General features: G+C 64.7%; 46 protein-coding genes and 1 pseudogene (1 of these 47 running past the window's edge). 29 read left to right on the top strand and 18 right to left on the bottom strand.

The genetic code is table 11. The features are described from left to right. The 3 genes from VGI62_RS02745 to VGI62_RS02735 form a co-directional block, all read left to right on the top strand. Positions 1-43 carry the 3' portion of a PEP/pyruvate-binding domain-containing protein gene (locus tag VGI62_RS02745; protein WP_331502861.1) on the top strand. The gene continues 2492 nt to the left of window position 1, outside the view, so 43 of the gene's 2535 nt are visible here — the last part of the coding sequence; its start codon lies off the left edge, out of view; the stop codon is at positions 41-43. 37 nt (positions 44-80) lie between these two features. Next, positions 81-992, top strand: a complete 912-nt coding sequence (locus VGI62_RS02740; RefSeq protein WP_331502860.1) for an SMP-30/gluconolactonase/LRE family protein — start codon at positions 81-83, stop codon at positions 990-992. Positions 993-1201: 209 nt separating this feature from the next. Further along, positions 1202-3334: a TonB-dependent receptor gene (locus tag VGI62_RS02735; protein ID WP_331502859.1), complete on the top strand. Its 2133-nt coding sequence runs from the start codon at positions 1202-1204 to the stop codon at positions 3332-3334. A 127-nt stretch (positions 3335-3461) separates the two neighbouring features. On the opposite strand, the gene VGI62_RS02730 is transcribed toward VGI62_RS02735, so the two are convergent. Continuing rightward, entirely contained in the window at positions 3462-5933 is a 2472-nt protein-coding gene (locus tag VGI62_RS02730; protein ID WP_331502858.1) for a PEP/pyruvate-binding domain-containing protein, read from the bottom strand. After that, positions 5930-6931 (bottom strand): DUF7064 domain-containing protein, encoded by a 1002-nt coding sequence (locus tag VGI62_RS02725; protein ID WP_331502857.1) that lies wholly within the window; start codon positions 6929-6931, stop codon positions 5930-5932. Before VGI62_RS02725 ends, VGI62_RS02730 begins: the two co-directional genes overlap by 4 nt. A 158-nt stretch (positions 6932-7089) precedes the next feature. Here VGI62_RS02725 and VGI62_RS02720 point away from each other — a divergent pair, with 158 nt between their 5' ends. Both VGI62_RS02720 and VGI62_RS02715 read left to right on the top strand, forming a co-directional pair. Beyond that, positions 7090-8367 carry a cytochrome P450 gene (locus VGI62_RS02720; protein ID WP_331502856.1) on the top strand — a complete coding sequence of 426 codons (1278 nt, stop codon included), beginning with the start codon at positions 7090-7092 and terminating at the stop codon, positions 8365-8367. A 62-nt stretch (positions 8368-8429) separates the two neighbouring features. Continuing rightward, positions 8430-9545, top strand: a complete 1116-nt coding sequence (locus VGI62_RS02715) for an NAD(P)-dependent alcohol dehydrogenase (RefSeq protein ID WP_331502855.1) — start codon at positions 8430-8432, stop codon at positions 9543-9545. Between the two features lie 16 nt (positions 9546-9561). Here VGI62_RS02715 and VGI62_RS02710 read toward each other — a convergent pair whose 3' ends face one another. Together VGI62_RS02710 and VGI62_RS02705 are read right to left on the bottom strand one after the other, a co-directional pair. After that, positions 9562-10650 carry a tyrosine-protein phosphatase gene (locus tag VGI62_RS02710; protein WP_331502854.1) on the bottom strand — a complete coding sequence of 363 codons (1089 nt, stop codon included), beginning with the start codon at positions 10648-10650 and terminating at the stop codon, positions 9562-9564. A 196-nt stretch (positions 10651-10846) separates the two neighbouring features. Next, the gene (locus tag VGI62_RS02705; protein ID WP_331502853.1) at positions 10847-12256 is read right to left on the bottom strand and encodes an MFS transporter; all 1410 of its coding nucleotides are present in this window, start codon (positions 12254-12256) and stop codon (positions 10847-10849) included. Positions 12257-12517: 261 nt separating this feature from the next. On the opposite strand from VGI62_RS02705, the gene VGI62_RS02700 reads away from it, so the two are divergent. Then, positions 12518-13096 carry a TetR/AcrR family transcriptional regulator gene (locus VGI62_RS02700; RefSeq protein ID WP_331502852.1) on the top strand — a complete coding sequence of 193 codons (579 nt, stop codon included), beginning with the start codon at positions 12518-12520 and terminating at the stop codon, positions 13094-13096. Here VGI62_RS02700 and VGI62_RS02695 read toward each other — a convergent pair. Continuing rightward, the gene (locus VGI62_RS02695) at positions 13093-13905 is read right to left on the bottom strand and encodes a glutathione S-transferase family protein (RefSeq protein ID WP_331502851.1); all 813 of its coding nucleotides are present in this window, start codon (positions 13903-13905) and stop codon (positions 13093-13095) included. The two genes, VGI62_RS02700 and VGI62_RS02695, sit on opposite strands and share 4 nt — an antisense overlap. Before the next feature lie 342 nt (positions 13906-14247). On the opposite strand from VGI62_RS02695, the gene VGI62_RS02690 reads away from it, so the two are divergent. Beyond that, on the top strand, positions 14248-15366 hold the full coding sequence (locus VGI62_RS02690; RefSeq protein WP_331502850.1) for an NAD(P)-dependent alcohol dehydrogenase: 1119 nt from the start codon (positions 14248-14250) through the stop codon (positions 15364-15366). A gap of 94 nt (positions 15367-15460) precedes the next feature. Here the strand turns inward: VGI62_RS02690 and VGI62_RS02685 are convergent, their stop codons facing one another. From VGI62_RS02685 to VGI62_RS02670, 4 genes are all read right to left on the bottom strand, one after another. Beyond that, the gene (locus VGI62_RS02685; protein WP_331502849.1) at positions 15461-15880 is read right to left on the bottom strand and encodes a VOC family protein; all 420 of its coding nucleotides are present in this window, start codon (positions 15878-15880) and stop codon (positions 15461-15463) included. Continuing rightward, positions 15873-16811 carry a DUF7064 domain-containing protein gene (locus VGI62_RS02680; RefSeq protein ID WP_331502848.1) on the bottom strand — a complete coding sequence of 313 codons (939 nt, stop codon included), beginning with the start codon at positions 16809-16811 and terminating at the stop codon, positions 15873-15875. Before VGI62_RS02680 ends, VGI62_RS02685 begins: the two co-directional genes overlap by 8 nt. A gap of 274 nt (positions 16812-17085) precedes the next feature. Beyond that, positions 17086-19629, bottom strand: a complete 2544-nt coding sequence (locus VGI62_RS02675; RefSeq protein WP_331502847.1) for a PEP/pyruvate-binding domain-containing protein — start codon at positions 19627-19629, stop codon at positions 17086-17088. A 496-nt stretch (positions 19630-20125) separates the two neighbouring features. Next, complete coding sequence (locus tag VGI62_RS02670; RefSeq protein ID WP_331502846.1) at positions 20126-20773, bottom strand: TetR/AcrR family transcriptional regulator; 648 nt, start codon at positions 20771-20773, stop codon at positions 20126-20128. A gap of 620 nt (positions 20774-21393) precedes the next feature. On the opposite strand from VGI62_RS02670, the gene VGI62_RS02665 reads away from it, so the two are divergent. The 7 genes from VGI62_RS02665 to VGI62_RS02635 all read left to right on the top strand — a co-directional run bounded on the left by VGI62_RS02665 (position 21394) and on the right by VGI62_RS02635 (position 30345). Beyond that, a complete protein-coding gene (locus tag VGI62_RS02665) occupies positions 21394-23559 on the top strand; it encodes a TonB-dependent receptor (protein WP_331502845.1) in 2166 nt (721 codons plus the stop codon). Positions 23560-23612: 53 nt separating this feature from the next. Beyond that, entirely contained in the window at positions 23613-24614 is a 1002-nt protein-coding gene (locus VGI62_RS02660) for a DUF7064 domain-containing protein (protein WP_331502844.1), read from the top strand. A gap of 157 nt (positions 24615-24771) precedes the next feature. Then, positions 24772-25713 (top strand): DUF7064 domain-containing protein, encoded by a 942-nt coding sequence (locus VGI62_RS02655; protein WP_331502843.1) that lies wholly within the window; start codon positions 24772-24774, stop codon positions 25711-25713. 107 nt (positions 25714-25820) lie between these two features. Then, complete coding sequence (locus VGI62_RS02650; RefSeq protein WP_331502842.1) at positions 25821-27098, top strand: cytochrome P450; 1278 nt, start codon at positions 25821-25823, stop codon at positions 27096-27098. A 153-nt stretch (positions 27099-27251) separates the two neighbouring features. After that, positions 27252-28229: a DUF7064 domain-containing protein gene (locus VGI62_RS02645; RefSeq protein ID WP_331502841.1), complete on the top strand. Its 978-nt coding sequence runs from the start codon at positions 27252-27254 to the stop codon at positions 28227-28229. A 35-nt stretch (positions 28230-28264) separates the two neighbouring features. Beyond that, a complete protein-coding gene (locus VGI62_RS02640; RefSeq protein WP_331502840.1) occupies positions 28265-29260 on the top strand; it encodes a phosphotransferase family protein in 996 nt (331 codons plus the stop codon). A gap of 74 nt (positions 29261-29334) precedes the next feature. Beyond that, entirely contained in the window at positions 29335-30345 is a 1011-nt protein-coding gene (locus tag VGI62_RS02635) for a tyrosine-protein phosphatase (protein ID WP_331502839.1), read from the top strand. Between the two features lie 28 nt (positions 30346-30373). Here VGI62_RS02635 and VGI62_RS02630 read toward each other — a convergent pair whose 3' ends face one another. Beyond that, positions 30374-31351: an NAD-dependent epimerase/dehydratase family protein gene (locus VGI62_RS02630; RefSeq protein ID WP_331502838.1), complete on the bottom strand. Its 978-nt coding sequence runs from the start codon at positions 31349-31351 to the stop codon at positions 30374-30376. A gap of 141 nt (positions 31352-31492) precedes the next feature. Between VGI62_RS02630 and VGI62_RS02625 the strand changes: the two genes are divergently transcribed. From VGI62_RS02625 to VGI62_RS02600, 6 genes are read left to right on the top strand one after another with little or no spacing between them, the layout of a single operon-like run. After that, positions 31493-32509, top strand: a complete 1017-nt coding sequence (locus VGI62_RS02625) for a phosphotransferase family protein (RefSeq protein ID WP_331502837.1) — start codon at positions 31493-31495, stop codon at positions 32507-32509. Continuing rightward, complete coding sequence (locus tag VGI62_RS02620) at positions 32506-32871, top strand: DUF6285 domain-containing protein (RefSeq protein ID WP_331502836.1); 366 nt, start codon at positions 32506-32508, stop codon at positions 32869-32871. The genes VGI62_RS02625 and VGI62_RS02620 overlap by 4 nt, the downstream gene beginning before the upstream one ends. After that, positions 32868-33914, top strand: a complete 1047-nt coding sequence (locus VGI62_RS02615; RefSeq protein WP_331502835.1) for a DUF7064 domain-containing protein — start codon at positions 32868-32870, stop codon at positions 33912-33914. Before VGI62_RS02620 ends, VGI62_RS02615 begins: the two co-directional genes overlap by 4 nt. Before the next feature lie 60 nt (positions 33915-33974). Continuing rightward, positions 33975-34967, top strand: a complete 993-nt coding sequence (locus tag VGI62_RS02610; protein WP_331502834.1) for a hypothetical protein — start codon at positions 33975-33977, stop codon at positions 34965-34967. Between the two features lie 5 nt (positions 34968-34972). Beyond that, the gene (locus VGI62_RS02605; RefSeq protein ID WP_331502833.1) at positions 34973-37531 is read left to right on the top strand and encodes a PEP/pyruvate-binding domain-containing protein; all 2559 of its coding nucleotides are present in this window, start codon (positions 34973-34975) and stop codon (positions 37529-37531) included. Then, positions 37525-39177 carry an N-acyl-D-amino-acid deacylase family protein gene (locus VGI62_RS02600; protein ID WP_331502832.1) on the top strand — a complete coding sequence of 551 codons (1653 nt, stop codon included), beginning with the start codon at positions 37525-37527 and terminating at the stop codon, positions 39175-39177. Before VGI62_RS02605 ends, VGI62_RS02600 begins: the two co-directional genes overlap by 7 nt. Before the next feature lie 284 nt (positions 39178-39461). Here the strand turns inward: VGI62_RS02600 and VGI62_RS02595 are convergent, their stop codons facing one another. Next, on the bottom strand, positions 39462-40550 hold the full coding sequence (locus tag VGI62_RS02595) for an alpha/beta hydrolase (RefSeq protein ID WP_331502831.1): 1089 nt from the start codon (positions 40548-40550) through the stop codon (positions 39462-39464). Positions 40551-40776: 226 nt separating this feature from the next. Between VGI62_RS02595 and VGI62_RS02590 the strand changes: the two genes are divergently transcribed. The 5 genes from VGI62_RS02590 (at position 40777) to VGI62_RS02570 (ending at position 46278) form a co-directional block, all read left to right on the top strand. After that, positions 40777-41388 carry a (2Fe-2S)-binding protein gene (locus VGI62_RS02590; RefSeq protein WP_331502830.1) on the top strand — a complete coding sequence of 204 codons (612 nt, stop codon included), beginning with the start codon at positions 40777-40779 and terminating at the stop codon, positions 41386-41388. Then, on the top strand, positions 41388-42380 hold the full coding sequence (locus VGI62_RS02585) for a xanthine dehydrogenase family protein subunit M (RefSeq protein ID WP_331502829.1): 993 nt from the start codon (positions 41388-41390) through the stop codon (positions 42378-42380). Before VGI62_RS02590 ends, VGI62_RS02585 begins: the two co-directional genes overlap by 1 nt. A 1-nt stretch (position 42381) precedes the next feature. After that, complete coding sequence (locus VGI62_RS02580) at positions 42382-44655, top strand: xanthine dehydrogenase family protein molybdopterin-binding subunit (RefSeq protein WP_331502828.1); 2274 nt, start codon at positions 42382-42384, stop codon at positions 44653-44655. A 125-nt stretch (positions 44656-44780) separates the two neighbouring features. Then, positions 44781-45440, top strand: a complete 660-nt coding sequence (locus VGI62_RS02575) for a hemerythrin domain-containing protein (protein WP_331502827.1) — start codon at positions 44781-44783, stop codon at positions 45438-45440. A 220-nt stretch (positions 45441-45660) separates the two neighbouring features. Then, positions 45661-46278, top strand: a complete 618-nt coding sequence (locus tag VGI62_RS02570; RefSeq protein WP_331502826.1) for a ParB-like protein — start codon at positions 45661-45663, stop codon at positions 46276-46278. 217 nt (positions 46279-46495) lie between these two features. Here the strand turns inward: VGI62_RS02570 and VGI62_RS02565 are convergent, their stop codons facing one another. The 5 genes from VGI62_RS02565 to VGI62_RS02545 form a co-directional block, all read right to left on the bottom strand. Continuing rightward, entirely contained in the window at positions 46496-47218 is a 723-nt protein-coding gene (locus tag VGI62_RS02565) for a PEP-CTERM sorting domain-containing protein (protein WP_331502825.1), read from the bottom strand. 512 nt (positions 47219-47730) lie between these two features. Further along, a complete protein-coding gene (locus VGI62_RS02560) occupies positions 47731-49164 on the bottom strand; it encodes a phage tail sheath family protein (RefSeq protein WP_331502824.1) in 1434 nt (477 codons plus the stop codon). A gap of 124 nt (positions 49165-49288) precedes the next feature. Next, complete coding sequence (locus VGI62_RS02555; RefSeq protein WP_331502823.1) at positions 49289-49579, bottom strand: hypothetical protein; 291 nt, start codon at positions 49577-49579, stop codon at positions 49289-49291. Positions 49580-49778: 199 nt separating this feature from the next. Then, the gene (locus VGI62_RS02550) at positions 49779-51560 is read right to left on the bottom strand and encodes an SLC13 family permease (RefSeq protein WP_331502822.1); all 1782 of its coding nucleotides are present in this window, start codon (positions 51558-51560) and stop codon (positions 49779-49781) included. A gap of 105 nt (positions 51561-51665) precedes the next feature. Next, positions 51666-51935, bottom strand: coding sequence for a DUF6429 family protein (locus VGI62_RS02545; RefSeq protein WP_331502821.1), 270 nt, complete (start codon positions 51933-51935; stop codon positions 51666-51668). 258 nt (positions 51936-52193) lie between these two features. Here VGI62_RS02545 and VGI62_RS02540 point away from each other — a divergent pair, with 258 nt between their 5' ends. Continuing rightward, positions 52194-52826: a type II toxin-antitoxin system HicB family antitoxin gene (locus VGI62_RS02540; RefSeq protein WP_331502820.1), complete on the top strand. Its 633-nt coding sequence runs from the start codon at positions 52194-52196 to the stop codon at positions 52824-52826. 65 nt (positions 52827-52891) lie between these two features. Then, complete coding sequence (locus VGI62_RS02535; RefSeq protein WP_331502819.1) at positions 52892-53317, top strand: DUF4112 domain-containing protein; 426 nt, start codon at positions 52892-52894, stop codon at positions 53315-53317. Between the two features lie 244 nt (positions 53318-53561). On the opposite strand, the gene VGI62_RS02530 is transcribed toward VGI62_RS02535, so the two are convergent. Further along, positions 53562-54605: a hypothetical protein gene (locus VGI62_RS02530; RefSeq protein ID WP_331502818.1), complete on the bottom strand. Its 1044-nt coding sequence runs from the start codon at positions 54603-54605 to the stop codon at positions 53562-53564. A 208-nt stretch (positions 54606-54813) separates the two neighbouring features. Here VGI62_RS02530 and VGI62_RS02525 point away from each other — a divergent pair, with 208 nt between their 5' ends. Both VGI62_RS02525 and VGI62_RS02520 read left to right on the top strand, forming a co-directional pair. Further along, positions 54814-55788 (top strand): hypothetical protein, encoded by a 975-nt coding sequence (locus VGI62_RS02525; RefSeq protein ID WP_331502817.1) that lies wholly within the window; start codon positions 54814-54816, stop codon positions 55786-55788. A gap of 190 nt (positions 55789-55978) precedes the next feature. Further along, on the top strand, positions 55979-57103 hold the full coding sequence (locus VGI62_RS02520; protein WP_331502816.1) for a ferritin-like domain-containing protein: 1125 nt from the start codon (positions 55979-55981) through the stop codon (positions 57101-57103). Between the two features lie 63 nt (positions 57104-57166). Here the strand turns inward: VGI62_RS02520 and VGI62_RS02515 are convergent. Continuing rightward, positions 57167-57671: pseudogene (locus VGI62_RS02515) on the bottom strand (bifunctional NADH-specific enoyl-ACP reductase/trans-2-enoyl-CoA reductase); the annotation flags it as partial.

Raw genomic sequence — 57671 nt, 5'->3', positions numbered from 1 at the left:
CAGCGGCAGCGAAGGGGCGATCCGGATTCTGGAGACGACGTAGGCCGCTCGCAGCGGCGACGGCTAAGGGAGGAACGGACTTGGACATAGAGGTGGTGGCGCAGGATCTGTGGTTTCCCGAGGGCCCTGTCGCCCTGGCGGACGGCTCAGTCCTGCTGGTCGAGATCCGGCGCCAGACGCTCACGCGCGTCTTCCCGGACGGTCGCACGGAAATCGTCGCTGAGATTCCCGGAGGGCCAAATGGCGCAGCGATCGGGCCGGACGGCGACTGCTACGTGGTCAATAACGGCGGCTTCGAATTCCACGAGCAGCCGGATGGCCGCTTCGTAACCCACGGCGAAGCGCCGGCGGGCTACAAGGGAGGCTCGGTCCAGCGGGTCAACCTGCGGTCCGGAAAGGTCGAGACCCTCTATACCGAGTGTGACGGCCGAAAGCTGAACGGCCCCAACGACTTGGTCTTCGACCGCGATGGGGGGTTCTGGTTCTCCGATCCCGGCAAGGTCGGCGACGGCGTGTCCGACCAGGGCCAGCTCTTCTACGCCAAAGCCGACGGCTCGCTGATCCGGCGGTTCCACACCATGTCGACGCCGAATGGCGTGGGCCTCTCGCCCGACCAGAAGACGCTCTACGTCGCAGAGACGCTCACCGCGCGCCTGCATGTCTTCGACATCGTCGCACCAGGCGAGATCGCGCCGCCGGCCGCGGAGTGGGATCGCGGCGTGATGGGCCCTCTGCCTGGTAAGCAGATGCTCGACAGCCTGGCGGTCGAGGCCGACGGGCGGATCTGCGTCGGCACGCTGCGCCACGGCGGCATCACTGTCTTCGAAAAGGGTGGCGCGTGGGAACACATCGAGTTCCCCGATGCGATGGTCACGAACATCTGCTTCGGCGGCGCCGACATGCGCGACGCGTGGATCACCGGCTCCGATGGCGGGCGCCTCTTCCGGTGCCGCTGGCCGCGGCCAGGCCTCAAGCTCAACTACAACGCGTGAGAAAAACTCTAACGGTAAAGCATTGAAATCGATGATCGGATGATCAAACAAGTATAAACAGGAAGGGGCTCAAGATGTCACTCCGTGATGGCTCTAAAAGGTTGTTCAAGACGCTGTTGTTTGCCGGAGGCTGTTCTTTAGCATCTGCGGCGCCGGCCTTCGCGCAGGTCGCGCAACCGACTGCCGCCGCTACGGTCGAAACGCTGATCGTGACGGCGCAAAAGCGCGAGGAAAATCTTCAGTCCGTGCCGCTCTCGGTGGCGGCCATCTCGAGCACCACGATCGAGCGGCTGCACGTGCGGGACTTCAAGGACATCACCGGGACGGTTCCCAACGTCCAGGTCCAGGTCAATGCGGGCCTGAGCCTTGCGGCGTCCTACGTCATCCGCGGCATCGGTATCGCGGCCAACCCCTCCCCATACGTCGGGACCGAAGTCGGCACCGTGATTGACGGTGTGGTGTTGTCCGTCAACCAGATCGCGCTCATCGATAACTTCGATCTCGAACGGATCGAAGTTCTCCGCGGGCCTCAAGGCACGCTCTTCGGCGCCAACACGACCGGCGGCGTGATCAACGTCATTACGGCTCAGCCCACGGGCCAGTTCGGCGGCTACGGTCAAGTGACGCTCGGGAATTACAGCCGCATGGACGGCGCCTTCGCCCTGAACTTCCCGATCATCGACGATGTGCTGGCCGGCAAGGTTTCCTACTCGCACCGTCAGCGCGATGGCTATTACACCAACCTTTATACAGGCGATCCGATCGGCGGCTCCAACAGCTCGCAGCTGCGAGCCTATCTGAAGTGGACGCCCGAGGCCCATCTCGACGTCACCTGGATCGGCCAGGTCCAGAAAATCCGCGATGGGACGGACGTGCTGCTCGACATCGCCTACCCGGGCGAAATCTTCTTTCGGCCGACCACGCCTTTCGCCTTCCAGCTCTATTCGAACGTGCCCGACAAGCACAATACCGACACCACCAGCAACACGATCACCGCCAATTGGGAAGGCGGTATCGGCAGGGTCACGTCGATCACCAACTACCTGACCTGGAAGAGCCTGGGGTATCAGGACATCGACGGCATCGACGCTCCTGGCTATGCGCAGGTGGGCAAGCAGGATGGCTGGCAGATCTCGCAGGAACTGCGCGACCTCTTCCACCCGGTCGAGAGCGTCGAAATGCTGGTGGGCCTCTACGCCCAGCAGTGGGGCTACTATTCAAACGGGCAAAACTGGCCCGTCTTCTCCAGTCCCACCGCGATCGGCGAGACCATCAACAAGGAGAAGACGACGAACCTGGCGGCGTTCACGCAGGTCTGGTGGGACGTAACCGACCGCCTGCGCCTGCAGGGGGGCTTACGGGTAAGCTACGAAACGGTGCGGATGTACGAGGCTTCCGTCAGCTTTGTGCAGCCCGCCGGCACTGACCCGGCCAAGGGCTTCAGCAACCTCGTGGGTGCGACCCAGCTCCCGTTGAATCCGTTGAACCTGCCGACCGAGGCCGAAAAGTCATGGACCAACGTCGGCGGCAAGGTCGCGGCCGACTACAAGATCACCGACGACGTGATGGCCTACGGTTACTATGCCCGTGGCTTCAAGTCGGGCGGGTTCAACGGCCGGGTCACGCTTGCGGCGAACATCGGGCCGTACAATCCCGAATACGTCGACTCCTTCGAAGCGGGGATCAAGTCGCACTGGCTGGACAACCGGCTGCGCCTGAACATCGCGGCCTTCTACAACAACTGGCAGGACATGCAGGTCAACCAGGTGTTCTATCGGGGCAATCCCCCGGTGGGCTCCTCGACGATCCTGAATGCCGGCAAATCCACCACCAAGGGCGTCGAACTGGATGGCGAGTGGGTGCCCGTCGACGGCCTGCGCATCAACGGGACGCTGGGATACCTGAACACGTACTATAACGTATTCAAACAGGGCAACGGCCCCACTTGCGCGCCGCCACCCGCCATTCCCTCGCCTGGCTGCAGCAATGACTACAGTGGTCGGCCTCTGGTCTATTCGCCAGAGTGGAACGGCTCGCTCTCGGCGACCTATACGTGGGCCGTGGGCGGCGGCAAAGCCGACGCGACGCTGCAGTACATCTATAACGGTGACCGCTGGGGCAATTACACCCAGGCGCCGAGCGAGTTCCTGAAGGCCTACAGCTTGCTCAACGCCAATCTTACCTGGTCGCCGGCGAAAGAGCACTGGGCGATCAGCCTTTGGGGGCGGAACCTTACAAACGAGAAGTATCTCAATCTCGCCCTCGATGCGCCGCCACTCTTCTCAGAGGGCCTCTTCGGCGCACCGCGCGAGTACGGGATCGATTTCCGGTTCAACTTCTAACGATGGTGTAGCCGGCGGCTTCCCCCCCTCCTTGCGCCGGTGGCCCCGGAGCGTCCAGGCGCTCCGGGGCTTTTTTTCGCCTGTCCTGAGCTTCGCCAGCCGGCCCTCGTGCCGAATGCGCAGGCGTTCAAAGGAGGTCGACGGTCCCGGCCCCACCATCCAGGGCGACGGACTGGCCGTCGCGCACCCGTTCGGTGGCGCGGTCCAGAGCGGTGACACAGGGCAAGCCGAACTCGCGGCATAGGGAGGCCCCGTGGGCCAGAACCCCGCCGGTCTCCAGGACGAGGCCGCCGAGCCGCGAGAACACCGGGGTCCAAGACGGATCGGTCTGGCGCGTCACCAGGATCTCGCCGGGCGCGACGCGCGACAACTCGGAGATGTCGTAGATCACGCGCGCACGCCCTCGGGCCTGGCCGGGGCTGGCAGGCTGGCCAGTGAGCCGCCCCTCAGCGGGCGCGGGGCTCTCGCCATCGTCGGGCACATAGCCGCGACGGAGGAACTTGGGCGGCAGACGCAGGCGGGTGGCCTCCCATTCTTCGCGTCTTACGGCGATGCGCTCCGCGGCGGTCGAGGCGGAAAGTCCGCCCGTGGCCAGTTCGGCCTGTTCCCCTCGATTGAGGAAAAAGACGTCGTCGGCGCGCTTGAGCCGGCCTGCCGCCAATAGCCGTCGTCCCTTCTCGACGAAGGTGCGTCGGAGCATCCACCAGACGTGGTCATAGTAGTAGCGGTGGTTGTCGCGCAGGCCGGTATAGATCTCGTTGTACCGGAAGAGCACGCGCAGCACCTGACGGCGAACTGGCGCGAGTGCGCCGCGAACGGAGGCCAGTGCGAGGCTCTGCGCGGCGCGGCGCCGCTCGGCCGCAGCGGCGTTGGCGTGACTGGGCCGGGCGCCGGCGCCGAGGAACGCCCGCACCTGCGCCCAGAGCAGCTCGGGATCGTCGCCCCACCGCGGGTGGATCACGTCCTTGTAGTTCGCGCCTCGGTGCGGATGTTCGGCCAGAAAGGCCTCGAAGGATCGCACCGCATCGCCGGCCCCGAGCGCCTGGGCCTGCTGGCGGAACGCGGCCAAGTCGAGCGCCGAGGCAGCCGACTGGGCGCCGGCGGCCTTGATCTGCTCGGCGATCGCCCAGATGCCGTCGCTCTCGCGCACGGTCTCGCTGGCCGCAAGCCCGGCCGAGACGGCGCCATAGAGCTGTTCGCCCTCACCGCACCAGCGCTCCAAAAGTCCGGTCAGCACAAGTTTGAGGTCGTGGCCATAGTAGAGCACCGCCACGCCGCACTCGATGCTCACTGAGCCGGCGAGCGTCCAGATGTCATTGGTGTGGGTCGCAAGGGCCGCCTCATCGAGGGTCGTCACGTCCACAGCGCGCAGCTCGGTGGCGCGCGCGAGGAACGATGGCCAGGCCGCGGCGAGGAACCGGTAGTTGCGGGTAAGCCCCCAGCCGGCCCCGTACTTAACCTCAAACTGCCACAACCGGCGAAGGAGCCCGCGCCATCGCCAAGGAGCCGCCTTGAGCGCCGCATGCCGTTCCGTCGGGAAAAGCGTGTAGATGCCTGGACGCCGCGCCAGCGGCGGCAGACACGCATACATCCGTTCAAGCGGGTCCACGTCGCAGTAGGCCGCGGCGCGGTAGTACTTGAAGATGTCCGCAGGGGTGGGGGCGTCGTCCCCGCTGCGGGATAAGTAGTCGGTCACGACCCCGCCGATGTACTGTATGTCATAGAAAATGGGACTGACGGGCGGCGACCAGATCTCGTCGGCATAGGCGCGCGTCCACACCCGCTCAGGGGCGTCAGGGTCTCCCGCTTCGCCCCAAGGCTCGATCGGGCGGTTGTAGTGAACCGCAGCGACAGTCGTGATCGGACGGCTCTGCAGCAGCCACAAGCCTTCGGAATCGAAGGCCCACTCCACGTCCTGCGGAAATCCGTAGGCCTTGGCTATGGCAGCACTCGTGCGCACCACTTCGTCGAGCATGAATCTCGGCACTCGCTCGTCCGCCGCTCCGCTGCGTTCAAGGATCTCGCCGCTCGCTCCATTGAGGCGGATGGTGTCCGGGTTCACGAGGCCTGAGACCAGCTTGTCGGCGCCACCGCGCACGGCATTGACGACCGTGACGGAGAGCGCCTGGGTGAGCGGGTCGGCGGTGAAGCAGACGCCCGACCAGGAGGCCTCGATCATCCGCTGGACGATGACAGCCATCGCGTCGTCGGAGGTGATGGCGCGCGCCGCGCGGTAGGCGGCCGCCTCAGGGCTACGGTGGGAACCCCAGCAGGCTTCGACCGCGGCGATCAACGCCGCTTCGCCCCGGACATCGAGTACGGTCGTGAAGACGCCGGCGAAAGAGTTGTCGGCGGAATCCTCCGCGACGCCGGATGAGCGCACGGCGAACGGGTGAGTGTCGCCGCCGAGCGCCCGCCACTGGGCGGTGATCTGCGCGGCCAGGGCTGGTGGGACCCGGCCGTCGGAATGCTGGCGATGCGTCTCCGCCGGGATCACGAAAAACGGGGGCACCCGCCAGCCTTCAGCCTGCAGCCGAAGCAGCGACGCCGCCTTGCCGCCAACCTCCTGCGGCGTCGATCGGTTAGCCGCGTCGATCACGCCACCTCGCCGGCACGGAGCATGGCGCCGGTCACGTGCTCGGGCCAGAAGTAGGAGACGAGGCCGGGCGCCTCGCCATGGCCCTCCACCTGATATTGGCCGACCCCTTCGAAGCCCCAGAACGCCTGCCCGTAGCCGAGGTAGGAATGCATCCGATCAAGGCTCGCCGTGACGGTGCGGCCGAGCGCATCGGTGACCCTCAGTGCGATCCGGCTCTGCACGCCGGCCGCATCGTACTCTGCGCTCGTCTCCACGTTGGCCGCGGAGCTCATCTCGCCATCGATAGAGACGAAGCCGAGCGCCAGGGTCTCACCGCTGGCGACGCCGCCGACGCCCTGCTTCAGGACAGAGATCATCACCCGGCCATCCGCCGTACGGAATGACCACATCTTGAAGAGGTTGGAGCCGAAGGTCGGCGCATCGCGGGTTCCCCATGAGTGGTCGGAATCGCCGGTGCAGTCGACGGCGTAGACGCGGCCGGCCAGTCGCAGTTCGCCCTTGGTCTTCCAGGCGCGATGGTAGCGGTTGAGGGCGATGAAGGCAGGGGTGGGATGGACGCCGTCGGCGTAATCGTAGGGAGCCGTCAGAAATTCACCCCGCAGATCAAACCCGTTGCCGACGTCGTCCTCGAAGCTGAGGGCATAGGACTTCAGGGGTGCAAGCCGGCTGAGCTTCAGCCCGCCAAAATCGACGGCGTCGAAGTTGGCCGGCTCGAGGGCTTCGCCGTCCTTGTTGTAGAAGTAGAGCCAGTTGTCGCCGTCGCGAAGGACATGGTCCGGCGAGGTCAGCGCCGCTTGGCCGCCATCCGTCCGTGGGTTGGCGCCGTGGTAGAAGCTCACAAGCATGCCGGTCCGCGCCTCGCGGTTCGGGGTCACCCAGTAGTAGATCCATCCGCCGATCTGGTTTTCGACGTCGTTGAAGTTGAAATAGACGCTTTCGCGCCAGTGATAGTCATCACTGAAAGGATGGCGCAATTCGTCGTCCGCCCTAAGCACCATTTCGGCCGTCCTCCCGCAGTTTGCGCCTGTTCCAGCGCACTGACTTTAATCGTGCAATTAAATATGTCCGCCGAGGCGGTGCAAGCACCTAACGGCTTGCGGCTCCGGGAATTAATCGCATAGTTAAATCATCGCGCTCGCGGATCGTGGGAGGATGTATGACCGCAGGTCCCACTTTGCCGGACGATGTCGCCGAGACCTTGGTCGATCCACGGGCTTACGCCGATGGCCGGATCCATGACGCCTACCGGTGGCTTCGCCAGAACGAGCCCTTGGGCGTGGCGCGGCCCAAAGGTTACGATCCATTCTGGGTGGCCACCCGCCATGCCGATATCCTGGAGGTCAGCCGCCAGAACGAGCTGTTCCACAGCGGCGATCTGCAGACCACGCTCACCAATCAGGCGACCGACGCCCTCGTGCGCCAGAAGACGGGCGGCTCACCCCATCTCGTGCGCAGTCTCGTGCAGATGGATGCCCCCGACCATCCCAAGTATCGCCTGCTCAGCCAGGCGTGGTTCATGCCGGCGAACGTGCGCACCCTGGAGACGCGGATCCGGGAAATCGCCCGGGCGAGCGTCGAGCGCATGGCTCAGCTCGGCGGGCGCTGCGACTTCGTCAAGGATGTCGCACTGCGCTATCCGTTGCATGTGATCATGGAGATCCTGGGCGTCCCGGAAGAGGACGAGGCGCGCATGCAGATGCTGACCCAGGAACTCTTCGGTCCCCAGGATCCCGACACCGCCCGCGCCGCCGAGGACTCCCAGGAGCAGACCGCTGACGCGTTAGGGGCGGTGCTGGATGACTTCTACGCCTATTTCGAGCGCATCAGCGCCGAACGCCGGGCATCTCCCAAGGGCGATCTGGCGACCCTGATCGCCAACGCCACCATTGATGGCGTTCCGATCAGCGGCCTCGAGCAGCTAAGTTACTATGTGATCGTTGCGACCGCTGGCCACGACACGACCTCGTCGAGCACGGCCGGCGCGATCTGGCAGTTGTGCGAGGACCAGGAACAGTTCGCCAGGGTGAAGGCCGATCCGTCCCTCATCCCCGGCCTGGTGGACGAGGCGATCCGCTGGGTGACGCCTGTGAAGCACTTCATGCGATCGGCCACAGCCGACACTGAACTGAACGGCCGGCACATCGCAAAGGGTGACTGGCTGATGCTCTGTTACGCCTCGGGCAATCGTGACGAAGCTGTCTTCGAAGACCCATACCGCTTCCGCATCGACCGCAAGCCGAACCGCCACCTGGCCTTCGGATACGGCGGACATGTCTGCCTGGGGCAGCATCTGGCCAAGCTGGAGATGCGGATCTTCTTCGAGGAGCTGTTCGCCCGGCTTGAGCGGATCGAGCTGGCGGGCGAGCCCGCGCAGACCCAGGCCGTGTTCGTAAACGGCCCGAAGAGCCTGCCACTACGCTTCGAAATGGCCTGACGCGTGGCGAAAGCGGTCAAGCTGGCGAGCCCGCGCCGACACGCTGCGCCAAAGGCATCCACATGAAGACCATGGCTGCGCTTGTTCGATCGCCGGGGGCGGCGTTCACGATCGAGGAGGTGGAGCTCGACGCGCCGCGCGATGATGAGATCCTCGTCCGGATCGCCGCCGTCGGGGTGTGCCACACAGACCTCGTGGCCCAGCAGGGCGCCATGCCGCTTTCGATGCCGGCCGTCCTTGGCCACGAGGGCGCGGGCGTGGTGATCGCAACCGGCGCGGCGGTCACCAAGGTCTCCTCAGGTGACCGCGTGGCCCTGACGTTCCGATCCTGCGGCCGATGCGAGCGGTGCCATGGCCGCGATCCAGCGTACTGCTACACCATGCCTGCCCTGAACTATGTCGGGGCCCGACCCGATGGTTCGAAGGCGATCCGCCAGGCCGGCGCAGCGGTGTCCTCGAACTTTTTCGGGCAGTCCTCCTTCGCCGGCCATGCGCTAGCCTACGAGCAGAATGTCGTGAAGCTGCCGCCTGACATGCCCTTCGAATTGGCCGCGCCGCTGGGGTGCGGGGTGCAGACCGGCGCGGGCGGGGTGATGCTCGCCCTGGCTTGTCCGCGTGGCTCCTCGCTTCTTGTGACGGGCGGCGGCGCGGTCGGCCTGTCGGCGGTGATGGGCGGCGCGCACCAGGGTTGCGCCCCGATTATCGTTGTCGAACCCATGGCGGCGCGCAGGGATCTCGCGCTGGAGCTCGGGGCGACGCACGTCATCGACCCGGGGGCGGACACCGATCTCGCCGCGCAAGTGCGCGCGATCGTCCCGAACGGTGTCGATTTCGCTTTCGACACCACAGGGCGGCCCGACATCCATGCGGCGGTGATGTCGGCCTTGGCGCCGAAAGGTGTTCTCGGGATTGTCGGCATTCCACCGCCGGGGGCGCCGATGCCGGGCGCCCTGGGAACAGTGCTTATGCTGGGCCAGACCGTTCGCGGCATCATCGAGGGCGACAGCGACCCCGACGTCTTTCTGCCGCGCCTCGTGGAGCTGTGGCGCGCCGGTCGCCTGCCTCTAGAGAAGTTGGTGCAGGTTTTCCCGTTCGCCGAAATCAACGAGGCGATCGCCGCTCAGCATCGCGGTGACTGCGTGAAGGTCGTGCTGGAGGTAGGCTCGGGCGAGCCTTGAGCCACGGGGCCGTGCGTCAGATCAGGTAGCTCTGGCGAAGCTGGGCGATCGAGCCGTCAGTCAGGCCGAACCGGGCCTTGGCCAGTGCGACGGGGCCGCCGTAGCGCCGGTCGATCTCGCCCAGGGCCTCGCGCATCACGTCCGGGTCCGAGCCCATCAAGACTTGCAGCACTTCGGGTGGAAGGCGCGACAGCGACTTTGCCTGCTCTGAACTGATAGCGCCCGGCTTCGACGGTTCGGAGGCCTGCTTCAGATAGAAGGACGGCGGCGTATAGGTCTCAGTCAGGGCATAGTCTGCGATGACTGTCTGCCGAGGCACGCCCAGCACCGACAGAATTAGCGCCGAGGCGACGCCTGAGCGATCCTTCCCGGCCGTGCAATTGACAGCCAGCGGGGCCTCTCCGCGCACAAGCCGGGCGAACATGTCCGTGTAGTTCGGCCCCAGCATGTCGAGGTAATGGACGTACGACTCGGCGAAAGCCTGGACGGCGTCGGCACGGGTCTTCGCCCCGGCCATGCGCTCGGCGGTGCTGGCCATTGGGTATTCATAACTGATCACCGCGGGACCGCCGCCGCCCTTCAGGAAGGGGCTGGGCTCACGCGCTCGCTCCTGCGGACTGCGCAGATCGCAGATCACCGCTACCCCGAGGCTCTGGAGGTAGGCCATGTCGTCGGGCTCGAAGCCGGTCATGACGCCCGACCGGTAGAGCCGGCCCCAGCGAACCTGCCGCCCGTCAGTGGTCCGGTAGCCGCCCAGGTCGCGGAAGTTGCGGCCACCACGTAGGGGCAGCAGCCGCTCGGCTACCCGTGTCTGCTCGCCGTCCGCCGCCCGCAGCAGGAAATAAGGCCGCGGCGTGCGTGGCGCTGCGACCTCGACATGGCCCGAGCGGGCTTGGCCTTCCACCCGCCGCAGACGATCGCGTGGCGTGTCGGGCGTGTCTGAGACGAGGATCGAAACGGGTGTCGTTATCGGAGACCACCCGACCTGCACCCTCGAGTCTGCAAGCCGCTCTACGCTTGCGTCCAGCCGAGCCGGAGCAGCGGATCCCTCGGATGCCCGCAATAGGCTCGCACCGGCGAGTGTCAGAAATAGGCGACGGTCCATCCGCCATCTCTACATCAACGACGTGACGGATTTGCTGCCGCCGAAATCGCCGTGGCGCTGACCCAACGGCTAATGCTGCAGGCGCGCCGCGCGCGGAGCCGACTTCTGCTTCAGTGGCGTCGACAATCGCGGCGATCACCGATCGATTTCCGCAGGTCACGCTTATTGGTCGGTGGCGGCTTGCGCAGCGGCATTCTCAAGCGCTGTGCTTCGGCGTCGACACCAAGTGGATGCAGACCAAGCCCAGGACGAGCAAGCCGGCGACGGGAACGAAGCCCATCTGCTGACTGGCGAAGGCGGCCGTGAACATCGCCACGAGCATCGGACCGAGCCAGGCCGTGACGGTCCCGGCGAGGGCGAAAAGGCCGAAATAGGCGCCACTGCGGTCCCGCGGGGTGATCAGCAGAAGCAACGTGCGCCCGCTGCCGGCAGCGACGGTCGCCCACAGAACTACGCCGCCGGAAAACAGCAGAAAGATCAGTTCTGGTGCGCTCACGCTGAATGGCCCGACGCTCCATGCGGCGCCCTGCACGCGATCGTAGTCCCAGGCATAGAGTATCCGGTCCCTGGACATGCCGATGATCCCGGCCGTCGAAGCCAGAGCGCCGAGCAGCGCCAGTTGCAGCGCAACTTTCGGCCCCCAGCGTTCGTCGATCTGTCCGCCAATCAAGCCGCCGAGACTTGCAAAACAGCTCTGCCAAATGGCGAAGACGAGCATCTGCAGAACGCCCCACTGCATAACGCCGGCGGCATAAATGCCCAGGAACATGGCGACGGCCCCGATGGCGTCGGAGATGAAGATATGGGCGACGAGGTAGAGCGTGACGTTTCGCTCGCCCTTCAGCGCACGCAGCATGCCGACGAGATCACCAAAGGTCTGGCGAATGCTCTCGCCCAGGCGGGCGCCGGTCGTCTCCACATCCGGCGTGAACAACACAAGCGGAATAGCGCCTGCGATGAGCAGCGCCATCGTCACCCAGGCCACAGCCCTGTCAGGCTCGTGCATCGCCGAATCCAGGCCGAAGAGAGGGGTGGCCGGAATGAGGCTCCAATCGGTCTTGCCAGGCAGAACGAAGGCCCACAGGACGAAAGCGAGGCTTACGAGCCCCACGAGGTTCGCCAGCATCAGCGCCATGCCTGACGCCCGGCCGGTATGCGGACCGGCCGCGCGCACCAGGAGCGCGTTGTGGATGACTGACGAGTAGGCAAACAGGATATTCAGAGTCGTCGCGACGAACAGTATCGTCATGACCGAGAGTCCGGAGCCGTCGGGACGGGCCCACCATAGGCTTGCGATCAAGGGGACCGAGACTGCCGTCACCAGAAGTAGGAGGGGTTTGCGACCGCCCAGTCGGTCGACCAATGACCCCAGCAGCGGCACCGTGAGAGCGACGATCACGCCTGCGCCCTTGGCGAAGTTGGCCACCATGGCTTGGCCGCGAACCGGGTCGCCGACAATCACCGAGGTGAAATAGGGCATGAAAATGTAGACGGAGACCAGAATGAGGTAGGGGTCGCGCCCACCTTCAAATATCGCCCAACTCCACCCGCTCAGGCTCATCCGGCGCGGGAGCGCCTGTTCGGCGGGCTGGACGGCGCTCGTCATGACTGGCCAGTGACGATGCGCGCCGGTGCGTACCGAACTGGCGAATGCACGTTCACCTGCCTCCCAATACCGCCCCGACAGAGCGGCCGTTCGATAAGTGATACGATAGTATCATTTAGATTCGATAGTCTAAATATGTTACGGAGAATTCATAGCTGGCGTGCAGTTCCGAAGGATGGTAGCAGCCCGCCGTGTCCGTAACGAAGCCCAAGTCCTTTGTCCGATCAACTGAGGCCGCAAAGCATCCGTGAGCGTAATCGCTTGCGTACCCACGACGATATCTATGAAGCGTCTATGGAGCTTTTTATTCGGCGCGGGTATCAGGACGTAACGATCGATGAAATCTGCGAAGCCTCTGGCATCAGCAAGGCTACATTCTTCCGATACTACGGGAGTAAATTTGGCTTGGTGGATGAATTCAACCAGCGGATCGCCGCCAAGATTTCAGCGGCTGTCGATTTTGAGAGCATGTCGGCTTCCGACGCGCTGATGAAAGCCACCGACATTCTCTATGAGGAATGGTTGCAGAGCGCCTCACAGATGCGGAATTTGGCTGAGGAATTCCTGCGTTCAGGGGTCCAGATGTCTCCGGACAATATCGCCGACCCGATGACCCGGAACATGCTTGTGCCGCTCGTCGCCGCGATCCGGACTGGTCAGCAGCGCAGGGAATTCGTGTCCGGTGTCGATCCGGAGCTCGTCGCGCCGATGATCGTGCAGGCCTGGACCATGGGAACGGCGAGGTGGTTCGCTCACGATGACCGCAAGGAATTCCGTGATACCGTGCGGGCCCTTGTTCAACTGATCATCCGCGGCCTGCTGCAGCCGGTGAAGACCTAAGAGAAGTCCGGACCGAACCGGATGTTATCTTGCAGAAGCCCCTCTGCGACCACCTCAAGCCCGCCGGACTTGATCATCCACTCAAGTCGGTGATCGCGATATTCCCGCCGCATTGTCCCGCCGCTCAGCCGCGTGGCGGCGTCGCGCATTGCGCCAATGGCGCCGGCGGCCTCCAAGCCTGTTTCCCTGACGCTGGGCCTGGCGTTCGCGCGCCGGCGCCAGGCCTCCAGCGCTGACTGACGATCTGGTCGAAAACCGTGCGACGCCGACCCATTCAGATAGGGGATGACCGCAAGGTCCCCCCAGCCGAATCGCTCACCATTGAACCACTCCCGGCGGTCCAACTGGACTTCCAGCCATGAGAAGAATCCGCGTGTCTGCTTCGCTGCGGCGGCCTCGAGACGCGCCGCAATGCTTCCTTCCGCACGTTTGAAGAAACGGATTTCTCCCAGGCCCCAGTTGATGGCCTCATAGTGCGTGTCCATGACCTCTTCGAGCATCCTGGCCTTAGCCCGCTCACCAGGCGTCGCGGGCATAAGGGGCGGGGTCGGCCACTTGTCCTCGATATATTCGAGTATGATGGTGGAATCGAAGACGCGGACCGCCCCATCGATTAGTGCGGGCACCTCGCCGCGGGGACTCGCAGCGGAGAAGTCCGGCTCGGCTGCGCCCGACCCAACCCCGCTGGGCAGAAGGGAGCGGAACGGCACGGCTTTTTCTCGCAGAGCAATGCGGACTTTTTGTGCGTACGGGGACAGCGGGTGGTCGTAGAGCGTGACGCCCGATCCCGGCGAGGCCGGCGTCGTCATTGGATGGCCGTGCGACGTCCGTCGCGCTCTGAGGCAAAGGCGCCCAGTTCGGCCAGATAGGCGGTCAGCCCTGGGGGAAGAGCAAAGTCCATGGAGGGATCCTCGACAATCTGGGGCTTCGCCCTTCGGCGAGGCGTCGTCGCAATGATCGTGTGTCAGTCTGGGGTGGTGTAGCGTTCCGGCTTGGCCACGCCGGCAGGGTTCGGGTCGGCCGATTTCGCCTCCGGGCGGTCGTAGCCCTTGCCCCCAGCGTTGCAGCTTCTGACGTCGAGGTATAGATTTTTCTGATACCGGGGTATTGTTTTCCAGCAGCGGACTGGCGAGGCCGGAGCGGAGGACACCATGGATGTGGTTGCGGCGGTTGCGCGGGCGCCCCAGGCCGATTTCAGCATCGAGACGGTGACGCTCGATGCGCCGCGCGAAGACGAAATTCTCGTCCGTATCGTTGGGGTCGGACTTTGCCATACCGACATCGTCGCCAGGGATGGCGGCATGGGCTTCGGCTACCCGGCGGTGCTTGGCCACGAGGGCTCCGGCATTGTCGAACGGGTGGGGGGTAGCGTCACCAAGGTGGCCCCCGGTGACCGGGTCGCGCTTACATTCCGCTCGTGCGGCGCCTGCCCTCGCTGCCAACGTGGCGAGCCTGCCTATTGTCACACGATGCCTCAGCTCAACTACACAGGCGCGCGCCTCGACGGCAGCAAGGCCATCCACAGCCAAAACGGGGCCGTGGTCAGCAACTTCTTTGGTCAGTCTTCGCTGGCCGGCTACGCCCTGGCTTACGAACGCAACGTCGTGAAGGTGCCTGACGATGTGCCGCTGGAGTTGATGGGGCCGCTTGGTTGTGGCGTTCAGACCGGTGCGGGGGGGATTATGCGCTCCCTGAGATGCGAAGCGGGCTCAAGCCTCCTCGTCACCGGCGGTGGCGCGGTCGGCCTGAGCGCCGTGATGGGAGCCGTGATAAATGGCTGCTCGCGCATCATTGTCCTGGAGCCCCACAAGGCGCGGCGGGAGCTGGCGCTAGAGCTGGGCGCCACCGACGTCATTGATCCCGGCGTGGCGTCAAATCTCGAGCAGGCGGTGCGGGCGATCGAGCCGGTCGGTGTCGACTACGCCTTCGACACGACAGGGCGGCCAGACATCCTGCAAGCGATCATGGATTGCCTTGGTCCGCACGGCACGCTCGGCGTCGTCGGCATTCCGCCACCTGACGCCCCTATGCCCGGCCTGATGATCAAGGCGATAACCTTCGGCCACGCCGTCAAGGGCATCATCGAAGGTGATAGCGAACCCGATGTCTTCATCCCTGAATTGATCGAGCACTACCGCCAAGGCCGCCTGCCGTTCGACCGGCTGGTGACCACTTATCCGCTCTCGAGGATCAACCGCGCCATCGCCGACCAGCATGCCGGTGAGTGCATCAAGATCGTGTTGCTGCCTTGGGAAAACGGCCAGGACTGAGACGGCCGACTGGGCGGTGATCGATGCTCGGCGCCGCCCGGTTCGCCCTCCAGCTACCGTCCAGGCGGGCAAGCTTCGAACTCATCATGCCCACCTAAATCCTCTGAAGCAGCTCGACCATGTTGCCGTCAGCGTCGGCGGTGATGGCGTAGAGAGCCTTCACCCGGCCGACCGGCGGCTCAAGCGTTACGCCGGCATCGAACTCACCGATCGGCTGGACGTCCACGCCGCCGGCCTCAAGCCGGGCGACCGCGGCCTTGATGTCGGCGACGTTGATCGTGAAGTAGGTGATCCCGGCGCTCGGTGTCGATGCCGCCGTTTTCGCCCCCATGTCGGGGATAACGTAGAGCTTCAAAAGGGTGTCCCCGCAGGCATAGATCAGCAGCTTTCCATTGGGGAGCTCGACCTTTCCCATGAACGGAAGGCCGAGGGCCTCACCGTAGAAGCGCTGCTGGCCGGCCTCGTCGGCGACCATGATGCCGATGTCGACGGAGCCTTTGGAGAGCTCAAGCACCGGAAGAGCTCTTCAGGACTTTATGGTAGTAGTCCTTGTTCCAATAGAATGAGAGGATGCCAGATCCGGAATGCTCACCGCCGTTGACGGTGAAGTTATAGTAGCAGTCATTATTCCAGACATCGCCGCTCTCTGTTGGAGCGGAACAGTACGACTTGCCTTCAATCCGCGTCTTGCGGCTCTCGTTGTCGACTATGTTCATGACGATCCCGCGCTGGATGCCGTCAGCGTCATAGTCCGGGCAAATCTCCATGGTGCTGATTGGCGACATCTGTTTGCCGTCCCAGACGAAGCCATACGGGAACACGCCGCCGTCCAGCGCCACCCCTTCAAAAGCATGGAACGCAAAGTCGCGGCCGCACTGGCCGGCGATGTATTTGCTCTTGTAGAGCGGCTCCCACTTTCGGGGTCCCCATGAGTGGTCGGAATCGCCTGTCATATCAAGATCATAGCGCTTGCCGTCGAGGACCATCTCGCCCATGGCGTGGTAGGGACGGTGGTAGCGATCGCCCGCGAGGTACTTGGGCGTTTCGTGCCAGTTGTCAATGTAGTGCCAGTTGCCGGCGAAGAGATCGATGTCGACATCGAAGTCGAAGCGTTCGCCGTCGTGGAACGAGAGCTTCCACTTCTTCAGGGGTTCGATGCGCTTGTAGTGAGCGATGCCGCCGACCCTCATGTCGTCCCACTCGGCCTCCGGAATGGGAAGTTCCTTGGAGAATGAATAGAGCAACTTATTGGGCTCGCGATTCCAGCCCTGGGTTAGGTAGGCGAACAATGTGCAGTGCGGCTTCTCTTCGTGAGGGTAGTACGCATAGTAGATCGCGCCGCCCATTTCATGCTCGGGCATGTCGAAGCAGTACCACATACTTTCGCGCCAGCCTTGGCGGCCCGTGGAGGGATGGCGTAGTTCGTCTTCAGCGCGAAGCACCATGGCGTTACCCCATATGTAGACAACCGCCGGACAAGCGCGGGAGGCGGGATTGTACCGGCATCCGACTTAGGGACGTCGACCGCGGGCAGGGCGCCAGTGGTCGGGGACGTGGAATGATCATCCGTCCCCGTTCCCGGATCGCCGCCCTTAGCCGTTGACGTCAGATCCAATCGTAAGACTGGATTCAGAAGTTGTGACCACGGTATACTTTTGTCAAGAGAGCGCGACAGCCGCGTTCCGCGGGCGAGATCGCCCGTATCAGCACCCGGTCAGCTTACGGCTTCCCGCCGCTCTGAGCGCTGTTCCCATTGTTCGCAGACTGGCCCTCGACGATCATTACGACGCCTGTGGTGCCGTTTATCCTGACCAGGTCGCCGTCCGTCAGAAGAGACGTGGCGCCCCTCGCGCCGATCACGACGGGCAGTCCATACTCCCGACCAAGCACCGTTGCGTGGGAGAGCATGCCTCCTTCTTCCGAGATCACGCCGCCAATGATGCCGAAGACTGGAGTCCAGGCCGGATCGATCGCGTGAGTTACGAGGATGTCGCCTGGTCCCACTGAGCCGAGTTCCGCCAAGGTTCTGACGTGGCGAACCGGGCCGGTGACCACGCCGGGCGCCCCCCCCGTGCCGCTCAGATCGCCCTCGCCGGCTTCTGCGGCGAAGCCGGGATCGTGGGGCTGGTTGCCCTTGAGAAATGGCGGGGGTTCTTGTTGAGACACCTTTTCCCACCAGGGCCGCCGCCAGGCGGCGCGAGAGCGTAGCCGCGCCGCGCTCAGGGCGCCGTCCAGGTGCGCGTAGAGCTCGGTTTTTCCTGCAAAAAAGACGTCCTTGGCGTCCTCAAGAGCGCCGCTCTGCGCCAACCGGGCCCCGAGCGCCCGATATGCACAACGCAATTCCCAGAAGTAGTGGTCGAACGTGTGGCGTTGGTTGTCGCGTTGCATCCAATAGCGCTGGGCGGCCCGCAGCACGCCTTCGAAGATAGCGACCCGCAAGGCGCCGAGGCGGCCACGCCCCACTTGCTCCAGTATTTCGAGTTCGCGCTTCCTGCGTCGCAGAGCCGTCCTGGCGTGCGCCACCGCCGGGTCCGCAAGTTCACCCAGCCTGAGAATGGCGCCGATCTGGTTCAGCAACAGCGCCGCGTCGTCCCCCCATCGGGGCTGGTAGAGATCCCTGTCCGAACATCCGCGGTGGGGGCGCTTGGCCTGGAAGGCGCCGAGTTCAGACAGGAAGTCAGGCCCGCCGCTCACGCTTGCGATGCTCGAATATTCGCTCCTCAGGATCACGTCGCGGACCGCAGGCCTTGCCTCCGCCGACTTCGCCAGGCGCCACAGGTCGAGGTTCTCATCGTGGGTCAGGGATTCACTCAGCCCGCTGGTGAGCACGCCCACCGTGTCCGGATCGGCGCCAGGCGCCCAGCGCTCCACGAGGTGGACCAGTAATCCGAGATAGTCTCCGGCGTATCCGACGCCGAGCGCGGCCACGATGCTACGTTCCCGGCGTTGGGTTTCGACGTACTCGATGAAGCTTCGAATTTGCCCCGGCTGGGCGTGCGCGTAGTCGGGCCGGTGCAGATCGAGCCCCGGCAGCCATTCGTCATGCCATTTCTGATAGTAGTGGTCGATGTTCGCCCAGAACGACAATGTCGAGGGATAGCGGGCCGCAATGGCAAGGTTCGACCGCCATGCCTCGCTGAAGAAGCCAATAGGCTTGAGCGCCCCGCCTGGATCGGCGCGGCTGGCGAAGGTCACGTCGGAGTAGCTGTATCCATTGTAGTAGCGGACGCTTCGTCGCTTGCCCGCCGTGGCGCCATGGAGTCCCGCGACCTCCGGAAACATGTCGGAGAAGAATGCCGCCATTTCCGAATAGTAGAGCGGGGTCACCGGCATCCCTGAGAGCGGTGAGCCGCGCGCCCAGATCGCCTCCGGGTCGGTCTCCAGGCCGCGGTCGCGGACCCACTGGTCGAGCAGACCGGTGAAGTATGCGCCCCCGCCCGTGGTCACCGGCCGCGCCTGCAGCATGTGGAGCGTGTCCCCTTCGAAGGCAAATTCCGCGTCCATGGGGAAGTCGAACCAGTCCTCAAGTCGCCGCGCGGCGTCCGCCAGCTGCCGAAGCTGGTTCGCTGAGAGGCTTGGGGTGGCTTGTCGCCCATCCTGAGCGGGAACCTCGACGACGCCCTGCTCGGTGAGCTCGCTCGTGACCCGCTTGGCGCCCAGCACCGTTTCCGCGGCCGCTCCCGTCGCCTTGTCGATAACGAAGGTGTCGGGCTCGGCGCGGCCCGAGACCACCGATTCACCAAATCCGAAGTTGGAGTTCACCACCATCTGGTCGGTGCGCTCGGTCACCGGATGGATCGTGAAGAGCACGCCTGCGGCCGTCGCCGGCACCAACTCTTGGACCAGCACGGCCATTTCCACGCCGCCTTCGTCGCCCTGGGCGGTCCGATAGGCCGTCGCGGCCGCTGAACTCGCCGATCGCCAGCAGCGCTCTAAGGCCTCGATCAACGCCTCGGGCGTTCGTACACCGAGGATGGTGTCGTACTGTCCCGCAAACGAGGCGTCGGCGCGGTCCTCAGAGGGCGATGAGGAGCGCACCGCGACCGGCGTCCTCATGCCACTGAACGCTGCGAGGATCTCCTCCCGCGCAGCTTCGGTAGGCGAGCCTGTCTCTTGCCGCTCACGGTAGGCGCGGGTGGTGATGCAGAAACCGTCCGGCACCGAAAAACCGGCCTGCCGGAGTTCGGCCAGCCCCGCAGACTTGTTTCCGATCACTCCCGCCATTCCGAGGGTGGCTTCGCTCAACGCGATGACGTGAGCCATGGTCGACCTCTCCCGCCAGGCGCTTGCGAGGCCTGGGCAAATTTTGATTTCGCGTCTTAATATGAGACCATGGTATCGACAAAGGAAATGGAGAATTCGGTAAAGAGCGATTTGCAGGTCTTGCGTTCGAGCCCGTCTCGTCGCCGCGCCGACTGCGCAGCCGCTATGCGGATTCAGATTTGCTGTTGGGAGTGGACCCTCCCCGGTAGGGAGGAGCCGCCCAGCTTCCTTCGTCGGGGATGTGCCAGCGGCGACGACTGGACACGTTCCGCCGGCGACAGCTCGCTGTCGGGCCTGCCGACGGTTCGGGCAAAGCGCGACCTCCGGCCCGGGCGATCTACGATGTGGCCTAACCCGGCCGGCTCAACCGCGGCGACATCCTGGTGACCCGACAGACCATCCTTCTTTGGCCGTCGGCCTTTCCGCCTGGCCGGTGAGGTGCTGGGGCGGCGAATCGCTCGCCCCTCGCTGCAGCGTTATTCAGCGAATTTCAGTCTCACGACTTGGCGTCACGAGATCGCACGAGCCCGCGTACGATGACATTGACCAATGACCTCAGGAGCTGACGAAATTCGACGCGATCGTCATGGGCGAACCAGAGGCTGGTCGCCATGCCCCAAGCGTAGACGACCATCGATGCGACCAGTTGCGGGTCCGCCTCGCGGATGAATTCTCCTGATTTCTGCCCGTCGGCGATCACGCGGCTGAGCAGAGCGATGAGATTGCGGGCCATGGGATCCGCGCCATTTTCCGGCGAGACCCGGACGCCGGATCGGAGGAATTCCTGGGTGAGGTTTCTCATCTGGACTGCCGTATGCAGCCATTCCTCGTAGAGCGTGTCGGTGGCGGCGATCAGGGACTCAGAAGCAGACCTGGTTCTCTTCTCGAGGTCGACCTCAATCTTGCGGGCTATCCGCTGGTTGAACTCGTCAACGAGCCCGAATTTGTTCGTGAAGTAGCGGAAGAACGTGGCTTTGCTGATTCCCGCCGCCTCACAGATCTCGTCGACCGTGACGTCCTCATAGTCTTTGCGCTCGAAGAGCAGCATCGCTGAGTCATAAATGTCGTTGTAGGTGCGGATGCGATTTCGCTCGCGGATGCCGAGCGGTTTCGGTCGTTGGTCGGTGGTGTCGGCTCGGTTCATCTCGATTCGCTGCTGAGTAGTCTCGTTTCAGGTAGTTCGACCGATCGGCGCACCGGTGTCAGTCAAGGGAGTTCGGCAGTGGTCTGCTCTGCCGAGGACGGTCGAATGATGTGAATCGTTTCGGTCGACCCTGATAGTTCAACAAGATCGGCGTCGTTGAAGCATTGGCTCGCCGGCTCGACGGCCGCGACATGGGGCAGCCCAAATCCTCGGCAGAAGAGACCACGATGCGGGCGCGGCGTCCGTCTCAAGGATTAGACCGCCCGACCGCAAAAGCGTCCACGACGAATCCGGCTGGCGCCACCAGGACCCCGCCCGGCTGAACGCGAGTAAGTTCCCAAACATCGTAGACCACCCTCCCGGTCCAGGCGCCTAGCATGGGGGCCGGCGGCGATACCCCTGAGCTTTTTTTCTCCGAAAAGCCATAGCCGCCACAGAACGCTTAGCCGGCTCAAGCACGCATCCCGCAATGCGTCGGTCCCTCCGGGTGGGGGAGGCCGCAGCTACGATCGGCAAGTAGTTCCCACCCATCGGCCTTGGCGACTTCGAATTGACACTACCGTAACTTGGGTACAAATATGAGACAACGGTCTTAAGATAAACCGACGGGGAGAAAACCAATGGGTCCCGTGTTCAATGCACGCGCCTCCGGCCTGTGCGCGCTGAGATTTGCCGGCCTGTCCCTCCTCTTCACCAGCGTGTCTGCCGCCGCCATGGCCGAGGAGACCAGCCGCACCACGGCGGCAGCTTCGAACACAGTCTCGGAGGTGATCGTCAGCGCCCAGAAGCGAGACCAGGACATTCTCACTGTCCCCACCAGCGTGCAGGCCCTGGCAGGCACGACGCTCCAGCGGCAGGGCATAACCGAGATAACGACCGCGCTGACCAAGATCCCCGGTGCTTCGCTTCAGGGACAAACCAACTCGTCCCAGACCGTCTACCAGTTGCGCGGCGTCGCCAACGGAGACGTGCTTGGAGACGCGACCGTCGCCTCCTACCTCGACAACTTCGCCTTCTCGGTGCCGACCGTTCCTTGGGCGGCGCCGGCTGATCTCTACGACCTGAACCGGCTCGAGGTTCTGCAGGGCCCGCAAGGCACGCTGTACGGGAGCAGTTCACTGGGGGGCGTGATCAAGGTCATCACCAATGATCCGGACACGAAGCACTACGATCTGACGGCGTTCGCGTCAGGCGGAAGCGTCGAGAACCACGGCTACGACTACGAGGGCGACCTGATGGTCAACATGCCCCTCGCCGACACGTTTGCAGTGCGTGCGGTCATCGGCGCAAAGCATTTGACCGGCGATGCGAGCGCGCCGTTCCTGGGGATTCAGAACGCCAACGGCTCGGACGTGTTCTCGGCACGCATCAAGGCGCTCTATCAGCCCACCGATAAGTTTCGGCTGCTGGCCTCGTATTGGTACTACAACGACCATCAGGACTTCACGAACCGGGTCGATCACTCCAACCCAGCCCAAATTGATGATCGGGGCGTCGGAAATTCACCGAGCAAGTATTGGATCGGCGCCCTCGATGCGCAGTACGACCTCGGTTGGGCCAACATCCTGAACTCGGTCGGGTACATGGCGCGGCAATCGAGTCTCCTGGCGGTCGGCTGCCAGGTGGACACGTGCTTCAACGTTCAGTCTCAGGACAACACGAACTCGTGGTCGGATGAACTGCGGTTGACATCGCAGGGCGAGGGGCCTCTTCACTGGATCAGCGGCTTCTTCTACCAGCACGGAACTGACAAGGGGCCAACGTTCTTCAATCTTACAAACCCAAACCTGCTGACAGTCTCTTCGGCTGGGGTGAAATCCGACGAATACGCGGTCTTCGGCGAGGTTTCGTATGATCTCTTTGACAATAAGATCCGTCCGCTGGTCGGCCTGCGCTACTCAAAGATCGATCGGAGTCTCAATCAGAACTCGAATACTACGATCGAAAGCACTCCGCCGATCCTCGTGCAATCGACCGCAGGGGCTTCCGGCTCCTTCTATCACCTGACCCCGCGGTTCAATCTTTCCTACATCCCCAATGAGTCCGGGATCATCTATCTGAACATCGCCCAAGGGTTCCGGCCCGGCGCCCTGCAGAGCGCGTCTGAGGTGGCGTCGCTGAAGGCAGTCCTTGGGGTCGACACGCCTGTCCAGCTGAACACCGACTCCCTGTGGAGCTACGAGGTCGGCACGAAGTGGCGCGTGTTCGATAACACGATGAGGATCTCGGCTGCGGTCTATGCGATTGACTGGAAGAACGCCCAGTTCCAGACCGGCGCATCCGGCGTCTCCGGCATGATCAACCTCGGGGACGTGAAGGGCTATGGTTTCGAGCTGACCATTTCTCAGCAGACCCCTATTCCCGGGCTTTCCTGGGACTTTGCGGGCGCCATCAATTCGACGACGATCGACGGCATTCACCCGGGGGTGCTCGCAGCGCTGCCGTTCCTCTCCAACGGCATGCAGGTCCCGCCGGTGCCTAAAAATAACGCGTCGTTCGACGTGTATTACGAGCACCCTTTGCCGTTTAACGACATGCAGTTCACTTCGGCTCTCTCATTCTACTACCGCGACTCTGAGGAAGATCTGTCGACGGGCCGTCGGTCCGCCGTCCTGCAGATCTGGTCAGCTCGCGCCGGGATCCGGCGGCCGACGTACGAAGTCCAGGGGTTCCTCGACAACTTCACCAACGAGCAGGGCCCGACGATCTGGGAGGAGGGGCGCATGATCGTGCCTCGCCCGCGCACGATCGGCATCCGGATGTCATGGACGCCTGAGGCCCACTAGCAGTCGGCTTTCGAAAGCCGTTCGGATATCGCACTCGCACGAGGGCTAAGTGTATGGTTTTGCAGGCAAGTGACGAACTGCGCCACTCACATATGCTCAATGATGATTTTCATTGGCGAGAGAGTCTCTACTTCAATTTCAACGACGTCCGGAACGGGATCGGCGCGTGGATCTATCTTTGGGTCGTGCCCAATCAGCCAAAGCCCTCTGGGATGCTGGTCAGCTTCTACCACGGGGGCTGGCCGGAGCTGACGGTCAACGACGAGGCCATGAGCGCCCCCGGCCACCGGCTCTCCGAGCGTGACCGCTGGGTCTACTGCTTCAAAAAGGATGCGGACCATCTGCTGGCGGAGGATTTCGATGACGTCGAACTTTTCGGGCTCAAGCTGGAGAGGCTCGAGCCGCTGAAATCCCAACGCTTGACGTTCGACGACGGCGAGAACAACGGCTTCGACCTTCTCGCCCGCTTCATGACGCCGCCCTATGACTACGCCGACGGCGTCAACAGCACCCCTGGTTGGATCGCCGCAAATCGCTACCACCGATCCTGGGCTGTAAGTGGTTCGCTCCGGGTAGGGGGGAAGACCTTCGATGTAGAGGCTACAGGCGACTCCGATCACTCGTGGGGCCAGCGTCACAACGTTGAATTCGCGAAGAACCTTTTCAAGATGTGGTCCTTCCAAGCAGCCGACGGCAGCCTGTCGATCTCGGTTTTGAAGCAGGGCGTTGACGACAAGGAGATCGCTCTAGGATTTGTATCCCAGGACGGGAAGGTTGCTTCGGCGGCAAATGTCGAGACCTCCGCCTCCTATGACGACGACGGCGTCCAATCCGGCGTGCGCCTCTTGGTCGTCGACGAGCTCGGACGCGAGGTGCGCGCGACGATGCCCAAGATGCATTCCTTCATCGGCGCGGGTTCCCGCGAGTCATTCTGGGGATTCGAGGGCGTGGGCGACTACCTCGTCGAGGGCGTCGGCCGAGTTCCAGGGCTGATCTCCTACTTCTGGCCCGCGCGGGTCACTCCGAAAGGCCTACAGGCCGGTGATTTCCAATGAGCCGCCGCGAGCGGGGCGGGCGGTCGCCGCCATGATTGATGTCGCCAAGCCCGGCGTGTCGCAGGCGTGGCGCCCCGGCATGGCTCTCGATGCCATCGCCCGCGACGCCGACAAAAATGCAGTCGAGCTGCTGCAGCGGGTCTGAGGAGGATTTCACATGGTTCTGCGCGCGAACGACGAGCTTCGGCACCCTTCCACGCTGCTGCCGGAGTGGCGCGAGAGCATGTGGTACTGCTTCGACATGCCCGAGTACGAGATGGGCGGCGCCATCTACTATGCCTACAACCCCAATGCGCCCACGCCCTTTGCCTCGATCAGCGCCTACATCACGAAGGGCTGGGTCAGGGAGCCGAACAACATCCTCTATTCCTGGCGGCGCGAGGTTCCGATCCCCGACGCGGAATGGGACGACCTGAAGGTCGCCGGTGTGGCGCACTACAAGCGCATCGAGCCACTCAAGAAATGGACCCTGTCGTTCCATGACGGCGAGCGCTTCGACTTCGACGTCGAGATCGATCTGTTCGCCGGCAACTGGCACTACATCGACAACTGGCACGAAACGCCCAAGTATCTCGCGGGCGACCGTTACCATCGGCCCTATGCGGCGCAAGGCGAGATGGTTCTGGATGGCAAGCGCTACGCGCTGAACATGACTGGCGACTCCGACCACTCCTGGGGCCCGCGCCGTTGGGAGCCACTCTACAAGAGCAAGTACATCGCCGGGCAGTGCGGCCGTGACTGGGCGTTCCATGCGTTCGAGGGCGTGGCGCTCGACGGCGGGGTATTCCCCTACGGGTTTATCTGGGACGGCCAGCGGATGTCGCCGATCTCCAAGCTGGAGATCTGCCCCGACTATGACGCCGACGGCATTCAACGCGGCATTGTCATGAACATCGTCGACAATGAAGACCGCATGACCCGCATTGAGGGGCAGACGTTCTGCTCCTACCCGAGCGAGCGGGATACGGTGTGGAACAACGACTGCTACTACCGCTTCACCGTCAACGGCGGCGAGCACGAAGGCTCCGGCATCCTCTCGTTCTATTGGAACCGCGACTACTACCACCGGGTGATGCGGCGCGCCTCCATTGGAGGTTGAGACGAGCGGCGACCGGGGGGCGGGCAAGTCGATTTTCGCGTCTGTTCGACCCCTACGTTAAGTGATACCGTGGTATCAAAATGAAGCTAAACATAGGGCCGTCTGCCATGGGCGAAGCCGACCTCACTATTCCGCAGGACATCGCCGAAACCGTCGTGGACCCTCGCGCCTACGCCGACGAGCGGATTCACGACGCTTACCGCTGGCTCAGGCTGAACAACCCGCTGGGGATCGCCCGGCCGGAGGGCTTTGACCCCTTCTGGGTCGTGACCAAACATGCGGACATTCTGGAAGTCAGCCGGCAAAACGACCTCTTCCACAGCGGCGACCGCCAGACGACGCTGGTCAATCAGGTCAATGACGCCCGCGCGCGCGAAATTACCGGGGGCAGCCCTCACCTCGTGCGAAGCCTGGTCCAGATGGACCCTCCCGACCACCTGAAATATCGCGCCCTTACACAAGGCTGGTTCATGCCCCCCAACCTGCGGAAGATCGAGGCCCGCATCCGCGAGATCGCCAAGACGTCCGTCGATCAGATGGCTGGCCTCGGCGGGCGGTGCGACTTCGTCCGGGACGTCGCGCTTCGCTATCCCTTGCACGTCGTCATGGAGATTCTGGGCGTGCCCGAGGAGGACGAGGGGCGCATGCTCATGCTCACCCAGGAGCTGTTTGGGGCGCAGGATCCCGATATAGCCCGTCCCGAGATCAGCGTAGAAGAGACGAGCAAGATGCTTACCGGCGTGCTCGATGACTTCTACGCCTACTTCGACAAGATCAGCATCGACAGGCGGGCGAACCCACGCGGCGACCTCGCTTCGCTGATCGCCAACGCTTCAATCGACGGAGAGCCCATCTCGGGGCTGGAGCAGCTCAGCTATTACGTGATCGTCGCGACCGCGGGCCACGACACGACGTCGTCGACCACCGCCGGCGCCATCTGGAAGCTCTGTGAGGATCCCGAGCAGTTCCGGCGAGTGAAGTCCGATCCCTCCCGCATTCCCGGCCTGATCGACGAAGCCATTCGCTGGATGACCCCGGTGAAGCACTTCATGCGCTCGGCGACCGCAGATGCGGAACTGGGCGGGCGCCGGATCGGCAAGGGGGACTGGCTGATGCTCTGCTATGCCTCGGGCAATCGCGACGAAGAGGTCTTCGAAGACCCTTACACCTTCCGCAGCGATCGGACGCCAAATCGCCATTTGGCCTTTGGCTACGGCGCTCACGTCTGTCTCGGGCAACACCTCGCCAAGCTGGAGATGCGTATCTTCTTCGAGGAATTGTTCTCGCGTCTCGAACGGATCGAGCTCGATGGCGAGCCCGGCATGACCCAGGCCTATTTCGTCAACGGACCCAAGAAGCTGCCGGTCAGGTTCGAGATGAGCTGATCGATCATTGATTCCACTTCGGAGCTTGCCAACCGGAGCGGGCGTCAGTCGTCCATCCTTCAGAGGCCGGACTAGGAATTCGCCCTCCATTGGCCGTGCGCTCGCGCCGGCGGCCGCTGTGGGGCCTCACGAAGAACCAACCGGGAGTTGGGCATGCATGTCGCCGTCGCGGACACGGTCGGAGGCGTCGAGCTCGTGGACGAAGGGTTGCACCCCGTCGACGACCACCCGCAGTTCAACGAAAGCGCGCTGATCACGCTCTTCGACCTCGAAGCGCGATCCGGTGGCTTCGTGCGGATCGGCAACCGACCAAACGAAGGCCACGCAGAGGCGACCTTCTGCTGGTTCCTCCCCGACGGCTCGGCCCTGTTCAGTTTTGAGCGCGCCGCTATCACCGGCAACGAGGCGTTTCGGACCGACAGGATCCGGGTGGATGTCGAGGAACCGGCTCGCCGCGTGAAGGCAAGCTTTCAGGGGCAGGCCTATCACCTTTCCGACCCGCGCTTGCTTACCAACCCGAAGACGGCGTTCACCACATCGCCGCTTATTGATGTTGATCTTGTCGTGAACCTTAGAGGGGGTGGTCCCCTCTACGGCGGCAGGCCCTTCCCGGGGCTGGATGTCGGCGGCCACTACGAGCAGCCGATGTGCGGCGAGGCTCGGATGCGCATGGGAGACGGCACCGCGAACCTCACCGTCCGCGGAAACCGCGACCACTCATGGGGGCCGCGGGTATGGCAAGGCACGCACGCCGATCGCACCTTGTGGTGCACCTTCGACGAGACGTTTTCGTTTGCGACCTCGCTGACCTGGCACACGCCGGCTCCAGACCTCTACGAGGTGATAGGATACGTCTGGCGTGACGGTCGAATAGCCCGGATCGTCGGCGCTTCGATCCGTTCCGAGTTCGAAGATTCCGAACGGCTCTTCCACACGCGTTTCGACCTCGCGTTGCATCTGGAAGATGGGACGTCGATCGAGGTCTCGGGCCGCAGGGTCGCCATCGCGCCGTTGCGACATCGACGGGATGGCCTCACGACCCACATTGGGTGGGCTATGGCCGAGTTCGCCTGCGATGGCCGCTCAGGGATGGGGCTTTCCGAGTACCTCGACCTGACGTCGTCGGGCTGATGCCGGACCCGGCCGAAGAGTCCTGGAAAGAAGGCGTGAATTCCGCGCGGCTGGAACAGTTCCTGCGTGAAACGCTCGGCGTCGATGATCCCCTCGAGATCGAGGGCCGCGCCCTAAGCGGGAGCTCGAACATCACGGTGTTCATACGGTTGGGCGATGTGGCCTTGGTGCTGCGGCGTCCGCCCCCCGGCGAGTTGCTTCCGACCGCGCATGACATGATGCGCGAAGCGGCGTTCCTGAAGGCGCTGGCCGGAACCGCCGTTCCGGTCCCGCAGCTGATCGCCAAGTGCGAGGATCGCTCGGTCCTGGGGGCGCCGTTTTATGTGATGAGCCGGGTGGACGGGATCGTGGTCCAGCAGGAACCCCCAGAAAACCTGCGCGACCCGGCTGCGTTGGAGGCCGCGTGCGGCAATGTCGTCGACTGCCTGGCTGCCCTCCACAGCATCGAGTGGTCGGGGCTCGGTTTGCCTGGTCGGCCGCATGGCTATCTTGAGCGCCAGGTGGCGCGCTGGCAGGCCCAGCTCGCGCTGACCCCCAGCGCCAGCCGGCTGCCGCGGTTGGAAGTGGTCACCGCGTGGGTGAGCGCTCATGTCCCAGAGCAGCGCGCGACGACGATCGTCCACGGGGACTACGGTTTGCACAACCTCATCCTCGATCGGAGCGAGCCCCGGGTCCGCGCGGTTTTGGACTGGGAAATGGCGACACTCGGCGACCCGATCGCCGATCTCATCTGGTTCCTGCAGGGGTGGGGCGTCGCAACGGAGCCGGGCGTCGGCAATCCTGCCAACTATCTGACCACATGGCCCGGCGCTCCAAGCCGCAGCGCGATGATGGATCGATATCAAGCCCAGACTGGCCGGGCTGTGGAGAACGAACTGTTCTATCGGGTCTTTTCCACCTGGAAGGGAATAATTGTCACGGAAGGCCTGTACGACGCTTTCCTAAAAGGAGAGGCCGCTAACCCTGCGGTGGCGAGGTTCGAGACACAGGTTCCGGCGCAAGTCGAACGGGCCCGCGCACTGCTGGAGTAGGCGGTAGCTTGATCCGGTCACAAGAGAGCGGGTGACTGTCGAAGTTGGTCACGCCCGCATTTGCAGGGCCTGCGATGAGGGTGCCACCCGTCCTGACCGCCTCGGCGACCCGCATCTCGAGCACGGTGATGCGCCTCGCTTGGAATGCAAGGTCTCGGCCTACCTCGATCTACATCTCGAGCGACCCCGACGCGCCGCCCGCAGGCAGGCGACAGGTCGAGTGGGCGGTGCGCGGCGGAACAGCCGAGACTTCGGGGGAAGTCGTTCCGCGGCCCTACTACCTACTGGCGACGAACGATGCCCAGGCCCGGGTGGCCGAGCGCCTGTTGCCGCTCCGAGGGGGACGTAATTTCCGCGATCTCGGCGGCTACCGCGCGATCGACGGCCGACAGGTGCGCTGGGGCCGCATCTACAGGTCGGGCCTCATGACCGGACTCACCGACGAGGATCTCGACTACCTCAAGGCACTTGGCGTCCGGGTGATCTGTGACCTGCGCACCCCAGGGGAGCGGGCCGCAGAACCGAACCCGTTCATCGGCAGGGGCGGCGTTGAGGTGTTAGCCGGCAGCTACGACATTCCGGGCGCGTTCATGAGGCTAGCCGGACTCACCACGCGATCAGAAGCCGTCACCGCATTTGCGGCGACCTATGTCGAACTCCTGGAGGCATTGCGGCCCCAGCTCACAGAAATGCTGTCGCGACTGGCGCAAGAGGACGTTCCCCTCGCCATAAACTGCCTGGCGGGGAAGGATCGCACCGGCGTCGCTTCCGCCCTGGTGCTGTCGCTTCTGGGCGTGCCGCGCGCGACAGTGATCTCGGACTACGCTCTGACGGAGACCTTCACGCCGCCGGCCTTTTATATGGGGGAGATGTCCTCGGGGGTCGTTTCGACACCTGGCGCATCGCTCCTGCCAGCCACGCCGCTGCCGGTCTTGCGCGTAATACTCGGCGCCGATCCGGCCGTCATCGGCCGGTTGCTGGCGTATGTCGACGCCGAATACGGCGGGCCGGTTCAGATGGCCATGACGCGGCTGGGCCTTAGCGAGATCTCACTCTCGCGACTGCGGCAATCCTGCCTGATCTGAGCCTCAAGCTTCGGCGCGCGCCAGTGTGTCAGCGGCCAATCGCTGCGAGCAGGACGTCGTCCCGCGAGAAGTCGTGTTCGTAACGGCTGCGCCCCTCGCGCGCGTACCATGCATAGGAGTCGCGATAGCCGTCCTCGATCCCAAACTGCGGCGACCATTCGATCTCGCGCAGGGCCTTGTCGATCGACAGGATGGCCGTGCCGGCGAGCGCCTCGCCCCAATGCAGGAGCGGCGGATGCTGCGAGCGAGCGATTTCCATCGGGACGGACACGACCTCGGCGGTCGCACCCATCGCGCGCGCGATGAGATGGACGACCCCGACGATCGTCGTCACCTCGGACCCAGAGACGTTGTAGGCCTTCCCCCTTACGGTCTCGTTTCCGATCAGGGCCGACATGAGCCGCGCCACGTCCCGGACGTGGACCAGCGAAAGCCCTGCGAAACCCTCGCCGGGGATCAGGATGGGGCGGCCCGCCTCGATACGCGCGAAGAGGGCCGGGTCACGGCTCGCCACCGGACTACGTGGACCGAGCGTGTGGCCGACCCGCAGAAGGGTCACGGGTAGCCCCTCTGACTCCCAAAGTCTCAGCAGGTGGTCTTCGCACTGGACCTTGCCCACGCCATACGCCGCGCGCGGGTCCGGGTTCTCCGGAGCATGCCGGCGAAAATCCTCGCGCAGGGGCTGCACGTAACTGCGCCGGTAGACCGCCTGCGAGCTCGTGAACACGTAGTGCGCCACCCGGCCACGGAACAGCTCGACCATGGGCTCAATATCCGATGGCCGGTATGCGGTGTGGTCGAAGATCACGTCGAAGGCGTCGCGGTAGCCGTCGAGCGCTGAGGCCAACGCGCCGGGCTGGGTGCGATCGCAGTGGATTCGACTCACCCCATGCGGAAGAGGGACCTCATGGCTGTTGATGACCGTCACCTCGTGCCCGCGCCGAGCGAGCTCGGTGACGAGTTCCACGCCGATGTAACGGTTGCCGCCGGTCACCAGCACTCGCATGCGACTTTTCCCTTGCACGGCCGAGTTCGCGCTTGCCGCCGCTCCGACGGACGCGCGGCTTCGGTGCTCAATACGTGTTCAACTTGCGGACAGGTTGGCAAGTGATACCGTAGTCTCACATTTGGCGACGGAAGGGTCCAGATGCGAGCGCGCCAGCAGACGCAGGCCTACTCGAACGGCCCCCCCGCCGTCGACGCCCGCCGCGCCATGCTCGTTGGCGCACTTCTGGACCTCGACGGGGAGGCGCCAAGCGTCATCTCCAGTCACCTCGCCACCGGTGGAAATTCCCACGAGAACTGGGTCTTTCGCGTTCGGCGCAAGGGGCGCGAATCCTGCCTCGTGCTCCGATGCGACCCCGACGACTGGATTCGCCCAGAGGAGATGGAACGTGAAGTCGCCGGCCTGACGATCGCCGAGGCGATCAACGTGCCGGCGCCGCGCCTGGTCGCGAGCCATCATACCCGCCGCGCAGACCGACCCTACACGATCGTCAACTTCGTCGAGGGCGAGTCGATCCCGCGCCGAATCCACAGCGCGCCGAATCTCGCCGGAGCGCGAGCGACCTTAGCAGAGACCTGTGGCGCCATCCTCGGAAAGCTCGCCTCGACCCCGCTGGACCTGGCTCGGGGGCTGCAGCTGCGTGACCCGATCGAAACGCTGCGCGGTTGGTATTCGCGCGCCGAGGCGCCCAGCCCGGTGCTGTCGGGCGCTGTTCAATGGCTCACCGGCAGTGCTCCGGCCGCCGGGGCCCCGTCGGTGGTCCACGGCGATTTTCGGCTGGGGAATCTGATCGTCGGAGAGGATGGCGTACGGGCTGTGCTCGACTGGGAGACGGTCCATCTGGGCGATCCCTACGAGGACCTTGCCTGGTTGTGTCAGCGCGCCTGGCGCTATGGCGGCGCCGGTCCGGTGGCAGGCCTTGCAGAGCTCGACGAACTGTTCGCGGCCTATGCAGGCGTAAGCGGCGCCCAGGTCGATGTCGAACGGTTCCGGTGGTGGCTGGTCTGGGGAGCGTCGTTGTGGGCGCTCGTTTGCCGGGAGCAGGCGACGGTGCGCCGCGCGGGCGCAGGCGATGACATGGAATGCGCGGCGGTGGCCCGGCTCGTGTGCCTCCAGGAGGCCAACGTTCTTGCCGAGTTGGAGCACTGGGTCGGGTGAACCAGGCGCAGCCCCCGGTCTTTGATGCTCCGGACGCCATTGAGATCGTGCGCAAGGTCGCACGTTTTCTGGAGGAGGAGGTTCGCAAGGACCTCTCCGACGCGCGGCTCGGCTACCGCGTCAGGGTCGCCGTCAATCTACTTCGTCTGGTCGAGCGAGAATTGGCCGCGCACCCCAGCGCCTTGGATGCGGATGGCCGGGTTGCTACCGCCGAGCTCGTCGGCCAATTCGGCAGCCTTCGAGCGCTCACCGAGGCGCTCGGGACAGGCGAACGCTCGATCCTCGAGCCGGACGTGTTCTGGGCTCTCAGCCAATACACCCAGATGCGCGTCTCGATCGCATCCGCAGAGGAGCCCCAATGAGCACCTACCTCTCTCACAGCCACGGGGTCTTTGGCGACCTGGTCCCTGAAGACGACCTGATGCATCCGGTCTCGGAGGCTAGTTCTCACAACGAGAGCATGTTCTTCAATTTCTTCGACACGCCCAAACGGACAGGGGGCTTCGTCCGTATCGGCAATCGCCCGAATGAAGGTCACGCCGAGATGACCTTCTGCCTGTTCCTGCCGGACGGCTCGATGCTCTTCCAGTGGGGTCGTCCCGCCATAGAGGCGAATGATCGGTTCGAGGCGGCCGGGCTATGCTTTGAGGTGGTCGAGCCAGGCGAACATCTGAGGATCAGGTTCGTTGGCGAGGCGGTGCATCTCGCCGATCCGCTACAGATGGTCGATCCCGGGGCGGCGATGCGGCGCAACCCGCGGCTCCTGACCGACCTGTCTTTGGACTGTCGAGCCACCAGTCCGCTGGTCGGGAGCGCCAGCGGGGACTCCAGCGCAGCGATCTTCCTGCAAGGCGTGGGTCACTACCAGCAGGCCTGCACCTACCGGGGCCGGTTGTCGTACGCAGACCAACGCATCGAAATCGATGCGCTCGGGGTGCGCGATCACTCCTGGGGAAAGCGCGTCTGGCATGACATCCATAGGGACCGCTCGTTCTGGGCATGTGCCGACGAGCGTCTGGGCTTTATCGCCTGCAAGACCTGGAGCGGCGAAGACCCCGAACCGGACATCGTCGGATGCGTCATCGAGGACGGGGCGGTGCGCCGACTGAAGTCCGTCGTGTTGACGAGCCGCTACGCCGACAGTTCAGCCCGCCACCAGGCCTTCGATCTCGAACTCACGGAAGCCTCCGGCCGCTGCTGGGCGCTCAACGGCCAAGCTCTGTCCTACATCCCGCTGCGCCATCGAAGGCCGGACAGGCCAGTGCTTCACCTGGGCCAGGCGATGAGCCTCTTCAGCTTGAACGGCGGGCCGGCCTTTTTGGGCCTTTCCGAATACTTCGATGCTCAATCCGCGGTCGATGCGATCTGCGGATCCGCCGAAGCCCTGATTGGAATCCGCGAATAGCGGCGCAACCCAAGCCGCGTGGCGTATCGCGCGATGCGGCTCCAGCCACAAGGAAGTGGAATGAGCATCGCGGCCCTCTCAGCCAATGACGAGCTTCGGCACCCGCATGATGATCAGTTCTTCTGGCGCGAAAGCCTCTATTTCAACTTCGCCGATCCGCGGAACGGGCTGGGCGCCTGGTTTTATCTCTGGGTGGTGCCGAACAAGCCGCTCAAGTCGGGAATGCTCGTCAGCATCTACAAGGGCGAAAGCGGCCTGTTGACGGCCAATGAGCGGGCCTACGGTTCACCAGGTCATCGCTACGTGGGCGACAATGGAGCCTGGGTCTACTGCTACAAGCGTGAGGTCGAGGCGCTGATCAGCGCCGACTTCTCCGATGTCGAACTTTGCGGTTTGCGTCTGGTGCGTACCGAACCGCTGAAGTCCTATCGGATCTCTTTCCACGACGGCCTCGACGCGCAGATAGACCTGGACGTGGGGTTCATGACGCCGCCCGTGGACTATAGCGCCGGCGTGCATCCGACCCCGCAATGGGTCGCGAAAAACCGGTATCACCGGTCCTGGATCGCGCGGGGCGAGGTCGCGATCGTCGGCGAGCGGTACGAGATCGCGACGACGGGCGACTCCGATCATTCCTGGGGCACGCGGGACACCGAGGAGTACGCCCGCCACGAGTTCAAGATGTGGTCCTTTCAAAGCCCAGACGGCAAGAACTCGGTCTCTGGTATCGATCGCGACAGCCGGATGTTCCACGGCTTCATCAATATTGCCGGCGAACTCGAAAGCATTGAATCCATCTCGCACAGCTCGAAATACAAACCGACCGGGGTGCAGCGCGATATCGATGTAACATTCACGGACCGCGCGGGTCGCGTGGTGCATGCGCGTATGCCGCAGATGTTCTCCGCCATCGGAAACGGCAGTTCCACGGCCCTCTGGGGCTTCGAGGGCGTGGGGGTCTTCGATGTCGACGGCTGGGGTCCGTGCAGTGGGCTTACCTCCTATTTCTGGCCGGCGAGGGTGAGCCCGGCGCAGCTCCATGGGGGAGGATGACCGGTATGGCGCACGCGCCTTACCTGACGACGCCGTGGCATCCGTCGAGCACGGATGAAGGCGTAGTCGGCGGCAAGGCGCGTTCGCTCGTGGCTATGAAGAGGTTGGGATTTGACGTTCCCGATTTCTGTGTCGTGACCTGCAGGGCGTTCGACGACCTCGCCGGTCGCGGGGGGCTGGACGCCCTTCGCGGACCGCTCTCTGATTTTTTGGCCGCTCGCGGGCCCGAGGTCGCCTATGCCGTGCGTTCCTCAGCCCGCGGGGAAGACTCAGCAGAGAACTCGTTCGCCGGGCTCTATTCGACTTTTCTCGACGTCCACGGCCCCGACGCCGTCCTGGGCGCGATCGAAGCTTGCTGGACCAGCTACAACAATCCCGAAGCGCGGGACTATCGCGAGACGCGCGGCGCTGCGGCGTCGGCCATGGCGGTGATCGTCCAGGCGCTCGTGCCCGCCGAATGGTCAGGCGTCAGCTTCGCGGCCAATCCGGTGAGCCTGGCGCTGAGCGAAACGGTAATCAACGCCTCGCCGGGACTTGGCGAGGCGCTGGTCTCAGGGGCGATTACTCCGGAAGAGATCGTCCTCGACGCAGAGTCGGGTGAGGTTCTCAGGCGGAAGAACCCGCCTGGGAGCCAGCAGCTACCGGACGGCCTTCTCCGGGCGGTCTTGGCGAAAACCCGAGCCTTAAGCGAAGCCTTCGGCTTCCCGCAGGACGTGGAATGGGCGAGCGTCGGTGAGCAGGTATTCCTGCTTCAGAGCCGCCCGATCACCACCATCGCCGATGTCTACTACAGCCGCTGCATTGAGCCCTGGAAGGATGACCCGAATGCTCGTCCCGACGATGAGGGACGGCTCTGGTCGCGGGCCTATGCCGACGAGATCTGGACGCCGCCCGTCAGTCCGTTGTTCTACAACATTCACAACCTGACATCGTCCATCACCTCTTACATGGGATGGCATGGCGACCCCACGCCCCTCCCGCCGGATGTGTTCAAGTACTACAGGGCGGCCGCCTATGTGGACGTGGACGTGTTGCGGCGGCAGTACAGCTACCACCCGAAGTTCAGCCGGCTCGCGGGCATCCTCAACTTCTTTCCCGAGTCCCTGCAAGCGGCGGTTCGGAACGATCCGTGGCGCTGGGCGGGGCGGCTGCGTCGCACGGCGCGTTTCGAACTCGCGCACCGCTCGCTTCGCTCGCTGCGGCACAATCATGCGGCGCTGGCCGCGATGTGGCCCGGTTTCATCAAGCAATCCGATGGCTGGTTCGATGTCGATCTGGACGCCCTGTCTCTCGAACAGGTCAAAGAGCACCGAACCGAACTGAACAAAGTGGTGAGCGTCGTTTCACCCGCCTGCGGGTTCGCCGTGGCCTACCATGCGCATGACCTGACGTTCATCCTGACCGGACTGCTTGAGAAATGGTTCGGCGACGGCGACGCGCTTTACGCCCAAGCCACCTCCGGTCTTGATCAGAGTGTCACCGTTGCGGAATCGGAGGGTTTGTGGCGCCTGGCCAAGCTGCTCCGATCGACGCCGCCGCAGGTCCGCGCGGCCGCCCGTACAGGATTCGACGGCTTCGAACGCCTGGCGAAGGCCGCGTCCGAAGGTCGAATATTCCTGGAAGTCTTCGACACGTTCTGGAAAGCGCACCGACACCGTGGGGCATCCTACAAGGACGTCATCCACCCGCGATGGGGCGACGACAAAGGCCAGCTGCTCAGCCTCATAGCCGGCTTCGTCGACAGCGATGTCCTCAGTCCGCGGGCGCTCAACGAAGAGATGGCCGAGTTGCGCCGGCGCACCCAGCGCGAGCTGCTTGCCCGGTGCAGGGGACCGGCGCTCTGGCGTCGGCCGATCCTGAAGTGGCTGTTCCGGTACAACGAGATTTACATGAGCGAGCGGGACAACCATCGCTTCTACTTCGACAGGGTCTGGTACCAGCTCCGCCGGATCTACCGCACATTCGGGCGCCGGCTCGCCGAGGATGGTGTGCTCGAAGGCCCGGACGACGTCTTTTTCCTTGGCGCTGGAGAAGTCGAACTGGGCTTGAGCGGAGCATTGGACAGCGCCGCAGTTAAGGCCCGCGTTCAGACTCGTCGTCGCGCCTGGGAACGCACTTTGCGGTCACAGCCGCCGAAATTCCTGGCGGGGTATGCGTCTCATGACTGTCGCGCCTCATCAGATGCCGAAGTCCTCGTCGGCATCGGCGCCAGTCCGGGGCGCGTCACCGGACCGGTGCGGGTCGTCTACGACGTACGGGAATTGTCCAACGTCGCGGATGGCGAGATCCTGGTCACCCGCCAGACCGATCCGGCCTGGAGCACGGTTTTTGCGCGCATCGGAGGGCTGGTGCTCGAGACGGGTGGCGTGCTCGCGCACGGCGCATCATTGTGCCGTGAATTCGACCTGCCCTGCGTCACAGCGATCGACGACGCGACCAGCCTTCTTCGAGACGGCGACCTGGTCACCGTCGATGGCCGCAGTGGCCGGGTGAGCGTCGACAGAGCCAAGCTGGTGCTGGAAATAGGTCCCCTCGGTTCGGAACGTGGAAGGCGAACATGCTGACGATAGCCATTCGCAACGCGATCATCATCGATGGCACGGGCGCGCCGCCACGCCCCGGCGAGGTCGGAATCTCCGGCGACCGGATCGTATCGGTCGGGCGCATTGAGGGCTCGGCCGAACGCGAGATCGACGCTCGCGGCCAGGTCGTCGCGCCAGGTTTCATCGATATCCACACCCACTACGATCCGCAGCTCTGCTGGGACCGCAACGCCACCCCGACGCCCGAACATGGGGTGACGTCGCTTGTGATGGGCAACTGTTCGATCAGCCTTGCGCCCGTGCGCGGCGGGGACCGAACGCGCGCCATCCACCTGTTCGGCTCGGTGGAGGATATGGAGGGGCGGCTGCTGGAGGCGACCGTGCCCTTCTCCTGGGAGACCGTGCCGGACTATCTCGCCTATCTGCGCGCAGGCCTCGGTCCGAACGTCGCCTCGCTGATCGGCCACTCGATGATCCGGCTCTATGTAATGGGCGCGGACTCACAGGCGCGCGCGGGCACTGACGCCGAGGTCGCCGAAATGGCCGAGGTACTGCGCGAAGCCCTGGCGGCAGGGGCGCGGGGCCTTTCGTTTACGTTCAACCATTTCGATGAGCGCGGTCATCCGCTGCCCTGCCACTACGCCGACCACGGGGAAAAGGCGGCGCTTCTGCGCGTCGTGGCCGCGGCCGGGGGCGTTGTCGAAGTGGCGCCGAACTTCTTCAAGCGCGATATGGGCCTGCCCACGGTGGACGAGTGGGGCGCGTTGGCGCTCGAGACCGGCGCCACGGTCTCGCTCTCTCCGATCCTGGTGATGCCCAACATGCCAGGCGCCTGGCGAACCATCCTGGACCGGGTTGTCCACTGGCGCGATCTGGGCGCGAAAATCTTCGCCCAGACCCAAGTGCGGCCTCTGGACATGACGATCCAGCTCACCCACGGATCCGCCATCCTGTCGAAGGCCCCGACCTGGCGCGATAGTTTCGAAGCGCCGCTGGAAGAGCGGAAGGTCCGCTACGCGGACCCTGCGACCCGCGCGGCGTTGATCGCAGAAGGCGACCGTCTGAAGAACGCCATGAGCACGCTCACGGTCAAGCGCACGCGCTCTGAGGCCGCCCAGCCGTATGAGGGGCGAGTCCTCGCCGAGATCGCGCAGGCGGAGGGCAAGTCATTTGTGGAGGCGATGCTGGATATCGCCTTGCTCGACGACCTGGAGACCGAGTTCGGGCTGAGCGGATACCTGCACGACGAGGCTCAATCGGTGGCCGAGCTCCTGGACCATCCGGCTATGCAGGTCGGCTCAGGCGATGCGGGCGCGCACATCACCCAGTTCTCCGGGGCCGGTGATACTTGCTACCTGATCGAGAAATTCGTCCGCGAACGCGGCGACCTGACCCTGGAGCGCGCCGTCCAGCGGTTGACCTCCGACCTGGCATCCCAGTGGGGCCTTACCGATCGGGGCATGCTCGCGCCCGGAAAATTCGCTGACGTGGTCGTGTTCGATCCGGAGACGATCGCTCGTGGCGAGGAGGTTTGGGTGGAAGATGTTCCGGGCGGGCAGGGCCGCTACGTCCGAAAGCCGACCGGCGTGAGTAAAGTCATCGTCAACGGCCAGGTCCTCGTGGAGGATGGTGTCTACGCCCCGGTGCAGCCGGGCCGTCTCCTTTAGGCTGCCCGGCCTGGATGCAAGACCTCAGGTTACCTAGTTAAAATACTGAATTATTAGAATATCGAAACCTATTTCGATCTGACCGTGCCGTCCCTGGGCAAAATCCCAACCCCGACCTGCCGCTAACCCATGGCCGCCGTCAGTCGGCCAAGGACGTGAGATGTCATTCGCGGTAGATGTCCCGCTGACAAGCTGGCTTTACCGGTGAATTTGCTCTGACGGCCGGGTCTCCTCCCGCTGATTGCGAGGCCCGCGCCCTAGGGTTCGCCAGTCACCGCGCGCAGCTATGCCGGCGTTAGCTCAGGCTGCCGGGAGTCCTGGGTCTGTGACAAAGCGCTCGAGAGGCGAGCGAAACGCGCCAGGTCCGCTGCGGCGTCCCGGCTGATTTCCGGACACGCGATCGAGAAGATCTCCGTGCCATGGATGGTGCCCATCACCTGCCGGCACCGCGCCGAGACCCCGGCGCGTACAAGCAGGCGGTAGAAATTCACCCCCTCGTCCCGCAAGGGATCGCACTCGTTTACACTGATCACCGTGGGCGGGAGGCCTTTCACGTCGGCCTCGACGGCGAAGCCCGGCCACGCCAGCGGGTCGCGCCGCTCCAGGGCTTCGATACCGTAGGCCATCGCGCCGCGGTTGTTGTGCAGGTCGAGCAGGATGCCGTTGTTCTCGATCGACGAGGGATTGTCGGGGTTCGGCCAGGCGCCGGCGATATAGGGGCAGAAGGCGTAGAGACCCTGGATCAGGCCGATGTCGCCGTCGCGAAGCAGTTTCAGCCCCGTCGCCAGGGTGAGATTGCCGCCCCCGCTCTCACCGGCGACGACGATGTGGGCGGCGTCGACTCCGAGGGCGGCGGCGTTAGCAGCCACCCATCTCACACCGGAGACGCAGTCGTTCAGTCCCGCCGGGAACGGCAGTACTTCGGGCGCGGAGGACGGACGCAGGGCATTGCGGAAGTCCACCATCACCACGGCCACGCCCTGGCTGGCGATGATACGGCCCCAGGCCTGATACAGGCCGTTGAAGCACGACATGGACTGCATTCCGCCGCCGTGGAGGTAGACGACGCACGGCAGCGTTCCTGCGCCCTGCGGGCGGATGACCGCGACCCCGATTGTGTTGCCGTCCGGCGCCGAGACGAAGCTGTCGCGGCGGATGGAGAGACCGGCCGATGGAGCGTTCGCCTCGTTGTCGCAAGCGTCGAACAGGCCGGACATCGCCGCCTCGGCCGCCAGCGCATCGGGGGTGTTGGCTTGGGCGATCAGCGCCTCGCGGCTGTCGATATCGCCAACGGGCGGTCGGTCGGGCCAGGCGCCGAACAGGGCTTTCAGGCGAGGATCGATACGTGGATCGGCAGCGAGCTTCGAGGTCATGGCGGCGGTCTCCGGGCGAGCCCGAAGGTTGGCACGAACGCGACCCACGAGCTAGGGCCGGCGCGGGTCCAGGTGGGCGCCAGGCGCGAGGTCCGCCTGCTGGATAGGACCCGTTGTCCGCGGCGGAACCTTCAATGACCTGTCGAATTGTCCCGTTCCGACGGAGGCAGGAACCGCAGCTTCAGGAATGGGGTTTCCCAGCCCTCGCGAGGTGGATGAGCTTGGCATGGCGATGGTCAGGAACGAAGGCGCGGGGCCCAGTCGCCGTGGACTTCTGGCCGGCCTGACAGGCGCTGCGAGCGCCTTGCCGATCGTCGCGGGCGCGGCGCACGCCGCCGAGCCGAGACCAGCGACGCATGATCGGCCCACCCTGGATCTGAGCCTCAACGTCAACGGAAGGCCGCGGCGGCTCGCGCTCGATCCGCGAACCACCCTGCTGGACGCCCTGCGCGATCAGCTGGGGCTCACCGGCGCCAAGAAGGGCTGCGACCAGGGTCAGTGCGGCGCCTGCACCGTGCTGATCGACGGGACGCGAGTGCTCTCGTGCCTGACCCTTGCGGCCACCGTCCAGGGACGCCCGGTCATCACCATCGAAGGCCTTGCGCAAGGCGAGGCGCTGCATCCGATGCAGACCGCCTTCATCGAGCATGACGCCTTCCAGTGCGGCTACTGCACGCCCGGTCAGATCCTATCGGCCGTCGCCTGCGTCAATGAGGGCCACGCATCAACTGACGCCGAGGTGCGCGAGTTCATGAGCGGCAACATCTGTCGCTGCGGCGCCTACCCAAGGATCGTCTCCGCGATCGGCGGTGCGGCCTCGAAGATGAGGCGGTCTTGATGCGCCCGTTCCGCTATGAGCACGTCGTCGACCGCGACCAGGCGCTGAGGGCAGGAGCGGGCGCCAACGCCAGCTACCTCGCCGGCGGCACGACCCTTGTCGATCTCATGAAGCTGGATGTCCTTCGACCCGAACGCGTGGTGGACATCAACGCGCTCAGCGCCGACCACGGCCAGATCCGCGCCGGCGCCGATGGGCTCTACCTGGGCGCGCTGGCGAGGATGGCGCAGGCCGCTGGGCATCCCGCGGTCCGCCGCGATTATCCGGTGATCGCCCAGAGCCTCGAACTGGCGGCCAGTCCGCAAATCCGCAACATGGCGAGCCTCGGCGGCAACGTGCTGCAGAAGACGCGCTGTCCCTACTATCGCGACGTTTCCTGGAACGCCTGCAACAAGCGCGTGCCTGGTTCCGGTTGTGCGGCGATCGGTGGCGTGAACCGCCGCCTTGCGGTGCTTGGGACCAGCGCCAGCTGTATCGCCAACTACCCGGGTGACTTCGCCGTCGCCCTGGCGGCGCTCGGCGCCACTGTCGATATCGAAGGACCGGGCGGTCGGCGCGTGGTCGCCATTGAGGACCTGCACCGTCTGCCCGGGGAGGCGCCGCACCTCGAAACCAGCCTGGCGCCCGGCGATCTGATCACCGGGTTCGCCGTGCCTGCGGGACCCTGGACGCGCAATTCGCTCTATCTGAAGGTCCGCGACCGCCAGTCCTATGAGTTCGCTCTGGCCTCGGCCGCCGTCGCCGTCGATCTCGATGGCAAGACGGTTCGCCAGGCGCGCATCGGGCTGGGCGGCGTAGCGACGAGGCCCTGGCGGGCGCACGCGGCCGAGGCCGCCCTGCAGGGCAAGCCGCTGGACGAGGCCACGGCCCGCGCCGCCGCCGAGGCCGCGTTCGATGGAGCCGTCAGCCATGGCGGCAACGCCTTCAAGGTTGAGCTCGGCAGGCGGACACTCGTTCGCGCGCTGCTGCAAGCTTCAGCGCTGGAGGCCTGAGATGCCTGATGACGCCGGCGGCGCCCCCCACTCCGTCCTCGGCCGGCCGCACGTGCGCCTGGACGGGCGTGCAAAGGTCACCGGCCAGGCGCGCTATCCCTCAGACGAGCCTTTGCCCAATGCCGCCTGGGCCTGCCTCGTCACCAGCGCGATCGCCCGCGGGCGGATCCGCGGATTCCGGCTGGATGCGGCGAACGCCGTGCCCGGTGTCCTGCTCATTCTCACGCACGAGAATGTCGGGGGCGCCGTGAAGTCCCCGGCCGGCCCGGACGGCAAGGCCACCACCACGACGCTCGAGAGCGACAGCGTCGGTCACGACGGCCAGATCATCGCAGTGGTGGTGGCCGAGACGTTCGAGGCCGCGAGGGAAGCCGCATTCAAGGTGGCCGTTGACTATGACGAGGCCCAGCCGGGCGCCACTTTCGACAGCCCCGGCGTCACCTTGGAGGATCTGAAGCCCGACGAGACCCATAGCTATCCGTCGAAGGGCGACGCCGCCGCGGCATTCGCCGCCGCGCCGGTCAAGCTGGACGCCCACTACTCGACGCCGCCGCAGCACCACAATCCGATGGAGCTCTTTACGACGACCTGCGTCTGGGATGGCCCGAAGCTCACCATCCATGAGCCGACGCAGAACATGTGGGGCCTGAAGAACGCCGTGGCCAAGCAGCTCGGCGTCGACCCGGCCAACGTTCGGACAATCTCGCGCTATTGCGGCGGGGGCTTTGGCTCCAAAGGCTCGCCGACGTCGCGGACGGCCTGGATCGCGCTGGCGGCGAAGCGGTTGAACCGACCGGTCAAGCTGGTCCCGACGCGCGACCAGGGGTTCACGATCGCCACCTATCGCGCGGAGACGCGTCACCACATGAAGCTGGGCGCCGATCGGTCCGGAAGGCTCGTTTCCTTCAGCCATGAGGGAGTGGAGGTCACCTCCCGGCCCTCCGGCTACAACGTCTCAGGCGTGGTTACCACCGCGCGCATGTATGCCTGTCCGAACATCGCCACGCGGGTCAGCGTAGTCCACGCCGACCGCAATACCCCGGGCTTCATGCGCGCGCCGCCGGACACGCCGTACATGTTCCCTCTGGAAGTGGCGATGGACGAGCTTGCCATCGAGCTCGGCCTCGATCCGATCGAACTACGCCGCATCAATGACACCCAGAGTGACCCCGTGGACGGCAAGCCGTTCTCCAGCCGCTCGCTGATGAAGTGCTTCGACGCCGCGGCTGCGAGGTTTGGGTGGGACAAGCGCAACCCGAAGCCCGGCTCAATGCGCGATGGCGACTGGCGGGTGGGCTTCGGCTGCGCGACATCCTGCTACCCGTCGAACATTGGTCCGGCCGCCGCGCGGCTCGCGCTGACCCCGGCGGGCAAGGCGACGATTCAGATGGCCGGCCACGAGATCGGCACCGGGGCCTACACGGTGGTCGCGATCGTCGTCGCCGACGGTCTCGGGATCGCGGTCGAGGACGTCACGGTGATGCTTGGCGACAGCGAACTGCCGCCCGTCCCGGGCGCGGGCGGGTCGAACAACGCAGCTTCCACCGCCCACGTCGCGGCGAAGGCCTGCGAGGCGGCGCGCGAGCGCCTCGTCGCCGCTGCGGTGCGCGAAGGCGCCGGTGTCTTCGCCGGCGCGGATCCGACGGGTCTTCGATTGGCGGGCGGCGCACTGGTAGGGCCGGGTGGGAAGTCCGAGTCCCTGGCGACCGCCGTCTCTCGGATCGGCGGGGTGTTGGAGATCCACGCCGAGAACCTACCCGACGGCCTGCCGGCGGACGCTCTCGCCGGCCTTTACCAGGGCAAGATGAGCATGTCGCGCGGAACCGGGCGCAAGGATGTGACCGCCTATGCCTTCGGCGCACATCTGGTCGAAGTGCGCGTGCACGACCGAACGCGTGAGATCCGCACGCCTCGCGTCGTCTCGGCCTTTGCCGCTGGGACGATCATCAATCCGCTAACGGCCTACAGCCAATATATGGGGGGCGCGGTCTGGGGAATCTCCTCAGCCCTTCACGAGGCGACCGAGATCGACCCGCGCCACGCGCGCTACGTGAACCACAACCTGGCGGACTATCTAGTGCCGGTGAACGCCGACATCGAGCAGCTGGACGTCATCTTGGTGCCGGAAGCGGACAGCCGCGTGAACCCCCTCGGGATCAAGGGCATCGGCGAGATCGGCATCGTCGGCATGAACGCTGCGGTCGCCAACGCCGTCTTCCACGCGACCGGCAAGCGGATCCGCGACCTGCCGATCCGGATCGAAGATCTTTTGTAGACACACAATCCCGGCGGAACCGCGAGGCGGCGCCACGGGGCATGCGGTGCAGTCGGTGTGCCGCAGACGCCCCCCTTGGCGGGAGCCACGAGCCGAAGGGCGGGCATCGGCTAGGAGGGGCCGCCATGGCTGCGCTCGGCCTCGTCACGCCTTCAGTCGGGACCAATCAGCGCCAGGCTTCGGTCGGGCTGTCGACCCAGGAACGCTTGTTAATTCCAGCTGTTAGGCACACCAGAGATCGGAGAAACAAGCCCATGGCCGTCACCCAGACCAAAACCTCCTCGAGCCGCGCCCGCTCCGGTCGCAGGCGTCGTACGAGTCGCCCCGACCCGCTTGCCATCAACCTGCTGAAAAAGGACCACCGCCAGGTCGAGGGGTGGTTCGACGAGTACGAGCAACTCGAGGACGACACCGAAAAGCTGGAACTCTTCAAAAAGATCGCTTTGGCCCTGAAGGTCCACACCACGATCGAAGAAGAAATCTTCTATCCCGAGGAGCGCGGCGACGTCGAGGAGGACACCCTGGACGAGGCTTATGTCGAACACGCCGGCGCCAAGCGGCTTATCGCCGAGATCGAGGGCATGCGCCCGGGCGATGAGTTCTACGATGCCAAGGTCAAGGTCCTGGGCGAGTACATCAAACACCACGTCCGGGAAGAGGAACAGCCGGGCGGCATCTTCGCTCAGGCGAAAAAGGGCGACGAGGATCTCGACGCCATGGGCGAGCGGTTAGCCGCTCGCAAAGAGGAATTGATGGCGGAGTTGGGCGGCCAAAAGCCCAACTGAGGATTTGCCGCGACCGTGAACCGGAGCTTCGCGTTCGCAGGCTCCGAAAAGCCCCCGGTGGGACCCACCGGGGGGCTCTGCATCGGACTCGCAGCAGGGCGGCGACGGGACCTGCGCCGGCGCGACGGTCAAGGACCCACTTGGGCTCCAGGAGCCGACGCGAATATGCGCGCGTTTCCAATCTTACAGAGGGCGATCACCGCGGCGAGGAAGATCGCAAATGCGTGAGCAACTTCATATCGGCGTCCCACTCGCAGAGTTGCGTCCGACACAGATGACGGTTGGCTTTCGCGAGGTTGAGATCAAGCGACGCCAGTGGCGTGAGGCGAACGACGACAAGCGGGTTGAGCTTCTCCGACGGCATGTCGTTCCCGCCGTCATCGGTCCCAAAGGGCGCCACTACATTGTCGACCACCACCACTTCACAAAAGCGCTGCTGGAAGAGAAGGCGTCGGTGGTGGCCGTCTACGTTGTCGCCGACCTCGAAGATCTGGCGAAGGACGAGTTTTGGGCGTTCCTCGACAACAATGACTGGTGTCACGCCTACGACGCCGACGGCAAGCGCTGCGCGCTGTCGGACATTCCGAAGAGCATGTCAGACCTCACCGACGATCCATTCCGAAGCCTGGTCGGCGAACTGATCCGCGCTGGTGGATGCGCCAAAACCAGCGCGCCCTTCTTTGAATTTCTGTGGGGAGATTTCATGCGTCGCCGTATCAAAAGGGCGCTCGTGGAGAAAGATTTCGGCACGGCTCTGGTGAAGGCGCTGGACCTCGCGAAGAGCACCGACGCCAAGAGCCTGCCCGGTTGGTCGGGCGCCGATCCGACCGCGAAGTAAACGCCCCCCGCTCCGACCGAACGAACCGGGCACTCCATGTCCGCCGCGGCCGGGGCGATTCCAGCCGATCCAACGCGGTCGCCGGGCCTGGCCGCGCCGCCCAAAATTGAGGGATTTGCGGGTTCGGTTCGATCCACGGGGGGACCCCGTCGAGGCCTCTCCCGAACCCGCGCTTACGAACGCCTCCGGCTCGTCGACCTGGGGCGAAAAACCGGCGCTAGGCGCAAGCCTGCCCGGCCCGCGAGCGAGCGCGCCTGAGGTTCCAGCCTAAGCCGCCGAAGCCCGCCAGAAGGAGGGCCCAGGTCGAGGGCTCCGGAACACGCGCTGAGGCGCTCACGCCATCGAACTGATAGTCGAGCCGCCGTACGCCGTCCGTCACCCCAACCCCATAGGTCAGACCCAAGACGGGCTCGGCGCCATCACCCCACAGGTCGACGGTCAGGCCGCCCTCCACGGTGAAGGCCGCGCCGAACACGTCCAGGAACGTGCCGCTGAACGGATATGCGCAGTCGATGGGCGAACCGGCGGTGAAGAACAGGTTGTTGTAGGTGAGGGCGCCGGGAGCAGGCAAAGAGTAGTTGACGAAGCTTAGGCTGGTCGGAACCAGGGGGTCGAATGTCGGATCACGCTCGTTGGCGGGATGGATCGGCACAAGCCCGGTGATGGCGGCGTTTGAGATCCCGAGGTTGGTGTCCGAGAACGTCCCTGTAACCCCGGTGATAGCCCATGCGCCTGGCGGATCCGCTCGACACGCATTATTGCCCGCCGTGCCGCACAGGGGATTGGGATCAGGCGGCGAGACGTTGGGGGTGATCGTGAAGACCCCACTTCCGCTGAACGCACCGCCGCTGAAAGAGAAGATCGCCGTGGCGGCCTGCGCCGGCAGCCCGGAAACTGACGCTGCGAGCAACGCGCCGACCGCAATTAGCAACGATTTCATCACATGCACCCCATTTGCTGCAAAGCTCAATGATCAGAGACGAATTATGCGAAGGCAGGTCGCTGTGTCGGGGAGACGCCGTCAGGCTTGCCATCAGCGCGGCCGCCGCCCCGGCTATGGCCGAAAGCAAGAAAGCGCCCGCGCCTGTGAGTAAGTAAAGATTGGAACTTCGGATTCTCCCCCGCACGCACACCAAACGCCAGACCGAAGAAGAGCAATACACGCCGATTAAAGGCAAGCAATTTAAAGGCTGCTGTGCAGCTTACTAATATTGGGTCGCATTCCCGACATATCCTGTCGTCGGTCGCCACGACGGTTGATCAAAGAATTCTGGAACGAAAATGGAGGGGATTTTCTTAGCCCTTTCAGCTCGTGGCTGACGCTAGGTGAAGCCTATGCCTGGAAGGCTGATCGCCTGCGCCGGCAAAACTCAAGTTCCGGGGAGAGCTGCTAAGTATCCGGCTGATCTGGGAATCCGCGGAGTCCCGGCAGTCCGCCCGCGCCGGGACCGGTCAGGGCGCAGCCATCTTCTGCGAGAAGCGCAGAATGATGAATTCGGCGGGACGCACCGGCGCCATGCCGATCTCCACGATCATGCGGCCTTCCAGAATGTCGAGCGCGGTCATGGTCTTGCCGAGTCCCACGGCGACGTAGAAGGCGTCTTGCAGCTTGACCCCCTGTAAGGCGCCCTGTCGCCAGAGCGTCGTCAGGAAGGTCTCGATCATGCCCTGCACCCTAATCCAGGTGTTGGCGTCGTTCGGTTCGAAGACGAACTGCGTGGTCGCCTTCGTCACCGACGCCTCGACGAAGATGAAGAACCGCCTGACGCTGATATAGCGCCACTCGTTGTCGTTGCCCGCGAGCGTGCGCGCGCCCCACACCAGGGCGCCGTCACCGGGGAACGAACGGATCGCGTTGACCGATTTGCCGCCCGCGAGGTCCACGTTCATCTGGTCCTGTTCGGTGTCGCTGACCGGGATGGTGGGTTCGGTAACGGCAGCGACGTTGACGTTGGCCGGCGCCTTCCAGACGCCGCGATTGATGTCGACCGTGGCGTAGACGCCGGCCATGGCCGCCGAGGGCGGCAGGATGCACGGCAGATCGGCGATGGACGCCTTGGCCATGGCGAAGATCGCGTTCTCCGTCGCCTCCAGGGTGGCCAGGCCCACGGGAGGGGCGAGCACGCCATCCGTTTCGATGGCCACTTGCGTCATTGTCGCGTCGAAGGAGAATTCCAGCGTCGTTTCGATGTTGGGGGCGTAGGCGGCGCCGTACTTCAGGTTGTCGGCGCCGAGGCCCCTCGTCCGGAAATTGGTGATCGCCTTCACGAGATCGGCGGCGGGATCGGACATGGCCTCGGTGTCGCCGTGCACGTCCATGACGACGAACCGGTCCATCAGGTCGGCGCACTGCTGCAGGGCGGCGTCCTGCAGCGTCCTGAATTTGTCGATCGCAAGGCCCTGGGCCTCGGGGAATACGATGAGGGTGGGCTCGTCCTGCTTCCTCGCAGCGTCGAGGCCGGCGCTGAGCTCGGCTTCGTCAAGCGGCGAGCCGAGCGCCTTGTAGGGGCCGACGGACACGACGTAGCAGGGGCCGCCGCCGTTGGCGAAGAAGGTCTGTAGCGCATAGTAAACGATGTGCTTGGAGCGGGCCTGTTGCGTCAGGCTGGACACCGCCTTCTGCGGGGTGACGATGTCGCCGACGGTGGTGACAGTGACGGCGACGGTGATCGCCGCCTCAGGCTGGGGCAGGCCGAAGTATGTCTCGTATTCGACCATTGAACTGATGCGCGTCGGCTTCAGATGCAGGTCGTTCAGCTGAAGGTCTTCGGCCTTCTCGGTATAGCCGATGAAGGCCGGGACCGCGGTTTCGACCGGCGTCACCGACGGAGGTAAATTCGGTATGCCTTCGACATGCAGGCCCGGGGTCTTGTCGCCGGTGACCATGGAGCGCCCTCTCACCTGCGGGGTCGGATATCCCAACGAACCGGCATGCAATCTAGCACCGAGCCCTTCGCCGAGGTCCTGCAGTTCGAGAATCCAACGCCGCGGAGCCCCGCTGAGCGCCGTTTCATTTGAGGGCGGCGATGTCCGCGCGCTCCGCTTCCCGAACGGCCGCTGATACGTTGAGCCTCGTGTAGAGGTGAAGGCCCTTGGTTTCAGCCGCAGATCGCCGAAAAGCGGCGGTTGCGTTCGATAGGTCGTTCGTGGCCGCAATCGTCTCGACGATGACGCCGCCCTGAGGGGTCATGCGAAGCAGTGCGTAATTTCCAGCCATGGGCGTGCTCACTACGCCGTTCGGCGCGAGCCGGAAGCGGTAGGTGGCCCCCGAGGCGCCCTCAAGATCGACGAAGTCCCTCACGCAAGACTCTCCGGAAACACGTTGGCTGCGATGATCTAATTCTCGCCGCCTGCTGCGTCGACAGTATGGCTTCTGCGCCTTCGCAATACACCGCGGACTGGCTTTATCTGGAACCACCTTTTTGTCACCGCTTGCTCAGCGCCCGAAGTCGGCCCGGTGCGGCGCATGGAAGGCTCGTGGCGTGGCGCGGCGCCTCCGTTCATGGATTCAACGGCCATATCCGCGAGATCAGCAGCGTTCCGACCAACAACACCAAGACACTGAGCGGAGCGCCAAGCCGAGGGTAGTCGGAGAATTTGTAACCTCCAGGCCCCATAACCATGGTGTTGCACTGGTGTCCGATGGGCGTGAGGAAGTCGCTGGCGGCGCCGACGGCGACGGCCATCAGGAAGGCGTCAGGATTGAGGCCCAACTGGTGGGCCAGCGACGCGGCGATGGGCCCCATGACCAGCACGGTCGGGGCGTTGTGCATGAAGGGCGCACTGACCATGGCCAGCAGCATTGTGATCCCGAGCGCCACCAGCGCGGGGGCGGCCGTAAGAACATGCGATAGCCACCCGGCCACAAGATCGGCCCCGCCGGTCGAATGGATGGCCTCGCCCACCGGGATGAGGGCCGCGATCAGCACCAGGACCGGACCGTCCAGGGCCGCGTAGGCCTCGCGCATCCGCAGTCCTCCAATCGCCACCATCGCCACAGCCCCACCGAAGAAAGCGACAGCCACCGGCGCAACGTGGAAGGCGATCGCCAGCATCACCGTGGCAAGGATCGCGACGGGGGCCAGGACGCGACGGATTCCGCCCAAGCGCATCTCGCGTTCGGCGAGGGGCAACAGGCCAAGCGCCCTGACGGCCCCAGGAAGCGTGCGCTCGCCTCCCTGCAAGAGGACGATGTCACCGGTGCGGAAGCGGACCGATCGCAGGGTCTGGCTGAGGCGATAGCCGCTACGGCTCACGGCCAGCAGGTTCACCCCGTGCTCGCCGTGCAGGTTGAGGCGCTGCGCGGACTCCCCCACGAGACTGGAGCCGTCGGCGACCACAGCCTCGACGAGCCGGATCTCTTCCGTAGGCTCTTGGGTGGCGACCGGACGATCAGAGCGTGTGAGCTTGAGCTTCGCCCGCGCAATCAGGTCCTCCAGCACATTCTGGCTGCCTTCCAGCAGGAGACGATCGCCCGGGCGCACGTGAAGATTGGCGTGCGGCGAGGGACGCCGCTTGCCGCCGCGGATGATGGCCATGACCGCGACGTCGCCTTCGGCCAGGGCCTGCAGGTCGGCGACCCGCGGCTTGTCCGCGATCCAGTCCTCTGGGACCTCCACCTCGGTCACATAGGCGTTGGCGGCGAGCACCGCATCCATGGTCTCCGTAGCGGCCCGCGCGGTCGGCAGGACACGGTAGGCGAAGGCCAGGAAGACGACGCCGAGGGCGGTGAGACTGAGGCCGACGGGCGCAAAGTCGTACATGCCGAACGGCTTGCCGAACAACTCCGTGCGGACCTGGCTGACGATTATGTTCGGCGAGGTTCCGACCAGGGTTACAAGCCCGCCGAATAGAGACGCGAACGACATCGGCATTAGCAGTCGCGAGGGCGAAGAGCCCGTGCGGCGCGCGGTTTGCAGGGCGATGGGCATGAGGATGGCGAGCGCGCCGACGTTCTTGGTGGCCATCGACAGGACGGCCGTGGCGGCGACGAACACCGGCGCCTGGGTTCTCTCGCTCTTCAAATGCGGCGCGATGGGTCTGAGCATTGCCTCGATCACGCCTGAGCGCGCGAAGCCGGCGCTGACGACAAGAGCGCAGGCGATGATCAGGACGACGTCATTGGAGAAGCCCTCGAACGCCTTCCGCGAAGGGGTCAGGCCCAGCAGCACCGAGGCCAGGAGCGCGACCAGCGAGATGACGTCGTAGCGGAAGCGACCCCAGATAAAGAAGCCGATGGTGACGAGCACCAGACCGAAGGCTAGGGCCTGCTGGTGTGACACGCGGCTTACTCCGATCCCTAGGCTCCGGAAACGCCTCGGAGAGGCGAAAGCTGCGCCATCTTCCGGCAATCGCCGAAGCTGCCGCCTCCGGGCTTATGCCTTGGCTTATGCGCCCCGTTCGGGGCGCCTGAAGAGCTGATCGAACACGACCTCGGCGCGCTTAACGCCCTCCTCGGTCAGCCACACCGACTTGGCTTTGTTGACCGGATCGTAGATCAGCTCCTTCTCGTGCAGCCGCCCCATTACGCCCCAGTCGAAAGACTTCCAGGCCCGCAACGCCCCGCTGGACGGATGCCGCTGAAAAGCGCCCAGAAAGAGCAGCGCCAAAGCGGCGTCGTCGATTAGGTCGGTGTCCACAGGCGGTTTGGAATCCATGGCGGGCCTCCTCCTGAAATTCTGCACCCGGCCACGACCGTCGCTACCTCTGGCTGCCCATACGGAGCTGACTGGCGGCGAGCGCCAGACCCCATAAGTCGGTGTCTGATTTGGAATGACCAGGCGTCTGGCGAGGCTCGCCGCCCTCGGTGCGTTCCGCGCGATGCGAAAAAACAAAACCGAAGAACATTGTTCCATGGTGTAGCTTGTTTTTGCGCAAAAATACACAAATCTAGGGCCCCAGAGGGAGTTGCCCGCATGAACACGCTCCATTTCGTCGCCCTTGTCCGAGGAGACCAGGCCACCGGCTACACGGCGTCGTTCCCCGATCTGCCGGAGTGTTCGGCCCACGGTCGCGATGTCGCGGAACTGGTTGTCGAGGCGCGGCGTGCGGCCCTCGATTGCCTCCAGGCCCTGGCCAACGCCGGCGAAGCGTGGCCGATAGCGACCACCGTCGAGCGGGTCGCGGTCGAGCCGGGAGTATTCGTCGTACTTATCGAGGTGGCGGTCGACGACCCGCCGATCCGCGTGAACGTCTCGCTGGGCGAGCGCCTGGTCCAGCGGCTCGACGCTGCGGCGGAGGCCCGCGGGATGACCCGCTCCGGGTTCATCGCCCAGTCAGTGCGGATGAATCTCGGGGAGCAGCCGCGGAACGACTTCGAAGGCTCCGGTCGCAAGCTGCAGGATGAGTTCACCACCCTGGCCCGCAAGATCAATGAAGCCATCGGCCCCAACTCGACCTTCGAAAAGCGCATGGCCGGCCTCGACGACCGTCTTTATGACGGCGTCCGGCGGGCCGCCGATAGCGTTTCGGCCGCGATGAGCCGCCGCCGGGAGGGCCCGCGGGCCGCGGCCGACCCCGGTCCGCGCGCGCCCGACGCGAGCGAATAGACCGCCCGTTTCAATCCCAACCTGGTCTCATGCCGGCGCCGCCGGCCTAACCCTGGAATCTCCCGATGACCCATTCCGAGGCTGAGCTTCGTTCGATCCGCGACAGCGTCGCCCTGGTGGGCCGCCTGTCGGACAGCTTGGTGCATATCGGCCCCTTCAGCGTGGGTATCGACGGCGTGTTGAGCTGGGTCCCAGGCCTGGGCGACGTCTACAGCGCCTTGGCCGGGGGTTTCATCGTGGTGCAGGGCGCGCGCGCCGGCGTGCCCGCTCCGATCCTCGCGGGCGCGGCCTTGCTGATCGGCTGCCGGACCTTGGTGGGCGCTGCGCCCATCGCAGGCTCGGCCTTCGCGGACTTCTTCACGGCGCACAAGTGGGCCTCCCTCATGATCGTGCGGGCGATCGACAAGCGCCTGGACGCGGCGGCGGGCCAACCGGTTTCGAGGGCTCCCATCCGGCGAGGCGAGGCGGCCGCCGGGATGGCGCGGGCCTGACTATCGAACAGCCGTGATCTGCTTGCTCGGGGCGATCTCTGCCAAGCGTCTACACAGCCGGGATTGCGAATTATCGCTCCCGACACCTGCCGGAGCGATGCTGGGTTCTGTCCGACAAGGGGACCAACTGGACGCTCGCCGATTTATGGACGGCCGGTCGGATCGGCGTCACGGTTAAGGCGGGCGATCACGGGACCACTCCGGCGATGGCGGACTCTTTCGAGACATTGGAGGCGGTAACCGATCACTTTCCGCCTTTGTTGGCCGCTTCCTGGAGCCGGGCGCCGCGAAGGATGCCTTCCATCGCGTAGTTTCCCTCGTGGCAAGCGTATTCGTAGATCTGCCCTTTCGCGGGTTTGAAGGAATACTCGCCCGACCAGGCTTGCGTGTAGTGCACGGGATCCTCGACCGTGAACTGATAGAGCAGCTCGTTCTTGGAGATCCGGGTGAACCGTTCGGTCACCGTGCCCTGCGCCGATACAGGCGTCAGGGTCCGCCCCTCCTGGATGGGGTTCACGTTCTTCGTCTCGGTAACCAGCGTGTCGCCTTCCCACCAGGCCACCGTGTCGCCCAGCCAGGGCCGGATCGTGGCCGGCTGGTGGGACGCGCGTGCCTTTTCGGCGGAGGCGAAGATCGGGGCGATCCGGACGTCGTGGTTCATCTCCAGGTCGATCACGAAATAGCCCGGAGTGACGAAGAAGCTGTAGTTGTTGTTATAGATCGCGTTGAGCATGACCGGCCCACCGGCGTCACTCTGGGCGATCAGGCAACGCTCGCGGAGCGGAAGGTCCTCCGGCCCAACGTAGGCGCCTTTGCCAGATTGATACTCGGCCCCGTCGCGGTTCATCAGGGCCAGGCTTTTCGCGCGATTGCGGAACGGCATCTTCCCGTCGGCTGGACTGGTGATGAAGGAGGATCGCGCCTCCCCGCGAACGCGCATCAGCCCGTCGCCGGAATCGATCCAGTACGAATTGTATCCGGCCGTGGCGTCCTCATCCTTGAAGGCGCCCTTACTGAGATCCGAGCGCCCGTTCGCCGCTGCGAGACGTGCGCTCGTCGCCTTCGCCACCGCATCCGCCTGTTCCTTCGAAACGACGAGCTGGGAAAAGCTTGCTGGTCGCTCAAGCCGCGTGACGGTTGCGTTCGTCCAGACCCCCTCGAAATTGCGCGCCAGGGCCTTGGGAACAGCGGGTTGAGATGCGGAAGCCTGGCTCTGTGACTGGGCGTACGCCGGACCGGCGAAAAGCACGGCCAGCATTGCGGCCGCAGAAATAGCGCCTCTTGTCATCGCATCGTCTCCTGGACCCCACCCGCATTCGCGCTTCGCCAGCACTTTGGCGCGTTGAGTTCTCCAACTTCAAGGCGCTGCCGCAATGACCATCGCCGCGATGGCGGCGCGGCCTTGCGCGCGAGCTTGAGCCCGGTGAAGGTATTCGCAGCAGCGGAGGGAACGGTGTTTCCGACACGACGGCGCCGGTCGCTGCGATGGGGGCGTTATGCGTTGGCTCATGGGGGCTCTGTCGAGCCTCGCGGCGATGGCGGCCGCGGGGTCGGTGTTCTGCGCGGAGCGGGCGTATCATCCGCCGCGCAACGCATTCGGCCAACCGGACATCGCTGGTGTGTGGAGCAACGCGACCTTCACCTTCCTGGAGCGGCCCCTTTACGTCCCGCGCGTGGTGCTCACGCCGGAGGAGGCCGCCAAGGGCGAGGCCCGGATGCGCGCAGGCACACCGCTGCCCGATGGCGTGGACGTCGGGCAGGGCGACAGCGAACGGGCCACGTTTGACATGGGCGACGGATATGCGCGGGTGCGTGGCGAAATCCGCAGCGCCATGATCGTCGATCCGGCGGACGGACGATTGCCCTTCCGGCCCGAGGTTCTGAAGCGCCTGGGGCTCGACGTCCCTCCGGACCCGCTTGCCCACTGGGACAATCCCGAGGAGCGCAGCGTCACTGAACGGTGCATCGGCGGTGAGAGCGCGCTGCCGCCGGTCCTGCCGAGCCCCGACAGCAACTATGTCCAGATCCTCCAGACCCGCGATCACGTCGCCCTGTACTCCGAGAAGTACCACGAGCTTCGCGTGGTCCGCCTGAACGACCGGCGCCATGCCGACCCAGCGGTCACGTCGTGGGAGGGTGACGAGGTCGGCTGGTGGGAGGGTGACACCCTGGTAGTCGAGACCACCAACTTTTCGGCGGCGTCCCTGGTGCGCTATCAACGCCTGCGCATTTCTGCGGGCGCGAAGGTCGTCGAGCGCTTCACCCGCACATCGGCCGGCGAGCTGATGTACGAATTCACAGTCAGCGACCCCGCGCTCTATACCCAGACTTGGCGCGCCGAGCTCCCCTTCAAGGCCAGCACCGCCCGCATCCTGGAAGACGCCTGCCACGAGGGAAACTATTCGCTCGCTGGCGTCCTGGCCGGCGCGCGCGAAGAAGAGCGCCGCGCGAGGTCCGGTCCGGGTCGATGATACCTGTGCGGGCGATCCCTGGAGGTCGCGTTTCGGGGAGCGGGGCGTAGGTCCGACAGTGGCGCGCGACAGACGTGCGCCGAGTTCGGGTCGGGGAACGCGCCCCTGGAGGTGGCACGCTTCCGGCCACCAAATAATTTGCGTAGTATAACTGCGCTCTCTGGGCGGAGATCTCGACAGGAGGTGCGGCATGGCCTTGGCTGATGACAGCAAGCGCCGGTTCCAGGACTACTACGTGCTGGCCACGGAGGGTTCACGCTGGACCATCGACCAGGACTTCCGGGCGTGTTTCGACTGGACCTATGACGACGGCCGCGCCGCCATGATCGGCCTCTACGAGAAGGGTAAGCAGATGCAGTGGGATGCGCAGACGCGCATCGACTGGTCTCAGGAACTGGACCCCCTCAACCCGCAGGGCATGCCAGACCAGTCTCTGCCGATCCACATGGCCCCCTGCTTCCTGAAGATGAGCGAGGCCGAGAAGGGCGAGGTGCGGCGTAACTTCCAGGCCTGGCAACTGTCGCAGTTCATGCAGGGCGAGCAGGGCGCGCTGATCTGCGCGGCCAAGATCGTGACCCAGGTTCCCGACGCCGACGCCAAGTTCTACGCGGCCACCCAGACCATTGATGAAGCGCGCCACGTCGAGAGCTACAAGGCGCTGCTGCGCAAGTTCGACGCCGTCTACCCGATGACCGCGCCGTTGGCCGAACTGATCGACCAGACCCTGCGTGATTCACGCTGGGACATGACCTACCTCGGCATGCAGGTGGTGATTGAGGGCCTGGCGCTGGCGGCCTTCGCCACGATCCGGGACAACGCCAAGAACGAGCTCTGCGCCCAGGTGAACGCCTATGTGATGCAGGACGAGTCACGGCACGTCGCGTTCGGGCGGCTGGCGCTGCGCGACTACTACCCGGAGCTCACCCAGAAGGAGCGCGACGAGCGCGAGGAGTTCCTTCTGGAAGCTTCGCACCTGATGCGCGACCGCTTCGACGCGGTGGAGCTCTGGCAGCACCTGGGGCTGCCGATCGAAGAGTGCGCCCAGGCGATGTACGAAAGCGGCTTCATGGAACAGTTCCGCAATTCGTTGTTCAGCCGCATCGTGCCGATCGTAAAGGATGTGGGCCTTTGGGGCGACACAGTCCGCAATGGCTACGAGCAGATGGGCGTGATCGGCTACGCCAAGACCGACGTCCAGGCGCTGCAGGACGAGGACGAGCACATCGCCCGCCAGCACGACGCCCGCCGCGCCGAGATCCAACGTGTGATCGAACGCGCTCGGTCCGGTGAGGGCGAAGCCGTCGCGGCCGAGTAAACAACCGGGCAGGTTGGGGAGCCCGCCTCCGGCCCGCGCTCTAAGCAGGCCTTGAGCGACGTTCTAGCCGAAGGCGCTCGTCAGCGGGTCGACATCCTTTTCGTAGTCAACCTCAGCCAGGCCAAAGCCGAAAAGGCGGAGAAAGTCGCGTCGGTAGCCTGGAAGGTCGGCGAGCTCGGCCAGGGTCTCGGTCGTCACCCGCGGCCAACGCCGGAGGACCTCCGCCTGCACGGGCTCGGAGAGTTCCAGGTCGTCCAGGCGAAGCCGTCCGGCGTCGTCGAGGGCCGGCTGCGGCAACACTTCCCGGAACATTCGGCTGATCTGCTCCAGGCAGCCCTCGTGCAGCCCCATCTCCTTCATCACGCGGAACAGCACCGTCCCGTACAGCGGCACCACGGGAATAGCCGAGCTGGCCTGGGTCACGACGGCCTTGAGCGAGACCACCCGGGCGGCTGACTCGCCCCATCGTGCGCGCATTGCCCCGGCGGCGCGGTCCAGGTCCTCCTTGGCCTGGCCCAGAGTCGCGCGCCAATAGATCGGCCAGGTCAGTTCGGAGCCGATATAGGTG

It is taken from the genome of Phenylobacterium sp. (genome assembly GCF_036495085.1).
In the GTDB taxonomy this organism is placed as follows: Bacteria; Pseudomonadota; Alphaproteobacteria; order Caulobacterales; family Caulobacteraceae; genus Phenylobacterium.
The sequence above is the reverse complement of the archived record's forward strand: the minus strand, read 5'-3'. Positions and strand labels throughout refer to the sequence as shown.

Bases quoted from the DNA above. Each gene is read 5' to 3' on its own strand.
- VGI62_RS02725 (WP_331502857.1), bottom strand. From the start codon at position 6,931: ATGGTGCTTAGGGCGGACGACGAATTGCGCCATCCTTTCAGTGATGAC.
- VGI62_RS02720 (WP_331502856.1), top strand. From the start codon at position 7,090: ATGACCGCAGGTCCCACTTTGCCGGACGATGTCGCCGAGACCTTGGTC.
- VGI62_RS02715 (WP_331502855.1), top strand. From the start codon at position 8,430: ATGAAGACCATGGCTGCGCTTGTTCGATCGCCGGGGGCGGCGTTCACG.
- VGI62_RS02710 (WP_331502854.1), bottom strand. From the start codon at position 10,650: ATGGACCGTCGCCTATTTCTGACACTCGCCGGTGCGAGCCTATTGCGG.
- VGI62_RS02705 (WP_331502853.1), bottom strand. From the start codon at position 12,256: ATGACGAGCGCCGTCCAGCCCGCCGAACAGGCGCTCCCGCGCCGGATG.
- VGI62_RS02695 (WP_331502851.1), bottom strand. From the start codon at position 13,905: ATGACGACGCCGGCCTCGCCGGGATCGGGCGTCACGCTCTACGACCAC.
- VGI62_RS02690 (WP_331502850.1), top strand. From the start codon at position 14,248: ATGGATGTGGTTGCGGCGGTTGCGCGGGCGCCCCAGGCCGATTTCAGC.
- VGI62_RS02680 (WP_331502848.1), bottom strand. From the start codon at position 16,811: ATGGTGCTTCGCGCTGAAGACGAACTACGCCATCCCTCCACGGGCCGC.
- VGI62_RS02675 (WP_331502847.1), bottom strand. From the start codon at position 19,629: ATGGCTCACGTCATCGCGTTGAGCGAAGCCACCCTCGGAATGGCGGGA.
- VGI62_RS02670 (WP_331502846.1), bottom strand. From the start codon at position 20,773: ATGAACCGAGCCGACACCACCGACCAACGACCGAAACCGCTCGGCATC.
- VGI62_RS02665 (WP_331502845.1), top strand. From the start codon at position 21,394: ATGGGTCCCGTGTTCAATGCACGCGCCTCCGGCCTGTGCGCGCTGAGA.
- VGI62_RS02660 (WP_331502844.1), top strand. From the start codon at position 23,613: ATGGTTTTGCAGGCAAGTGACGAACTGCGCCACTCACATATGCTCAAT.
- VGI62_RS02655 (WP_331502843.1), top strand. From the start codon at position 24,772: ATGGTTCTGCGCGCGAACGACGAGCTTCGGCACCCTTCCACGCTGCTG.
- VGI62_RS02650 (WP_331502842.1), top strand. From the start codon at position 25,821: ATGGGCGAAGCCGACCTCACTATTCCGCAGGACATCGCCGAAACCGTC.
- VGI62_RS02645 (WP_331502841.1), top strand. From the start codon at position 27,252: ATGCATGTCGCCGTCGCGGACACGGTCGGAGGCGTCGAGCTCGTGGAC.
- VGI62_RS02635 (WP_331502839.1), top strand. From the start codon at position 29,335: ATGAGGGTGCCACCCGTCCTGACCGCCTCGGCGACCCGCATCTCGAGC.
- VGI62_RS02630 (WP_331502838.1), bottom strand. From the start codon at position 31,351: ATGCGAGTGCTGGTGACCGGCGGCAACCGTTACATCGGCGTGGAACTC.
- VGI62_RS02625 (WP_331502837.1), top strand. From the start codon at position 31,493: ATGCGAGCGCGCCAGCAGACGCAGGCCTACTCGAACGGCCCCCCCGCC.
- VGI62_RS02615 (WP_331502835.1), top strand. From the start codon at position 32,868: ATGAGCACCTACCTCTCTCACAGCCACGGGGTCTTTGGCGACCTGGTC.
- VGI62_RS02610 (WP_331502834.1), top strand. From the start codon at position 33,975: ATGAGCATCGCGGCCCTCTCAGCCAATGACGAGCTTCGGCACCCGCAT.
- VGI62_RS02605 (WP_331502833.1), top strand. From the start codon at position 34,973: ATGGCGCACGCGCCTTACCTGACGACGCCGTGGCATCCGTCGAGCACG.
- VGI62_RS02600 (WP_331502832.1), top strand. From the start codon at position 37,525: ATGCTGACGATAGCCATTCGCAACGCGATCATCATCGATGGCACGGGC.
- VGI62_RS02595 (WP_331502831.1), bottom strand. From the start codon at position 40,550: ATGACCTCGAAGCTCGCTGCCGATCCACGTATCGATCCTCGCCTGAAA.
- VGI62_RS02590 (WP_331502830.1), top strand. From the start codon at position 40,777: ATGGCGATGGTCAGGAACGAAGGCGCGGGGCCCAGTCGCCGTGGACTT.
- VGI62_RS02585 (WP_331502829.1), top strand. From the start codon at position 41,388: ATGCGCCCGTTCCGCTATGAGCACGTCGTCGACCGCGACCAGGCGCTG.
- VGI62_RS02580 (WP_331502828.1), top strand. From the start codon at position 42,382: ATGCCTGATGACGCCGGCGGCGCCCCCCACTCCGTCCTCGGCCGGCCG.
- VGI62_RS02575 (WP_331502827.1), top strand. From the start codon at position 44,781: ATGGCTGCGCTCGGCCTCGTCACGCCTTCAGTCGGGACCAATCAGCGC.
- VGI62_RS02570 (WP_331502826.1), top strand. From the start codon at position 45,661: ATGCGTGAGCAACTTCATATCGGCGTCCCACTCGCAGAGTTGCGTCCG.
- VGI62_RS02565 (WP_331502825.1), bottom strand. From the start codon at position 47,218: ATGAAATCGTTGCTAATTGCGGTCGGCGCGTTGCTCGCAGCGTCAGTT.
- VGI62_RS02560 (WP_331502824.1), bottom strand. From the start codon at position 49,164: ATGGTCACCGGCGACAAGACCCCGGGCCTGCATGTCGAAGGCATACCG.
- VGI62_RS02545 (WP_331502821.1), bottom strand. From the start codon at position 51,935: ATGGATTCCAAACCGCCTGTGGACACCGACCTAATCGACGACGCCGCT.
- VGI62_RS02540 (WP_331502820.1), top strand. From the start codon at position 52,194: ATGAACACGCTCCATTTCGTCGCCCTTGTCCGAGGAGACCAGGCCACC.
- VGI62_RS02535 (WP_331502819.1), top strand. From the start codon at position 52,892: ATGACCCATTCCGAGGCTGAGCTTCGTTCGATCCGCGACAGCGTCGCC.
- VGI62_RS02530 (WP_331502818.1), bottom strand. From the start codon at position 54,605: ATGACAAGAGGCGCTATTTCTGCGGCCGCAATGCTGGCCGTGCTTTTC.
- VGI62_RS02525 (WP_331502817.1), top strand. From the start codon at position 54,814: ATGCGTTGGCTCATGGGGGCTCTGTCGAGCCTCGCGGCGATGGCGGCC.
- VGI62_RS02520 (WP_331502816.1), top strand. From the start codon at position 55,979: ATGGCCTTGGCTGATGACAGCAAGCGCCGGTTCCAGGACTACTACGTG.